At 55.4% G+C, this 51022-nt stretch carries 46 protein-coding genes and 2 tRNA genes; 25 read left to right on the top strand and 23 right to left on the bottom strand.

Annotation, left to right across the window (positions count from 1 at the left end; all coding sequences use genetic code 11):
• From M8006_RS13480 to M8006_RS13470, 3 genes are all read left to right on the top strand, one after another.
• On the top strand, positions 1-161 hold a 161-nt coding region (locus M8006_RS13480; RefSeq protein WP_250083067.1), incomplete at its 5' end, for a transposase domain-containing protein.
• An 86-nt stretch (positions 162-247) separates the two neighbouring features.
• Positions 248-496 carry an MAE_28990/MAE_18760 family HEPN-like nuclease gene (locus M8006_RS13475; RefSeq protein WP_250083066.1) on the top strand — a complete coding sequence of 83 codons (249 nt, stop codon included), beginning with the start codon at positions 248-250 and terminating at the stop codon, positions 494-496.
• A 46-nt stretch (positions 497-542) separates the two neighbouring features.
• On the top strand, positions 543-866 hold the full coding sequence (locus M8006_RS13470; protein ID WP_250083061.1) for a hypothetical protein: 324 nt from the start codon (positions 543-545) through the stop codon (positions 864-866).
• A 3-nt stretch (positions 867-869) separates the two neighbouring features.
• On the opposite strand, the gene M8006_RS13465 is transcribed toward M8006_RS13470, so the two are convergent.
• Positions 870-1910: a DNA cytosine methyltransferase gene (locus tag M8006_RS13465; protein ID WP_250083058.1), complete on the bottom strand. Its 1041-nt coding sequence runs from the start codon at positions 1908-1910 to the stop codon at positions 870-872.
• Between the two features lie 204 nt (positions 1911-2114).
• Here M8006_RS13465 and M8006_RS13460 point away from each other — a divergent pair, with 204 nt between their 5' ends.
• Positions 2115-2288: a hypothetical protein gene (locus tag M8006_RS13460; RefSeq protein WP_250083056.1), complete on the top strand. Its 174-nt coding sequence runs from the start codon at positions 2115-2117 to the stop codon at positions 2286-2288.
• Positions 2289-3163: 875 nt separating this feature from the next.
• Positions 3164-3748 (top strand): hypothetical protein, encoded by a 585-nt coding sequence (locus tag M8006_RS13455; RefSeq protein ID WP_250083054.1) that lies wholly within the window; start codon positions 3164-3166, stop codon positions 3746-3748.
• On the opposite strand, the gene M8006_RS13450 is transcribed toward M8006_RS13455, so the two are convergent.
• On the bottom strand, positions 3745-4275 hold the full coding sequence (locus M8006_RS13450) for a helix-turn-helix domain-containing protein (protein WP_250083053.1): 531 nt from the start codon (positions 4273-4275) through the stop codon (positions 3745-3747). The two genes, M8006_RS13455 and M8006_RS13450, sit on opposite strands and share 4 nt — an antisense overlap.
• A 331-nt stretch (positions 4276-4606) precedes the next feature.
• Between M8006_RS13450 and gltX the strand changes: the two genes are divergently transcribed.
• The 3 genes from gltX (at position 4607) to M8006_RS13435 (ending at position 6348) form a co-directional block, all read left to right on the top strand.
• Positions 4607-6085, top strand: coding sequence for a glutamate--tRNA ligase (gltX, locus tag M8006_RS13445; protein WP_250083051.1), 1479 nt, complete (start codon positions 4607-4609; stop codon positions 6083-6085).
• A 75-nt stretch (positions 6086-6160) separates the two neighbouring features.
• Positions 6161-6236: transfer RNA gene (locus tag M8006_RS13440), tRNA-Ala, on the top strand.
• Positions 6237-6272: 36 nt separating this feature from the next.
• Positions 6273-6348: transfer RNA gene (locus tag M8006_RS13435), tRNA-Glu, on the top strand.
• A gap of 402 nt (positions 6349-6750) precedes the next feature.
• Here the strand turns inward: M8006_RS13435 and M8006_RS13430 are convergent.
• Together M8006_RS13430 and gltA are read right to left on the bottom strand one after the other, a co-directional pair.
• Positions 6751-7632, bottom strand: a complete 882-nt coding sequence (locus M8006_RS13430; protein ID WP_250083050.1) for an NAD(P)-dependent oxidoreductase — start codon at positions 7630-7632, stop codon at positions 6751-6753.
• Between the two features lie 105 nt (positions 7633-7737).
• Complete coding sequence (gene gltA, locus M8006_RS13425) at positions 7738-9024, bottom strand: citrate synthase (RefSeq protein ID WP_250083047.1); 1287 nt, start codon at positions 9022-9024, stop codon at positions 7738-7740.
• Positions 9025-9501: 477 nt separating this feature from the next.
• Between gltA and sdhC the strand changes: the two genes are divergently transcribed.
• The 9 genes from sdhC to sucD all read left to right on the top strand — a co-directional run bounded on the left by sdhC (position 9502) and on the right by sucD (position 21298).
• Positions 9502-9879 carry a succinate dehydrogenase, cytochrome b556 subunit gene (gene sdhC / locus M8006_RS13420; protein WP_250083064.1) on the top strand — a complete coding sequence of 126 codons (378 nt, stop codon included), beginning with the start codon at positions 9502-9504 and terminating at the stop codon, positions 9877-9879.
• Positions 9873-10220 carry a succinate dehydrogenase, hydrophobic membrane anchor protein gene (gene sdhD, locus M8006_RS13415; RefSeq protein WP_250083044.1) on the top strand — a complete coding sequence of 116 codons (348 nt, stop codon included), beginning with the start codon at positions 9873-9875 and terminating at the stop codon, positions 10218-10220. The genes sdhC and sdhD overlap by 7 nt, the downstream gene beginning before the upstream one ends.
• 3 nt (positions 10221-10223) lie before the next feature.
• Positions 10224-11996, top strand: coding sequence for a succinate dehydrogenase flavoprotein subunit (gene sdhA / locus M8006_RS13410; RefSeq protein WP_250083042.1), 1773 nt, complete (start codon positions 10224-10226; stop codon positions 11994-11996).
• A gap of 24 nt (positions 11997-12020) precedes the next feature.
• Positions 12021-12731, top strand: a complete 711-nt coding sequence (locus tag M8006_RS13405) for a succinate dehydrogenase iron-sulfur subunit (RefSeq protein WP_250083040.1) — start codon at positions 12021-12023, stop codon at positions 12729-12731.
• A 392-nt stretch (positions 12732-13123) separates the two neighbouring features.
• A complete protein-coding gene (locus M8006_RS13400; protein ID WP_250083038.1) occupies positions 13124-15958 on the top strand; it encodes a 2-oxoglutarate dehydrogenase E1 component in 2835 nt (944 codons plus the stop codon).
• Between the two features lie 38 nt (positions 15959-15996).
• The gene (gene odhB / locus M8006_RS13395) at positions 15997-17574 is read left to right on the top strand and encodes a 2-oxoglutarate dehydrogenase complex dihydrolipoyllysine-residue succinyltransferase (RefSeq protein WP_250083036.1); all 1578 of its coding nucleotides are present in this window, start codon (positions 15997-15999) and stop codon (positions 17572-17574) included.
• 86 nt (positions 17575-17660) lie between these two features.
• The gene (lpdA, locus tag M8006_RS13390; protein ID WP_250083035.1) at positions 17661-19100 is read left to right on the top strand and encodes a dihydrolipoyl dehydrogenase; all 1440 of its coding nucleotides are present in this window, start codon (positions 17661-17663) and stop codon (positions 19098-19100) included.
• A gap of 159 nt (positions 19101-19259) precedes the next feature.
• Positions 19260-20426 (top strand): ADP-forming succinate--CoA ligase subunit beta, encoded by a 1167-nt coding sequence (gene sucC, locus M8006_RS13385; protein WP_250083033.1) that lies wholly within the window; start codon positions 19260-19262, stop codon positions 20424-20426.
• Positions 20426-21298 (top strand): succinate--CoA ligase subunit alpha, encoded by an 873-nt coding sequence (gene sucD, locus M8006_RS13380; protein ID WP_179928778.1) that lies wholly within the window; start codon positions 20426-20428, stop codon positions 21296-21298. Before sucC ends, sucD begins: the two co-directional genes overlap by 1 nt.
• Before the next feature lie 285 nt (positions 21299-21583).
• Here sucD and M8006_RS13375 read toward each other — a convergent pair whose 3' ends face one another.
• Entirely contained in the window at positions 21584-21823 is a 240-nt protein-coding gene (locus tag M8006_RS13375; protein WP_250083032.1) for a hypothetical protein, read from the bottom strand.
• On the opposite strand from M8006_RS13375, the gene ltrA reads away from it, so the two are divergent.
• The 3 genes from ltrA to M8006_RS13360 all read left to right on the top strand — a co-directional run bounded on the left by ltrA (position 21822) and on the right by M8006_RS13360 (position 26884).
• Entirely contained in the window at positions 21822-23210 is a 1389-nt protein-coding gene (gene ltrA / locus M8006_RS13370) for a group II intron reverse transcriptase/maturase (RefSeq protein WP_250083031.1), read from the top strand. The genes M8006_RS13375 and ltrA overlap by 2 nt on opposite strands.
• A gap of 191 nt (positions 23211-23401) precedes the next feature.
• Positions 23402-25564 (top strand): polyribonucleotide nucleotidyltransferase, encoded by a 2163-nt coding sequence (gene pnp / locus M8006_RS13365; RefSeq protein ID WP_250083029.1) that lies wholly within the window; start codon positions 23402-23404, stop codon positions 25562-25564.
• 135 nt (positions 25565-25699) lie between these two features.
• Positions 25700-26884, top strand: a complete 1185-nt coding sequence (locus M8006_RS13360; RefSeq protein ID WP_250083027.1) for an MFS transporter — start codon at positions 25700-25702, stop codon at positions 26882-26884.
• A 66-nt stretch (positions 26885-26950) separates the two neighbouring features.
• Here the strand turns inward: M8006_RS13360 and M8006_RS13355 are convergent, their stop codons facing one another.
• From M8006_RS13355 to dksA, 11 genes are all read right to left on the bottom strand, one after another.
• The gene (locus M8006_RS13355) at positions 26951-28129 is read right to left on the bottom strand and encodes an acetyl-CoA C-acetyltransferase (protein ID WP_250083024.1); all 1179 of its coding nucleotides are present in this window, start codon (positions 28127-28129) and stop codon (positions 26951-26953) included.
• 171 nt (positions 28130-28300) lie between these two features.
• The gene (gene panD / locus M8006_RS13350) at positions 28301-28681 is read right to left on the bottom strand and encodes an aspartate 1-decarboxylase (RefSeq protein WP_250083022.1); all 381 of its coding nucleotides are present in this window, start codon (positions 28679-28681) and stop codon (positions 28301-28303) included.
• A 39-nt stretch (positions 28682-28720) separates the two neighbouring features.
• Entirely contained in the window at positions 28721-29587 is an 867-nt protein-coding gene (panC, locus tag M8006_RS13345) for a pantoate--beta-alanine ligase (protein WP_250083021.1), read from the bottom strand.
• Positions 29588-29706: 119 nt separating this feature from the next.
• A complete protein-coding gene (gene panB, locus M8006_RS13340; RefSeq protein ID WP_250083019.1) occupies positions 29707-30498 on the bottom strand; it encodes a 3-methyl-2-oxobutanoate hydroxymethyltransferase in 792 nt (263 codons plus the stop codon).
• A 94-nt stretch (positions 30499-30592) separates the two neighbouring features.
• Entirely contained in the window at positions 30593-31084 is a 492-nt protein-coding gene (folK, locus tag M8006_RS13335) for a 2-amino-4-hydroxy-6-hydroxymethyldihydropteridine diphosphokinase (RefSeq protein ID WP_250083017.1), read from the bottom strand.
• A 4-nt stretch (positions 31085-31088) separates the two neighbouring features.
• Positions 31089-32498 carry a polynucleotide adenylyltransferase PcnB gene (pcnB, locus tag M8006_RS13330; RefSeq protein ID WP_430886831.1) on the bottom strand — a complete coding sequence of 470 codons (1410 nt, stop codon included), beginning with the start codon at positions 32496-32498 and terminating at the stop codon, positions 31089-31091.
• Between the two features lie 830 nt (positions 32499-33328).
• The gene (locus M8006_RS13325) at positions 33329-34702 is read right to left on the bottom strand and encodes a sigma-54-dependent transcriptional regulator (RefSeq protein ID WP_250083014.1); all 1374 of its coding nucleotides are present in this window, start codon (positions 34700-34702) and stop codon (positions 33329-33331) included.
• Positions 34680-37631, bottom strand: coding sequence for an ATP-binding protein (locus tag M8006_RS13320; RefSeq protein ID WP_250083012.1), 2952 nt, complete (start codon positions 37629-37631; stop codon positions 34680-34682). The genes M8006_RS13325 and M8006_RS13320 overlap by 23 nt, the downstream gene beginning before the upstream one ends.
• Positions 37621-37797, bottom strand: coding sequence for a hypothetical protein (locus M8006_RS13315; RefSeq protein WP_250083011.1), 177 nt, complete (start codon positions 37795-37797; stop codon positions 37621-37623). The genes M8006_RS13320 and M8006_RS13315 overlap by 11 nt, the downstream gene beginning before the upstream one ends.
• An 18-nt stretch (positions 37798-37815) precedes the next feature.
• Positions 37816-38706, bottom strand: a complete 891-nt coding sequence (gene gluQRS, locus M8006_RS13310) for a tRNA glutamyl-Q(34) synthetase GluQRS (RefSeq protein WP_250083009.1) — start codon at positions 38704-38706, stop codon at positions 37816-37818.
• A gap of 112 nt (positions 38707-38818) precedes the next feature.
• Positions 38819-39250, bottom strand: a complete 432-nt coding sequence (gene dksA / locus M8006_RS13305; protein WP_250083007.1) for an RNA polymerase-binding protein DksA — start codon at positions 39248-39250, stop codon at positions 38819-38821.
• Positions 39251-39446: 196 nt separating this feature from the next.
• On the opposite strand from dksA, the gene M8006_RS13300 reads away from it, so the two are divergent.
• Complete coding sequence (locus M8006_RS13300) at positions 39447-40607, top strand: pyridoxal phosphate-dependent aminotransferase (RefSeq protein ID WP_250083005.1); 1161 nt, start codon at positions 39447-39449, stop codon at positions 40605-40607.
• Positions 40604-41335 carry a DNA/RNA nuclease SfsA gene (sfsA, locus tag M8006_RS13295; RefSeq protein ID WP_250083002.1) on the top strand — a complete coding sequence of 244 codons (732 nt, stop codon included), beginning with the start codon at positions 40604-40606 and terminating at the stop codon, positions 41333-41335. Before M8006_RS13300 ends, sfsA begins: the two co-directional genes overlap by 4 nt.
• Here the strand turns inward: sfsA and M8006_RS13290 are convergent.
• From M8006_RS13290 to M8006_RS13265, 6 genes are all read right to left on the bottom strand, one after another.
• Positions 41332-41784, bottom strand: coding sequence for a DUF4426 domain-containing protein (locus M8006_RS13290; protein WP_250083000.1), 453 nt, complete (start codon positions 41782-41784; stop codon positions 41332-41334). The genes sfsA and M8006_RS13290 overlap by 4 nt on opposite strands.
• Before the next feature lie 17 nt (positions 41785-41801).
• Positions 41802-42401, bottom strand: a complete 600-nt coding sequence (metW, locus tag M8006_RS13285) for a methionine biosynthesis protein MetW (protein WP_250083062.1) — start codon at positions 42399-42401, stop codon at positions 41802-41804.
• A complete protein-coding gene (gene metX / locus M8006_RS13280; protein WP_250082998.1) occupies positions 42401-43615 on the bottom strand; it encodes a homoserine O-succinyltransferase MetX in 1215 nt (404 codons plus the stop codon). The genes metW and metX overlap by 1 nt, the downstream gene beginning before the upstream one ends.
• A gap of 60 nt (positions 43616-43675) precedes the next feature.
• Positions 43676-44269: a YggT family protein gene (locus tag M8006_RS13275; protein ID WP_250082996.1), complete on the bottom strand. Its 594-nt coding sequence runs from the start codon at positions 44267-44269 to the stop codon at positions 43676-43678.
• A 64-nt stretch (positions 44270-44333) separates the two neighbouring features.
• A complete protein-coding gene (proC, locus tag M8006_RS13270; RefSeq protein WP_250082995.1) occupies positions 44334-45161 on the bottom strand; it encodes a pyrroline-5-carboxylate reductase in 828 nt (275 codons plus the stop codon).
• Positions 45162-45201: 40 nt separating this feature from the next.
• The gene (locus tag M8006_RS13265; RefSeq protein WP_250082993.1) at positions 45202-45906 is read right to left on the bottom strand and encodes a YggS family pyridoxal phosphate-dependent enzyme; all 705 of its coding nucleotides are present in this window, start codon (positions 45904-45906) and stop codon (positions 45202-45204) included.
• Between the two features lie 33 nt (positions 45907-45939).
• Here M8006_RS13265 and M8006_RS13260 point away from each other — a divergent pair, with 33 nt between their 5' ends.
• Together M8006_RS13260 and M8006_RS13255 are read left to right on the top strand one after the other, a co-directional pair.
• Entirely contained in the window at positions 45940-46974 is a 1035-nt protein-coding gene (locus tag M8006_RS13260) for a type IV pilus twitching motility protein PilT (RefSeq protein ID WP_250082991.1), read from the top strand.
• Between the two features lie 29 nt (positions 46975-47003).
• Positions 47004-48155: a PilT/PilU family type 4a pilus ATPase gene (locus tag M8006_RS13255; RefSeq protein WP_250082989.1), complete on the top strand. Its 1152-nt coding sequence runs from the start codon at positions 47004-47006 to the stop codon at positions 48153-48155.
• Between the two features lie 19 nt (positions 48156-48174).
• On the opposite strand, the gene M8006_RS13250 is transcribed toward M8006_RS13255, so the two are convergent.
• Complete coding sequence (locus M8006_RS13250) at positions 48175-49299, bottom strand: anhydro-N-acetylmuramic acid kinase (RefSeq protein ID WP_250082987.1); 1125 nt, start codon at positions 49297-49299, stop codon at positions 48175-48177.
• A gap of 144 nt (positions 49300-49443) precedes the next feature.
• Here M8006_RS13250 and tyrS point away from each other — a divergent pair, with 144 nt between their 5' ends.
• Positions 49444-50643 (top strand): tyrosine--tRNA ligase, encoded by a 1200-nt coding sequence (tyrS, locus tag M8006_RS13245; RefSeq protein WP_250082986.1) that lies wholly within the window; start codon positions 49444-49446, stop codon positions 50641-50643.
• Positions 50644-51022 lie beyond the last annotated feature (379 nt).

The raw sequence follows: 51022 nt of genomic DNA, 5'->3' as shown, positions 1-51022 counted from the left end.
ATGCCAGCGCGGCGATCTACAGCTTGATCGAAACCGCCAAGGCCAATGGCCTCCCACCCTATGAGTACCTGCGGTACGTCTTCGAAACATTGCCCACGCTCAACGACGACGAGCTCACCACGCTGCTGCCCTGGCACTGGAAGGACACATTACCCGGCTGAGCGACGCCTGCCCAGATGTGGTTAATGGCTCGCTTACGGAATTTGTATCTCTGATTTCCCATAATGATTATGAGTATTTGGCTTCAGTGAGTGGAGGAGTAGGTGGCAGTAATCAAGCTACAGGAGTGGTTCAGCCGCTTATAAAGATTAATCGTGATTTGGAAAAAACGCTTCGCTCAAGTGGGCTTTTGTTAATTTATAATCTTGTCGAAGCTACAATGTCTAACGCTATTGATGCAATACATAAAGTTATTAAAGCAGAAGAGGTCTCTTATCATGATTTGAGTGATAAGTTGAAAAAAAATTACTGCTGCTCATTTTCGACGTGCCGTTAAAGGAGATATAAATAAACTTTTCGATGAAAATGATCATCCTATTAGCATGGCAATGGTATATGTTGGATATGATAAGAAAGGGTTGTTTTCAGGAAATATTGACTGCCGTGCGATAAAAAAAGAGGCTGAAAAATATGGTTTTCACAGCCCCCAACCTAATAAAGGCAATAGAGAAATTTCGCATACATTGTTTGAAATTAGAGATAAAAGAAATGCCTTAGCACATGGCAGGAATTCATTTTTAGAGTGTGGGCAAGATATAGCATCGGATGCTCTTCCTGTTATGGCTCACCAAACAATGGTTTACCTGAGAGCTATTTTGTGGTCGATATCACATTACATACGTACAGATGGCTATAAGAAGGCATAATTTTTAAACTACTTGGAGAGCTTTACGTATATGCCTTGTGAAGCTTTCTCCAATTACCTCTCCAAGTTTTACCGGCACAGCATTCCCAATCATCCGTCCTATTGTGCGGAAGTGGAATGGCTGGCCCGGTGCAATGAATTGGTACTCAGCAGGAAAGGATTGCAGCATTGCCGCTTCTCGAAGTGTAATAGCTCGGTGCTGTTCCGGGTGCCCAAAGCGTCCATTGCCAAAGCCATAGCAAAGCGTTGTCATGGTGGGGCTTGGTTTTTCCCATTCCATTCGGCCATAAACGCTAGGGTAAGTCTTTCCGCTTTTTTTTGCATGGCAGCCAGCCACCAACTCTTTAGGCCAGTCCTTCCAGCTGCCGCCAGGCACAGAGTGTCGAATGCGCTTCATATTGAGCTCTGAAAGCGATGCGGCGATATGAAGTGGATCGTTTGGGTTTGCAGCTCCTGCTGTTACTGGTTCTAGCTCTTCAATGACTTCTTTGACTGTCACAGGAGTTTGGTGGGTTGTGTCTATTAGCTCAATCGGGCCTAGTTTGGATGCCAGAAGCACATGCCGACGGCGGCTTTGTGGTAAGCCATATTTCACGCATGCCACCGTATCCGCCCACACGTGGTAGCCTTCTTGCTTAAGGGATTCTACGAAGTCATGATATATCTCGTGCTTGGTGACCGAAGGTACGTTTTCCATGGTGACCAATTCGGGTTGCGCCTCTTGGATCAGGCGGGCAAACGCACCTAGTAGGGGCCACTTTTTATCTTTCGTGGTGTCCTTTCCCTGATTGTAGGTAGAAAACGGCTGGCAAGGGGCACAGCCTGCTAGTAGGCGAATAGCATCGGGGTCTTGGTACCAACCATTGATGTCATCACCGGTTAGCTCACCAACGTCCTGCGTGATGAATTGGGCTTGGTTGTTGTGCTCGTAGGCAAAACGGCAACTTTCTTCGATATCATAACCTGCGCGTACCGTGACGTTGGCTTGTCGCAAACCTGCCGTTAGCCCACCCGCTCCACAAAAGAGATCTACCGCTTCAATCATCCATTACTCCTCCTAGCATGCCGGTATTCTATATGGTTTTTTGCCTGACATCGAGCAGCCATTTCTTAACGGTTATCCCGTTCATCATGGCAGATTTTTAGAGCTTTCCTTCATAGTGCTTGTGATTTTATGGCAATTTTTACAGTATTAAAGCTTAGATAGGTGGTGGATGTCATCGTTAGATATAAAGCACAGGGTTGAGCTATGAGAGTGAATTACTTAGGGCCGGTGGTGGTAGGTGTGGAGCACCCAGCAATGGCCGAAATGGATAGTCGACGTTTTCCACCCAGTTGCTTTTTGGTAGAGATAAGCGAAGAAGCGCTGCCGGGTGGTGAGGTGCTGGAAGGTGATGTGCTAGTGGTGGCGGAGATAGGGTAAGTAACGGCCACTTCAAATGGCCGGGGGTAAGTGTTGGGGCGTTAAAATATTAAGACAGACGAAAAACAGATTTCTGGGCGCGCTTCTGTGCTTTTTCAGCGCTCAGGCTGACGTTCATCTTGCCCTGGTGTTTTGCGGCAAGGTAGCGCTTACGAGCGGCCTTTATGGTTGCCGCCTTGCGCTGTTGCTGTGTGGTGTGATCATTCGCGCATAAATGCATAGCATGTTCCTCTATCAGAGGTATAAGGCGTTAGACCACTAGCAAGGAAATGTGCCAGTCCCTGACAGCGAAAAGTGCTGAACCTGTGCCCTTGGGAGGGCGGCTTCATCAATCAATTCCCGGCTACCAAAAATAATGCCCATTCCGCCTCCTGAAAACGGGTACGCATTATGGCATGGGAGTGGCTTGCTTACTCCCACACTTCATACTTCTCCTTCGTCCCAAAGCCCTCGCATCGTTCAGGCTGTGCTACACCTCCGTCACCAGCCACACGGTGGCGTCGATCTAGGGCTTGTAGCCACTGAGGGTGAGCGGTGTTTCCGGCAGTATGTCCGCCCTGCTAAGGGCTATGTTCTCACGCCTATTTCATGAAGAGTGTCAGGCGTATTATAACGATGAAAGGGAGCGTATTTTCCTGGTGGAGTGGTTGTGGTACTTAAACGCCGTTTAAGAGGCCATTGAGTACATAGTGCCGAGCGCAGTGGTTCTTGGTGGGCTATCGTTGCTTTGGGTGAGGGTAGAACGCGCACTCAATGATTTTTTTGCATAGTTGTGCGTCAACGGCATGACAGTAGCGTAGAGTCGCAAGGTAAGTACCCAGAAGCTAAAGGAGACGGCAGTGAGAAAAATGCGAATAGGGCGATGGGGAGTTGCTTTGTTGATCGTACTGCTGACGGCCTGCAGTGGTTCGAAGGAAGAGCAACAAGACGCAAAAAACTCGCCAGACTCAGCGGAGGCAGCGGAATCTACGAGCAACCAATCCGCAAATGCGTCAGAGGAGCCAAAAACGGAGCCAGAACCAAGCCCGCTTACGGTCAAGGTGGAGACGACGATAGCGTTGCGTGCTGATCGCCGCGTCACGGTCAGTGGTGAAACAAACTTACCTGATGCCACGCAGGTCAACATTGTAGTGGAGCGCGAGCAGAGCAGCGTTCGCTGGCGCAAACGAACGCAAGTGGAAGATGGACGCTTTCGCGTAGGGCCACTAGGGCCGGGGAGTGGTCTCCCAGATGGAGTCTATCACCTTGGCGTGGCATCAATGGAAGCGAGTGTTCAGCCTTTGCAAGTGCGCCAGCGCATTGGCTCGGAAGGTGAATATTTGGCGGGAGAGTGGGTGACACAATCCCGCCATGGCCTAGGTCAGGTAATGGAGTACTCGCGGCGGGTAGTGATTGGCAGTGAGTCACGCCGCACCCGCGATGACGTGGATGTGTTGACCTACCCGAGTGATGCGTCTTAAATCGGTCGCCAATGAGCCAGTACGGCAGCCTGAACCGTGATGTCGTCCTCTGGAGGCTGGGTCAAATGTATAATTTCTGTTTGTTGGTCTCGGCTGACGACATAATAGCCAACCTGCTTGAAGGTATCGGTGGGGCCCAGCAACGCAAGATCGCCGGTTTTGACGGGCGCAAAATGTGAGTTTGGCCCCGGGGTGGCAATAAATGCTGGCTGCTGCCAAGGCATATTGAGCGGGAGGTGACTGCTCGCCGCGTCAATCGGCTTAGCTTGGCGCTGCTTCCAAGGGAGCAGTCCCGTATGATTGAGCGCAGGTAAGGTGGGCGCGTTATCACCCTCAAGCAGGGTGGCCAACGAACACCCCAGAGCATCAGCAAGTGCAACGAGGCGTTCATGGCCAATCTGCTTAATGGCGCCAGATTCCCAATAAGAGACTGTCACGTCTGACACGCCGATTTCACGTGCCAGCGCCGCTTTGTTGAGCTTGGCCCGTAGCCTAAGGTGTTTAATACGTGAGCCTAGCGATTCCATTGTGTTTTCCTGTCGAAGAGCCCTGCACGACTCGTGAATAAATTGACGACCTTATTTAAGGTAATGCGAATTCTAGTGTGTTAGAGCCGCTATTTATCGCCGCAAAGTGCCGTTTTTTTGACGCCACTTGCCAATCATTATAGCCGCTCCCTGTAACGTCGACGTATGGTAAGCGATTGTGCCGTAACGCGCATCCCAATGGCGGTAACACGTAACTATCTTTTAAGACGCTTTTTCTGTGTTGTCGTTCCTTTATCGCAGTGCTGTTGGAGCTGCGCTGGGTGCGTATAATGGCGCGACGCTCAATAGTAAGACTCTAAGGAACGCATTCATGACCGTACGCACTCGCATTGCACCGTCTCCCACGGGCGACCCTCACGTTGGCACAGCCTATATTGCACTGTTTAACCTTTGTTTTGCGCGCCAGCATGGTGGCCAATTTATTCTACGTATTGAAGATACCGACCGCGTTCGCTCCACCGCGGAGTCGGAGCAGATGATTTTGGATTCATTGCGTTGGCTGGGCATCGAATGGGATGAAGGCCCTGATGTAGGTGGTCCTCACGGTCCTTATCGCCAGAGCGAGCGTGGTGAGATTTACGCGCAATACGCACACCAATTGATTGATGCTGGCTATGCTTTTAAATGCTACCGCACAACAGAGGAACTCAACGCGTTGCGCGAGGCGCGCAAAATAGCAGGCATGCAGTTGGCACTTAAGCCTGCTGATCTAGCATTGAATGCCGATGAGAAAAGTCGCCGTGAGCAAGAGGGCTGGCCGTATGTCGTGCGCATGCAGGTGCCGACGGATGGTGTGTGTGTGGTGCAAGACATGCTACGTGGTCGTATTGAGGTGGAGTGGGCGCAGGTAGACGCCCAGATTTTACTTAAGTCGGACGGTATGCCGACGTATCACCTGGCCAACGTTGTCGACGACCACTTAATGGGGATCACTCACGTGCTGCGTGGCGAAGAGTGGATTAACTCAGCGCCTAAGCATCAACTGTTGTATGAGTACTTTGGCTGGGAAATGCCGACGCTTTGCCATATGCCACTGCTGCGTAATCCGGATAAGTCGAAACTTTCCAAGCGTAAAAACCCGACATCGATTAACTATTATCGCCGGATGGGGTTTTTGCCTGAGGCAGTAACGAATTATCTTGGGCGTATGGGCTGGTCTATGCCCGATGAGCGAGAGAAGTTTTCTCTCGATGAAATGATGGCGGCATTTGATGTCCAGCGAGTGTCATTGGGTGGCCCAGTGTTTGATCTGGAAAAATTGACGTGGCTGAACGGTCTCTATATTCGCGAAGATCTCGATGACGAGGCTTTTTTGCAAGCGCTACGTGACTGGGCGTTCAATGAGGCGTACGTGCGCCAAATTTTGCCGCAAGTGAGACCTCGCGTTGAGACCTTGTCGCAAGTAGCGCCGCTAGCAGGTCACTTCTTTTCCGGGCTACCGGCCATCAATGAAACCGCTTTTGATTCGGTGAAGCTGGAGAAAGAGGCGCTCGTCAAGCTGCTGCAATTTTTAACGTGGCGCTTTGAAGCGGTCCCAGCATGGCACAAAGAGGCCTTACTCGAAGAAGTCAAAGCGCTTGCCGAGTACTTTGATTTAAAAATGAAAGCATTTTTAGCGCCGGTGTTTATCGCCATTACCGGTAGCGCAACCAGTACGTCGGTAATGGATGCGATGGTTATTCTCGGCTCGGACATGACGCGCGCGCGTTTGCGTCATGCCATTGAGGTGTTGGGGGGCGTGTCGAAAAAGCAAGCCAAGCGCTTTGAAAAGGAGTTTCAGGAACTGTAACGAAAACGATAATGTCGGAAGTGGTTGACGAAACGGGGCGTAATCATTATTATACGCTCCGTCTTCACGACACGTGGGGCCTTAGCTCAGCTGGGAGAGCGCAACACTGGCAGTGTTGAGGTCAGCGGTTCGATCCCGCTAGGCTCCACCAAACATATCGATAATGCTTTCTGTCATTGTGTGCTACGTCCCATTCGTCTAGTGGTCTAGGACACCGCCCTTTCACGGCGGTAACAGGGGTTCGAACCCCCTATGGGACGCCATTCTTTATTTTGCATTACTGTGTGCTTACTCACTTCGTTTGTGCATAATGCATAGCTAATTTTTTGTCTTTTCCGTGTTACTCGCAACTGCGGGTGCATGTTTTTTTTGTGGCTATAAATCGCGAAAAAACACATTTTTAACGCCATTTTAGACTTGACTTGTCCACTTTCGCTGTTCTTGCGGAGGGGTTGTGCATAATGGTCTGAATTTTGGTATAAAAATAGCTGCGCTTATTAAAATCCTTTAAAAACAGTAGTTTAAGGTAGGTTAAAAAATAACCAATTTAAGGTCAGCCCGCTGATAATGGCGCTTTTGAGACGTTTTCTAGTGGTTATAAACAGGGTTATCCACAGAAGGTGTGGAAAACCCTGTTCAGGATGGTAAGGCCAAAAAGTCAAGGGTTAATCGACCTTACGTAGGCGCTTCAAGAGCGACGATGTATCCCAGCGCCCTCCGCCTGTTCGTTGCACATCCGCGTAAAACTGATCAACCAACGCGGTAACCGGAAGGGTTGCGTCTAAGCGGCGCGCCTGTGTTAAGCAAATATCCAAGTCTTTGCGCATCCAGTTAACCGCAAAGCCATGCGCGTACTCATCCGCAATCATCGTTTTGTGGCGATTCTCCATCTGCCAAGAACCAGCCGCGCCTTTGGCGATAACATCGATGACTTGCTGTTGGTCGAGCCCTGCTTGTTCAGCAAAGTGCAAGCCTTCAGCAAGCCCTTGTACCAAACCGGCGATACAAATTTGGTTGACCATCTTGGTGAGTTGCCCGCTGCTGGCCGCGCCCATTAGCGTCACAGCGCGCGCGTATAAATCCAGCACGGGATGAACGTGTTCAAAGTGGGCTTTTTCGCCACCGCACATAATGGTCAGCGCGCCATTTTCTGCACCTTGTTGGCCGCCTGAGACTGGCGCATCGATAAACCCAACCTCTTGCTCACGGCAGGCTGCATCGAGCTCTAACGCAAGATCGGCGGACGCGGTGGTGTGATCAATCAAGATACTCCCGCTTTTCATGCTCTGAAGTACGCCTTCGCTACCGGTGGTTACCTCACGAACGTCATCGTCGTTGCCCACACAAATGAGCACGAGATCAGCGCCTTTGGCTGCCTCTTGTGGCGTTGAGTGAGCGCTACCGCCGTACTCATTTACCCAGGTTTCCGCTTTGTTGGCAGTACGGTTATAAACACGGGTGGTCAGTCCTTGGCGGGCGAGGTGGCCTGCCATCGGATAGCCCATAACGCCTAAGCCGATAAAAGCGACGGTGGATATAGTGCGCATTGCTGGATCCTTTTATTGAGGGTGACGGTATCTTTGTAGCATACGCAAAAGGCCACCCGAAGGTGGCCTTTGTCATCAAGTCGGCTAACGGCCGCTATCTTAGGTTTACTTTTGTGGATAGTCACGCTGCTCGTGACCGATGTAAAGCTGACGTGGGCGACCAATTTTGTAACTATCGCTGAGCATTTCATTCCAGTGAGAGATCCAACCAATCGTGCGCGATACCGCAAAAATCACGGTAAACATGTTGGTCGGGATGCCCATCGCTTTCAGGATGATACCAGAGTAGAAGTCGACGTTGGGGTAAAGCTTACGCTCGATGAAGTAGTCGTCTTCCAGCGCGATTTGCTCAAGGCGCTTGGCGATTTTGAGCTGTGGGTCATCCGCCATACCGAGTTCGGCTAAGACTTCGTCGCAGGTCTCTTTCATCACTTTGGCGCGCGGGTCAAAGTTGCGATAAACTCGGTGACCAAAGCCCATCAGTTTGAACGGATCGTCCTTGTCTTTTGCCTTATCGACAAAACGCTGGATGTTTTCTTCTGAATCATCACCGATTTCGTCGAGCATCTTTAGTACGGCTTCGTTGGCACCGCCGTGAGCTGGGCCCCAAAGAGCGGCAATGCCAGCGCTGATGCAGGCAAATGGGTTGGCACCGGTAGAGCCAGCAAGGCGAACGGTAGACGTGGATGCGTTTTGTTCGTGATCGGCGTGGAGCATGAAGATACGGTCCATCGCCTTGGCGTATACCGGGTTGACCTCGTACTCATCGCACGGTGTGCTGAACATCATGTAGAGGAAGTTCTCTGCATAATTCAGGTCATTGCGCGGATAGTTAAAAGGTTGGCCAACGTTGTACTTGTAAGACATTGCCGCAATGGTCGGCATTTTAGCGATGAGTCGAACAGCGCTGATCACGCGATCTTCTTCTTTTGTGGTGTCCATGTGGTCGTGATAGAACGCGGCTAAGCCGCCGACAACACCGCATAGGATCGACATGGGGTGAGCGTCACGACGAAATCCCTTAAAGAAGTTATTGATTTGGTCGTGAACCATTGTGTGATTGCGAATTCGTGACTCAAAGTCAGCGAACTGCTCGTCATTGGGTAGATCGCCAAACAGTAGAGTGTAGCAAACTTCAACAAAATTAGACTCTTTAGCCAGCTGTCCGATAGGGTAGCCGCGATGCAGCAGAACACCCTTACCACCATCGATATAGGTAATGGCAGACTGGCAGGAAGAGGTGGCCATAAAGCCGGGGTCATAGGTAAACAGGCCTTCTGCACCTAGGCCACGAACGTCAATGACGTCAGGGCCTTGCGTGCCGGAGTAAATAGGTAGCTCGATAGGCTTATCTAGGCCGTCTACCGTTAATGTTGCTTTCCTGTCAGCCATAGTGGCCTCCTTTCGAGTTCGGGTTGGGACGTCACGTTACGTCGATATTTCGCATACCGCGCCGGCGAAAAGGCTCGCCCACTATAGAAGCGCGAGACTAAATGTCAATTAGCCTAAACGCTAGTTTGGTTGTGACAAAACTGTTTGTCTGGATAATTTTTGTATATGATTATGGTGTCGTGGCAGTTTGCGTTGGGCAAAAAATTTTGGCGCATCGCCTGCCGATAGATCTACTATAGCGATGCTGCGGTGCAAAATCGACCGAACTAAAACGCAAATTCCTTGCACCATGGTCGAGTAACGTCTTAGTTCGGTTTGTCAGCGGGGGCTAAGGTTCTTATAATCCTTGATGCGCGACACTAGCAGGAAAGCGGTCGTGCCCAACTTGGCAACGGCCGAGCCCCTTCCAGCAACCACTGCCCGCTCGGGCCATTCCCGACTTGTCGCAGAGCGGGCCAAAAGAGTGTGTACAAAGCCGTGAATAGCAAACGACCCGTAAACCTAGACCTTTCGACGATACATTTCCCACTTCCAGCATTAACATCGATCGCACACCGCATCACGGGTGTCATCATGTTCATTGGCCTGATCTTCGCTTTTTGGGCGCTGAGTAAATCTCTCTCTTCGCCCGCTGGCTTTAACGCTGTTAGCAGCGCTTTAGCCGATAATTTTCTAGCGAAATTGATCGCGTGGGGATTGCTATCGGCTCTCGCCTTTCATTTTGTGGCGGGTATCAAGCACCTGCTGATGGACGCCGATATCGGCGTCACCCTTGAAGGCGGTGTGAAAAAAGCGCAGATCACCGTCGTGATTAGTGCCGTTCTGATTATTTTGGCAGGAGTTTGGATATGGTAACTAACATCACAAGTTTCGGCCGCAGTGGGCTGTCTGATTGGTTGATTCAGCGCGTTTCTGCAGTAGTTCTGGCGCTCTATACGATTTTTATCGTTGCCTATCTCCTGTTTAATCCGGGATTGGATTATTACGCCTGGAGTGGCCTATTCGCCCAAACGTGGATGCGGATTTTCTCTCTGCTGGCCTTTATTTCATTGGCTGCGCATGCCTGGGTTGGCCTTTGGACCGTGACGACGGACTATCTCAAATCCACCAATGTGCGTGTAGGTGCTCAGCTACTTATTATTCTGGCCATCTTCGTCTACTTGGTGTGGAGCATTCAAATTCTGTGGGGAGCTTGATACATGTCTAACCTTCGTAGCCTGACATTTGACGCCATTATCATCGGTGGTGGTGGCTCTGGCTTGCGTGCTGCACTTGAGCTTGCCAAGTCCGGTAAAAAGACAGCGGTGCTGTCAAAAGTGTTCCCGACACGCTCTCACACCGTTTCTGCCCAGGGCGGTATTACATGTGCCATTGCTTCTGCCGACCCAAACGATGACTGGCGCTGGCACATGTATGACACCGTCAAGGGCAGTGACTATATTGCCGACCAAGATGCGTCGGAGTATATGTGTTCTGAAGGCCCGAAGGCGGTCTTTGAGCTAGAGCATATGGGGCTGCCGTTCTCGCGCTTCGATAATGGCCGTATTTATCAGCGTCCGTTTGGTGGACAGTCGAAGAATTTTGGTGAAGGTGGCCAGGCAGCACGTACCTGTGCAGCCGCTGACCGTACTGGTCATGCGTTGTTGCACACGTTGTACCAAAACAATCTCAAGAACAATACGACGTTCTTGAATGAGTGGTACGCGGTGGATTTGGTGAAAAATGCCGAAGGCGATGTGGTGGGCTGTATCGCCATGTGCATCGAAACGGGCGAAGTGGTTCACGTTAAGTCGAAGGCCACTGTGCTGGCTACCGGCGGTGCGGGACGTATTTACGCTTCAACTACCAACGCCCTGATTAATACCGGCGACGGTATTGGTATGGCGCTGCGCGCTGGCTTCCCGATGCAGGATATGGAAATGTGGCAGTTCCACCCGACCGGTATTTACGGTGCGGGCACGCTGGTCACCGAAGGGTGTCGGGGTGAAGGTGGTTACCTGATCAATAAAGATGGCGAACGCTTTATGGAGCGTTACGCGCCGAACGCCAAAGACTTGGCGGGTCGTGACGTTGTTGCGCGCTCAATGGTCATGGAGATTCTTGAAGGTCGCGGCTGTGGCGAGAAAGGCGATCACGTCTTCTTGAAGCTTGATCACCTAGGTGAAGATGTCCTTGGCAAGCGTCTACCCGGTATCGTTGAACTTTCTAAAACATTTGCTCACGTAGATCCGGCGGAAGATCCGATTCCAGTCGTGCCGACGTGTCACTACATGATGGGCGGTATTCCGACCAACATCCACGGTCAGGCGATTACTCAGGATGAGAGTGGTAACGATCATATCGTTAACGGCTTGTATGCCTGTGGTGAAGCCGCCTGTGTATCCGTTCACGGGGCTAACCGCTTGGGCGGTAACTCTCTGCTAGACTTAGTCGTATTCGGTCGCGCGGCGGGTATGTTCATCGAGAGTGCGCTGAACGAAGGTATCGAATATCTGGATGCCTCCGAGACTGATATCGAATCAGCCATGAAGCGCATCACGCGCTGGAACGATTCAGACGGCGGTGAGAGCATTCCTGCGTTGAAAGCGGATCTGCAAGACATCATGCAGACCTCTTTCGGTGTTTTCCGCGAAGAGAAAAATATGCAGGAAGGTGTCAAAAAATTAAATGAGCTGCGCAGCCGTATTGCGAATGCCCACCTACCTGACAAGTCCAATGCCTTTAACACCGCTCGTGTTGAAGCGTTAGAACTCGATAACCTGATGGAAGTGGCAGAAGCAACGGCGATTGCTGCCCTTGAGCGTAATGAAAGCCGTGGTGCTCACTCTCGCTACGACTATCCTGACCGTGATGATGTCAACTGGCTGAAACACTCGCTTTACTTCCCCGCGACAAAAGAGCTGAAGAAGCGCGATGTGAACTTTAAGCCAAAAACCGTTGATACGTTCGAGCCTAAGGTTCGTACCTACTAATCTCCGTAATGAGAGGGAGTCACCATGTCCAATCTTCAGGTATCCGTATACCGTTACAATCCGGAAACCGACTCCGCACCTTATATGCAGGAGTTTCAGGTCGATACCAAAGGCCGTGATGTGATGGTGCTGGATGTTCTTCATATGATGAAAGAACAAGACAGCGGGCTGGCATTTCGGCGTAGTTGCCGTGAAGGCGTTTGCGGCTCCGACGGCATGAACATGAACGGTAAAAACGGTTTGGCGTGTATTACGCCGCTGTCAGACGTTGTGAAAGGCAACAAGCTGACCCTGCGCCCGCTGCCGGGCTTGCCGGTTATCCGCGATATGGTTGTCGATATGGCGTTGTTCTACAAGCAGTACGAGCGCATTCAGCCGTATCTGCAAAATGACGAACCAGCGCCAGCCATTGAGCGTCTGCAGTCGCCGGAAGATCGCGATAAGCTAGATGGCTTATACGAGTGTATTCTGTGTGCGTGCTGCTCGACCTCATGCCCGTCGTTCTGGTGGAACCCGGACAAGTTTGTCGGGCCGGCAGGCCTGTTGCAGTCTTACCGCTTCTTGGCGGACTCGCGCGACACGGCGACCAGTGAGCGTCTGACAGATTTAGAAGATCCGTTCTCCGTGTTTCGCTGCCGCGGCATCATGAATTGTGTGGCGGTATGCCCGAAAGGCCTTAACCCTACACGTGCGATTGGTAAGATCCGTGAGATGCTACTAGCCGATGCGACCTAAGAAAAAAGCGATTGCCACTTAAGTTGCGCGTCAATGCCACTTAAATCCAAGCGCTTCGCTTGTTATCATAGGGGTGTTAGGTGGTGCGGCGGTGAGTCGCACCACTTGGCCAGCCAAGTTTAAAAGCCGGTGCCGCGAGTACCGGCTTTTGAGCATGGACTGATTAGCAAAACGCTACATATGTAAAGAATGACGTATGTAAAGAACGGCGTAAGTCAATAAAGAGTTAGTAAAAGCAGTAAAGGCAAACTGCTGTCGAATAAGTGGTAAGGGCTTCCGGCCATGGGTCGGCGCCGCCGGCAAACGTCCCGCCCCGCCGGCAGGGCAATAGCGTTGTCGTCGCTTTGCGTGGCGATACCGATACCACCCCATCAGTGCAGGGTGACCGAGAGATGCAACAAGGCATAATGGAGTTGATGTGGCGTTCCTCTCACGTTAGTGGCGGCAATGCCCACTACGTAGAAGCGCTTTACGAGCAGTACCTTGATGATCCCAATGCTGTCCCCGACGAGTGGCGCAATTATTTTGATTCGCTACCGCGTCCCGAGGGCAGTGCCTCTCACGATGTTCCACTTAGCCCGATTCGTGATCAGTTCTACCAACTTGGGCGTCAAGCACGCCCGAGTCGAGTAGCGGCCGCTGTTGACAGCGGCGAAAGCAAAAAACAGGTGAAAGTCCTGCAGCTGATTAACGCTTATCGTTTCCGTGGGCATCAAAAAGCCAATATCGACCCGCTGGGACTGCGAGATCCCACCCCTGTTCCGGATCTAGACCTTTCCTTCCATCAGCTTTCTAAAGCAGATTTGGATGTTGAGTTCCAGACCGGTTCTTTCTTTTTAGGTATCGATAAAGCACCGTTGCGTGACATCGTCGACGCCCTGGAGCGCACTTATTGTCGCTCCATTGGCTGCGAAATCATGCACATTGTTGATACTGAAGAAAAGCGTTGGCTACAGCGTCGCTTTGAATCGGTGCGCAGTGCGCCCAAGTTCAGCGACGATGTACGCAAGCACGTACTAGAGCGCTTGACCGCTGCTGAAGGGTTGGAAAACTACCTCGCATCCAAGTATCCAGGGACAAAACGCTTCGGCCTTGAAGGTGGCGAAGCCTTTATTCCGATGATGGACGAATTGATCCAGCGTGCCGGTGGTTACGGCACCAAGGAAGTCGTTATCGGTATGGCGCACCGCGGCCGTCTCAACCTGCTGGTCAATATTCTCGGCAAAAATCCAACGGATCTAATTGACGAGTTCGACGGCAAAAAAGTCATCGAACGGGGCTCCGGTGATGTTAAATATCACCAGGGTTTCAGTTCCAATGTGATGTCGCCGGGCGGTGAGGTGCATCTAGCCCTCTCGTTTAACCCGTCGCACTTGGAAATTGTCGCGCCTGTGGTAGAAGGTTCGGTGCGTGCGCGTCAGGATCGACGCGATGATCCGGCAGGCGATAAAGTACTGCCTATCAATGTGCATGGTGATGCGGCCTTTGCCGGTCAGGGCGTGGTGATGGAGACATTCCAGATGTCTCAAACTCGCGCGTACAAGACTGGCGGTACCGTCCATATTGTCATTAACAACCAGGTGGGCTTTACCACGTCCCATCCGTTAGATGCTCGCTCAACCGAGTATTGTACCGATATCGCTAAAATGGTTCAGGCGCCGATTTTTCACGTTAACGGCGATGATCCTGATGCGGTATTGCATGCGACCCAAGTGGCGCTGGATTACCGCCAGCAGTTCAAGAAAGATGTGGTGATTGATCTGGTGTGTTATCGCCGTCGTGGCCATAACGAAGCTGATGAACCTTCCGGTACTCAGCCGATGATGTACACCAAAATCAAACAGCATCCTTCATCGCGTTCGCTTTTTATTGAACGCTTAATACAAGACGGTGTGGTCAGTGACGACGAAACCAAGGCGATGGTTGAGAAATACCGTGAAGATTTGACGGCAGGCAACCACGTGGCTAACGCACTGGTGCAAGAGCCTAACACCTCACTATTTGTCAACTGGCAACCCTATATTGGCCACGAGTGGACCGGCAATGCCGACACAACGGTGGATATGAAGCTGTTGCAAAAGTTAGCAGCGAAGATGTGCAGCGTCCCCGACGGGGTCGACGTGCAGCGCCAAGTTGCCAAAATTTATGACGACCGCCGCAAAATGCAGGCGGGCGGTATGGCACTTAACTGGGGGTTTGCTGAGACGCTGGCATACGCCACGCTCATTGACCAAGGCCACCCCGTTCGCGTTACCGGCCAGGATGTCGGGCGCGGCACTTTCTCACATCGCCACGCAGTAGTGCATAACCAGAAAGATGGCACCACCTATGTACCGCTGCAAAATCTGACGGAAGGCCAGCCTCGTTTCACGATTCATGACTCTTATTTGTCAGAAGAAGCCGTGTTGGCGTTTGAGTACGGCTATGCCACCACGGCGCCCAACGATTTGGTGATCTGGGAGGCGCAGTTTGGTGACTTCTTCAATGGTGCCCAAGTCGTCGTGGATCAGTTCATCTCTTCGGGTGAAACCAAGTGGGGTAGGTTGTGTGGGCTGACCATGTTGCTGCCACACGGTTATGAAGGCCAGGGTCCTGAGCATTCATCAGCGCGCCTTGAGCGCTTCTTGCAAATGTGTGCTGAGCATAATATGCAAGTATGCGTGCCGACTACGCCAGCGCAAATTTTCCATCTACTGCGCCGCCAGGTGATTCGTCCGCTGCGGAAACCGCTAGTGGTCATGACACCGAAATCTCTGTTGCGCCATAAAGAAGCGATTTCACACCTGGATGATCTGGCGTACGGCAAGTTCTACATGGTGCTGCCTGACCAAGCTAAGTTATCGCCTGAGAAAGTAACACGCGCTATTTTGTGTGCAGGTAAGGTCTATTACGACTTAGCGGCTTGGCGTGTTGATAATGACCGCCATGACACGGCCATCATTCGTCTTGAGCAGCTCTATCCTTTCCCGAAAGAGGAGCTTTTGGAAACGCTTCAAGCGTATCCCCAGCTGGAGGACATTGTGTGGTGCCAGGAAGAACCGCTCAATCAGGGCGCTTGGTACTCTAGCCAGCACCACATGCGTGCCGTGGCCGATATGCTTAACGAAGGCTTAGGCGGCAAATTGAAGTTCGCTGGGCGACCGGCTTCCGCTGCACCAGCGGCAGGCTATATGTCCGTTCACACTGAACAGCAGCGCCAGCTGGTGGAAGACGCTTTTAATCTATAAGCGCCCACCGGGTTTAAAGAATTTATAAAGGAAACGACATGGCTACCGAGATCAAAGCGCCAACCTTTCCAGAATCCGTTGCCGAAGGCACTGTAGCAGCGTGGCATAAAAAGCCAGGCGACAGTGTTGAGCGTGACGAGCTGATTGTTGAAATTGAAACCGATAAAGTGGTGCTTGAAGTTGTCGCACCTGAAGCAGGCACCCTGACCGATGCCACGGTCGAAGAGGGGGATACCGTGGAGTCCGAGCAGGTGCTGGGCAAGATTGGCGAAGGCAGTGCTTCTGGTGATAGCGGTACTGGCAACACCGATAAAGAAGACAAGCCCGCTGCCACGGCGGGCGAAGGAAAAACACAAGAGAAGAAAGCTAGCGGCGGTGGTCAGCAGCACGAAGTGAAGGCGCCGACCTTTCCTGAGTCTGTGCAGGAAGGTACCGTCGCCACATGGCACAAAAAAGTCGGCGCAGCGGTCAAGCGTGATGAAGTGCTGGCGGATATCGAAACTGACAAGGTTGTGCTCGAAGTGGTTGCGCCGGCGGACGGCGCGCTCGCCGAGATTAAAGTCGAAGAAGGCAGTCAAGTTGCCTCTGAGCAAGTGCTGGCTATCTTCGGTGAAGGCGCTGGTAGCGATAGCGGCAGTGGTGATGATTCAACACCGCATAAAGCCGAAAGCAGTGCCGATGACGGCAGTGGTGACGAAAAGGTCGGTGACAAAATCCTGGCGCCGGCCGCGCGCAAAATGATCGCTGAGCATGACCTGGACGTTGCCAAGATTGAGGGCACCGGCAAGGACGGCCGCATTCTGAAAGAGGATGTGCAGAAAGCGGTAAAAGCAGGCTCGGCCAAGAAAGCCTCCGGCGGCGCTGCAGCACCTAAAAGTGCTGCGTCAGCTGCCACTGCGCCCGCGGTAGAAGGTGAGCGCCCAGAGAAACGCGTGCCGATGAGCCGTCTGCGTCAAACCATCGCCAAGCGCCTGGTTGAGGCTCAGCAAACGGCTGCCATGCTGACCACTTACAACGAAGTGGACATGACAGCTGTGATGGAGTTGCGCGCGCAGTACAAGGACACTTTCCTGAAGGCGCACGATACCAAGCTTGGCTTTATGGGCTTTTTCGTCAAGGCGGCTTCAGAGGCGCTCAAGCGCTTCCCGGACGTCAACGCTTCCATCGACGGTAAAGACATCGTCTATCATGGTTATCAGGATATCGGCGTAGCCGTGTCGACGCCTCGCGGCTTGGTCGTTCCGGTGCTACGCGATACCGATAGCATGAAAATTGCCGATGTCGAGAAAACCATCGTCGATTTCGGTAAGCGTGCCCGTGACGGTAAGCTCGGTATTGATGAAATGCAGGGCGGCACCTTTACGATTACTAACGGTGGTATCTTCGGCTCGCTGATGTCGACCCCAATTATCAATCCGCCGCAAACCGCTATTCTGGGAATGCATAAGATTCAGGAACGCCCCATGGCGGTCAACGGTAAGGTAGAAATTCGCCCCATGATGTACCTGGCGGTGTCTTACGACCACCGTATGATCGACGGCAAAGACGCGGTGCAATTTCTAGTGACGATGAAAGAGTTGCTAGAAGATCCCGCGCGCCTCTTGCTCGACGTATAAAAATTGCGACTCATCTCGTAGATACGCTAAATCGCACTTAGCCCTCTCCCCACAAGGGTGAGGGCAACCAAGCTAAAGGAGCCAACATGGCTGACAAGTTTGATGTGATCTTTATTGGTGCCGGCCCTGGTGGCTATGTGGGCGCTATTCGTGCGGCACAACTCGGACTGAAAACTGCCTGTGTCGAGAAGTGGATCGGTAAAGAAGGTAATGTCGTTCATGGCGGAACCTGCCTGAACGTTGGCTGTATCCCGTCAAAGGCACTGCTGGAAGCGTCGCATAAGTTCGTGGAAGCGAAGCATGACTTTGATGATATGGGCATTGAAGCTGGCGACGTCACCATGGACGTCAAAAAGATGATGGCGCGTAAGGACAAGATCGTTAAGAACTTGACCGGCGGCATCTCAGGTCTGTTCAAGGCCAATGGCGTCACTTCCATTGAGGGCACCGGTAAAGTCGTGTCGGGTAAGCAGGTTGAAGTGACTGACCAAGACGGTAAAGCCACTACCTACGATGCCGACAGTATCGTCATCGCCGCGGGTTCTGTACCGGTGGAAATCCCCCCCACGCCGCTAACGGAAGGTTTGATTGTCGATTCCACCGGTGCGCTGGAATTTCAAGAAACACCGAAGCGCCTGGGCGTTATCGGTGCGGGTATTATCGGCTTGGAGCTGGGGAGTGTGTGGAATCGCCTGGGGTCTGAGGTCACCGTGCTGGAAGCGATGGACTCTTTCCTGCCTATGGTTGATGGTGCTATTAGTAAAGAAACGCACAAGTTACTCAAAAAGCAGGGCTTAGACATCAAGCTTGGCGCTCGCGTGACTGGCTCGGAAACTAACGGCGACGAAGTCACTGTCAAGTATACCGATAGCAACGGCGAGCAGGAGATGACCTTCGATAAACTGATCGTTTCTGTTGGTCGTCGTCCTTACACCAAAGGCGTGATTGCCGACGGTGTCAGTGTTGAGCTTGATGAGCGCGGCTTTATCTTTGTTGACGATCAGTGCCGTACTAACGTACCGGGCGTTTACGCGATTGGCGACTGTGTGCGTGGCCCCATGTTGGCGCATAAAGCCTCTGAAGAAGGCATCATGGTGGCGGATGTCATCGCCGGTCACAAAGCCGAGATGAACTACGACACCATTCCAAACGTGATTTACACCTTCCCGGAAGTTGCCTGGGTGGGTATTACCGAGGAAGAAGCCAAAGCTAAAGGGCTTAAAGTGAAAACCGGCAGCTTCCCGTTTGCGGCGAGTGGCCGGGCGATGGCGAATAACGCCACTGAAGGGCAGGCGAAGATTATCGCCGATGAGGAAACCGATCGTATTCTTGGCATGCACATCGTTGGCCAGCATGCCGGTGAGATGATTGCTCAGGGTGTTATCGCGATGGAGTTTGGCTCTAGCGCGGAAGATCTAGCCCTGACCTGCTATGCACACCCGACCATGTCGGAAGCCGTGCACGAGGCAGCGCTTGCGGTGGAAGGTCACGCCATTCACATGGCGAACCGCAAAAAGCGTAAATAACGCGATGACGTAACAAAAAAGCGCCACCCATGGGTGGCGCAACACTTTCGGCCATGTCTTTTCATTTGTGGTGAATGACAGGAATCGAAAGTACGGGGATGGGGAGTATGTTAATGACTTGCCATCATTCGAGTCACATGCAACCAATGGCATGAATCGATGAACCTTCACGAGTATCAAGGCAAACAGCTGTTTGCCGATTATGGTCTGCCAGTGTCCAAAAGTTTTGCCGTGGACACGCCCGAAGAAGCAGCAGAAGCATGTAAAAAAATCGGCGGCGACATGTGGGTGGTAAAAGCCCAAGTGCATGCCGGTGGTCGCGGTAAAGCGGGCGGCGTTAAGTTAATCAAAGACCCTGCCGATGCTAAAACCTTTGCTGAGCAGTGGCTGGGTAACAACTTGGTGACTTTCCAGACCGACGAACACGGTCAGCCGGTTTCCAAGATTTTGGTTGAGACCTGCACCGATATCGCCGATGAGCTTTATCTGGGCGCTGTTGTTGACCGCACTTCCCGTCGCGTGGTCTTTATGGCCTCTACCGAAGGCGGCGTAGAAATCGAGAAGGTTGCCGAAGAAACGCCGGAAAAAATTCTCAAAGCTGAGATCGACCCGCTGGTCGGCGCTCAGCCGTACCAAGCGCGTGAGCTGGCCTTTGCACTAGGTCTTTCTGGCAACCAGATTAAGCAGTTCACCAAGGTTTTCCTGGGACTGTCTAAGCTGTTCCATGATAAAGATTTGGCGCTGTTAGAAATTAATCCGCTGGTCATCACCGACGAAGGCAACCTCCACTGCCTCGACGCCAAATTGGGGCTGGACAGCAACGCGCTGTACCGTCACCCAGACCTTCAGGCGATGCGTGATCCGTCGCAGGAAGACGAGCGCGAAGCGGAAGCGGCTGCGTGGGAACTTAACTATGTCGCGCTTGATGGCAACATCGGCTGCATGGTGAACGGCGCGGGTCTTGCCATGGGTACCATGGATATCGTCAACCTGAACGGCGGTAAGCCAGCCAACTTCCTCGATGTTGGCGGTGGCGCGACCAAAGAGCGCGTAGCGGAAGCCTTCAAGCTGATTCTTTCCGACGACTCCGTCAAGGCCGTACTGGTCAATATTTTCGGCGGTATTGTACGTTGCGACATGATTGCGGAAGGCATCATCGGTGCCGTTGAGCAGGTTGGTGTCAACGTGCCAGTGGTCGTACGTCTGGAAGGTAACAACGCCGAGCTAGGCACGGAAAAACTCGCGTCTAGCGGTCTGAACATCATCGCGGCTACCAGTCTGACCGACGCGGCTCAGCAGGTCGTTAAAGCGGCGGAGGGCAAGTAATGAGCATCCTGATCGATAAGAACACCAAGGTCATCTGCCAAGGTTTCACTGGTGGCCAAGGCACGTTCCACTCCGAGCAGGCGATTGCCTACGGTACGCAGATGGTCGGTGGTGTGACGCCGGGTAAAGGCGGCCAAGAGCATCTAGGCCTGCCGGTTTTCAACACCGTAAAAGAAGCGGTAGCGAAGACCGGCGCGGAAGCCAGCGTTATTTATGTACCGGCGCCATTCTGTAAAGACTCGATTCTTGAAGCGGCCAATGCCGGTATCAAGCTCATCGTATGTATTACCGAAGGCATCGCCACACTTGATATGCTCGAAGCGAAAGTGAAATGTGACGAGCTGGGCGTGCGCTTGATTGGCCCGAACTGCCCGGGCGTTATTACGCCGGGTGAGTGCAAAATCGGCATCATGCCGGGGCATATCCATCAGCCGGGCCGCGTGGGTATTGTTTCCCGCTCGGGCACGCTGACTTACGAAGCGGTTAAGCAGACCACCGATCACGGCTTTGGCCAGTCCACCTGTGTGGGCATCGGCGGCGACCCGATCCCGGGCTCTAACTTTATCGATATTCTCGAACTGTTTGAGAACGATCCGAAGACCGAAGCGATCGTCATGATCGGTGAAATCGGCGGCACCGCGGAAGAAGAAGCCTCGGCTTACATCAAAGCCAATGTTTCTAAGCCCGTTGTCTCTTACATTGCCGGTGTCACCGCACCTCCCGGTAAGCGTATGGGCCACGCTGGCGCCATCATCTCTGGCGGTAAAGGCACTGCCGATGAGAAGTTTGCCGCGTTGGAAGACGCTGGTGTCAAAACCGTGCGCTCGCTGGCTGAAATCGGCGATGCACTGAAAGAAGTGACTGGCTGGTAAGTTAGCCATTGAGGTTAGCCGCACGCTATAAGGGCGCCCCTCGGGGCGCCCTTATTCGTGTGCGCCAGGCATGGCGCGCAGCGCCTTGACCGGCGCTGTTCCTGGGGGTGGTGCCTCAGGATGACTTGGGGGTGAAAGTCCCCTGCACGCCCGGCAAGGGGAAGTGCTAGCTGACGGCAAGGGTGTCCCCCGCGAGGGGGAATCCGAAGGCAGCCCGAGGCAAAACGCTGGCCTGACGAACAGGAAGCGGATACGAGGCGTTATGGCGGGGTGAGGTGGCACGAATCACCAAAGCCCAGTACTTGCACGGAACGTCATGACGTAGATCCGACAGGCATAAGCGGGAAGGTCGCGCGTCTTACCCTGGGAGGTCTGGTGGTCTGCCACGGTGCTACCGGCGTCGAGAGGCGACGGGATGGACCACCAGACGTCAGCCGAGGCCATAGTAAGTGCCGGTTCACCCCGGCACCAAGGGCCGAACATGAAGAACCGCGAGTAGGCGATAACGTCTCGAGGATCGATCATGAAGACAGAAACCGACGCTAATACCGTCACTCACCCAGAAGGGCAGGCGCAGTACGCCGCGCCCCAGCCGGTGAGCGTCGAGACGAGCCCGGCGTCATTATCGTGGACGAAAGCGGAGTCAACCTCGCTCATGGAACGGGTCGTTGACCCGGAAAACATGGAGCGAGCTTACCGTCGGGTGGTCACCAACAAAGGCACCCCGGGTGTCGATGGCATGACGGTGCACCAACTGGGTGATCACCTAAAGCAGTACTGGCCAACGCTGCGCGAGCGGCTATTGGCCGATGAGTATCACCCCAGCCCGATCCGAGCCGCCACGATCCCCAAACCCAAGGGTGGGACGCGGCAGCTTGGTATTCCTACGGTTACCGACCGCTTAATCCAGCAAGCGCTATCCCAGGTGCTCATGCCGATTTTCGACCCAGCGTTCTCCGCGTCGAGTTACGGCTACCGCCCCAAGCGCAGTGCTAAGCAGGCCGTCTCGGCCATGAAGGCCCACGTCACCGCCGGCCACCGCTGGGTGGTCGACCTTGATCTGGAAGCCTTCTTCGACCGCGTGAACCACGACCTGCTGATGGCCCGGGTGGCGCGGCGCGTTGACGACAAGCGCGTGCTGCGTCTGATCCGCCGCTACCTGGAGGCGGGCATGTTCCAGCACGGCTTGCCCACGCCAAGGCGGCAGGGAGCGCCCCAAGGCGGGCCACTCAGCCCGCTGCTGGCGAACATCCTGCTGGACGACATGGACAAGGAGCTGGAACGCCGAGGCCACCGCTTCTGCCGCTACGCTGATGACGTGCAGGTGTATGTCAAAAGTCAGCGAGCAGGCGAGCGTGTCATGGAGAGCTTGAGTGAGTATCTCGAGAGCTCACTTCGGCTGACGGTCAACCGTACGAAAAGTGCGGTGGATCGGCCATGGAAACGCGGCTACCTGGGCTACAGTCTTACTCGGCACAAGCAGTCGAAACTGACGCTCGCCAAGACCAGTCTGAAGCGTATGATGCAGCGTGTCCGTGAGATCCTGAAGCGTGGCAGGGGGCGTCACATCCAGCGAGTGATCAAGGAGTTGGCACCCACCCTGCGGGGTTGGGCCAACTACTTTGACCTCGTTGATGTAAAGCGCCCGCTGGAAGCGCTGGATCAATGGATACGCCGCCGCTTACGCGGCCTGATCTGGCGGCAATGGAAACGCCCAGCAACTCGGCGACGGAAGCTGCGAGGGCTAGGACTGGATGCGTACCGTGCTTGGAAATCGGCGGGCAATGGGCGAGGGCCCTGGTGGAATGCAGGAGCCTCGCACATGAATCATGCCCTGCCGAGGAGATGGTTCAACAACCAGGGGCTGATCTCAATACTCGATACGGTAAGATGGCTTAACCGTTGTTCATGAACCGCCGTGGTACGGAACCGTACGCCCGGTGGTGTGAGAGGACAGGGGAGGCGACTCCCCTTCCTACTCGATCTGGCTATCATGAGAAAGTACATCAGGAAAGTATATAGAGAAGCGGTAGCCCTATTACGCTTCAGCGCCTAGAATAGTGAAGAGTCAAAACGACCAAACGAAAAGACAAGTTGATATTAATGCGAAAGGAAGTTGCCGTGAATCCGGTTAAAAAAACGTTCCAGTACGGTCGTAGCACCGTCACACTCGAAACCGGGCGTATTGCTCGCCAAGCAACCGGCGCTGTGATGGTCACGATGGATGATACCGTCGTACTGTGTACGGTAGTGGCCAAGAAAGACGCCAACCCCAGCCAGCCGTTTTTCCCGCTGGCGGTGTTCTACCAAGAAAAAACCTACGCTGTGGGCAAGATCCCAGGTGGCTTTTTTAAGCGTGAAGGACGCCCAACCGAGAAAGAGACGCTGACCTCGCGGCTGATTGACCGCCCGATTCGTCCGCTCTTTCCCAAAGGCTTTATGAACGAAGTACAGGTGATCTGTACCGTTCTCTCTACCGACCGTAACCACGATCCCGACGTTGCCGCGATGCTCGGTACGTCGGCGGCGCTAGGCATTTCCGGCGTGCCGTTCAAGGGCCCGATTGGTTGTGCTCGCGTTGGTTTTAACGAAGATCAAGGCTATTTCCTTAACCCCACCGTCGAGGAGCTGAAAAGCTCTGAACTCGACATGGTGGTGGCTGGCACTGAAAAAGCTGTCCTCATGGTGGAGTCCGAAGCCCAAGAACTCCTTGAAGACGAAATGCTGGGTGCTGTGCTTTTCGGCCATCAGGAAATGCAGGTAGCGATCAGTGCCATCAACGAACTGGTGGCTGAAGCAGGCAAGCCGCGTTGGGAATGGCAGCCAGCACAAGAAAATAGCGCGCTGAAAACTGCCCTTGGCGAGGCGTTTGAAACCAAAGTGGGGGATGCCTACCGCATCACTGACAAAATGGCGCGTCAGGATGCACTGTCTTCCGCGAAAGAAGACGCGCTCACGCAGTTTGCCGCTGCTGAAGGTGAAGAAGCAGAAGGCAAGTTCAGCAAGGATGACGTTAAAGGCGCGTTTGCGGGCCTTGAAAAGCGTGTCGTGCGCTCTCGCGTCGTCAAAGGCGAACCGCGCATTGATGGCCGTGATAACCAAACGGTACGCCCGCTCGCGATTGAAGTCGGCACCTTGCCAAAAACCCACGGTTCGGCGATTTTTACCCGCGGCGAAACCCAGGCCATCGCCATTGCGACGCTTGGCACTCTGCGTGATTCCCAGTTGATCGAATCGCTTGAGGGTGAACGCAAAGACCGCTTTATGTTGCACTACAACTTCCCCCCTTACTGTGTGGGTGAAGCCGGCTTTATGGGCGGGCCGAAGCGCCGTGAAATCGGTCACGGCCGCTTGGCGCGTCGCGGTGTGCAAGCGATGCTGCCGTCAGAAGACGCTTTCCCCTACACCATTCGTGTGGTGTCAGAGATTACTGAGTCCAATGGCTCAAGCTCTATGGCCTCTGTGTGTGGCTCCTCGCTAGCGCTGATGGATGCCGGCGTGCCGCTCAAAGCACCCGTGGCCGGTATTGCCATGGGCTTGGTGAAAGATGAAGACGGTTTTGCGGTGCTGACCGATATCTTGGGTGATGAAGACCACCTTGGCGATATGGACTTCAAAGTGGCCGGTTCAGAAGAGGGCGTGACCGCCTTGCAGATGGACATCAAGATCGAAGGTATCAACGAAGAGATTATGGAAACCGCGCTGCAGCAGGCTAATAAAGCGCGTCTACATATTCTTGAAGAGATGAATACCGTCATCAGCCAAAGCCGTGTCGAGGTGTCAGATAACGCGCCGTCCATGGCAACGATCAAGATCGATCCAGACAAGATTCGCGATGTCATCGGCAAAGGCGGGGCGATGATCCGTAAGATTTGCGATGATACCGGCGCGTCAATCGACCTGGATGACGATGGCACTGTGCGCATTTACGCCGAAGATAAGAGCGCTGCTAAGGCGGCAATCGATACTGTGCTGGCCATCACGGCAGAAGCGGAAATCGGTAAGCTCTATTTAGGTAAAGTCGTACGTCTTGCCGACTTTGGCGCATTCGTGAATATCATGCCGGGTACAGATGGGCTCGTGCATATTTCACAAATCGTGCCGGAGCGGGTAAACAACGTGCGTGATTATCTGAACGAAGGCGATGACGTCGTGGTTAAGGTGCTCGATATCGATAACCGCAACCGCGTGAAGCTTTCGATCAAAGAGATCACCGAGGAAGAGAAAGCCGCGTTTGAAGCTGAGCGGGCAGAAGCCACGCTGTAAAGTACGTCTTACAGTGTTCTTGCTTTAAGAAGCACCAAAATGCTTCAAGCACGAAAAAAACCGCCCTGGGGCTTTTGGCCTTTGGGCGGTTTTGTTTGATAGTCAGGAGTTTAAAGAGTCAGGGAGCAATCCGCTATGGAACAGGAGCAAGCGCCGCGCTGGTGGGCGGTGGTGGCCGTGATGATCGGCATTTTTTTACTGGTCACTGCGGAACAGTTGCCGATTGGGTTGCTTTCCCAGGTGGCCTCTTCAATGGATGTTACCCCAGGCATGGCGGGCTTAATGGTGACGGTGCCTGGCGTTGTTGCGGCTTTCTCAGCCCCATTGTTACCGGTGGCGGTGGGGCGTTTGGATAGGCGCATCATGCTCACGGTATTGATGGTCGTGATGGTGGCAGGAAGTGTCTTTTCGGCATTGGCCAGCAGCTTTATCCTGCTGCTCGCCGCCCGTGTGTTGGTAGGGCTGAGTATTGGTGGATTTTGGGCCGTTGCCGGGAGTATCGCCCCGCGCCTAGTGCCTGAGGCACAAGTACCTAAAGCGATGACGATGATCTTTGGTGGCGTCGCGGCGGCCTCAGTGATGGGCGTACCGCTGGGAACGCTACTGGGGGATTTCAGCAACTGGCGAGTCGCCTTTGGCGCGCTGGGCGTTTTAAGCTTGTTAACAGCGATAGCGTTGTGGTGGTGGCTACCGCCTTTACCACCACGAGAACCGGTGCGCCTGCGCATTCTGGCGCAGCAGTTCAGTAATCGTGGCGTGCGCGTGGCGGTGCTTACGACGGCATTTGTGGTGGTTGGGCACTTTGCCGCTTACACGTTTATTAGCCCTATCCTGCAAGAGATCAGTGGGGTTTCCCAGCGCCATGTGGGTAGCCTGCTGCTGTTATATGGTGCGGCAGGCATTGTGGGTAATATTGTGGCAGGCTCCTTTGCTGGGCGGCACCCTTACCGCGCGGTGTTGGCGATTCCCAGCCTGCTGCTTGTCGTGGTCGCGGTGTTCCCGTTGCTGGGCGTTCAGCCGAGCAGCGGTGTGATGTTGCTCATGGTGTGGGGCGCGGTGTTTGGCAGCGTATCGGTGAGCATTCAAACGTGGATTTTGCGTACCGCACCCAATACCGAAGCCGCCACGGCGCTGATGGCATTTACCTTCAATATGTCCATTGGCTTGGGCGCCATGCTGGGTGGGCGTATTGTCGATGGCACTAGCCTGCCTATCGCCATGTGGGCCGCGTCAGGGCTGTTTTTATTAGGTGTCTTGTTAGTGTGGAAAACGCCGTCACGCATTGTGGGGAAGAGCTCTGTAGTGAAGAAGCCCCGCTGATGAGTCACGATAAAAAATGCCCCCGTTAATTGGGGGCATTGGCTGCTAGCTTACCTGATTAGGGTATCAGGGGCGCTCGATGGCGAGTGCCACACCTTGGCCACCGCCGATACACAGCGTGGCGAGGCCTTTTTTGGCATCGCGGGCGATCATTTCGTGCAGTAGCGTTACGAGTACGCGACAGCCAGAGGCGCCGATCGGGTGGCCAAGGGCAATCGCGCCACCGTTGACGTTGACCTTGCTAACATCCCAACCGAGCTCTTTGTTAACGGACAGCGCCTGAGCGGCAAAGGCTTCGTTGGCTTCGACAAGATCAAGGTCTTCCAAACTCCAGTCGGCCTTCTCCAGGCAGCGGCGAGTCGCTGGTGCCGGGCCAATACCCATGATGGCGGGGTCAACCCCAGCGTTGGAGTAAGAGGCGATGCGCGCGAGCGGCTCAAGACCAAGCTCTTTCGCCTTGTCGGCGGAGCAAAGCATCACCACGGCGGCGCCGTCGTTGAGCGCAGAGGCGTTACCGGCCGTGACTGTGCCGTCTTTCTTGAACGCGGGGCGCATAGTGCCAAGCTTATCCGCACTCACTTCACGTGGGTTCTCGTCAGTGTCAAACACGACCGGGTCGCCTTTGCGCTGCGGGATCTCCACTGGCACGATTTGACTCTTGAATTTGCCATCTTTGATCGCTTGGGCGGCTTTTTGCTGCGACGCTGCAGCGAACTCGTCCATTTCCTCGCGGGTAATGCTGTACTTTTCGCCGAGATTTTCGGCGGTGATACCCATATGGTAGTCGTTGAAAGCGTCCCACAGGCCATCATGCACCATGGTATCGATGGCCTTCCAGTCGCCCATCCGCTGGCCATTGCGCGAGTTAGGCAGTACGTGCGGTGAGGCGGACATGTTTTCTTGGCCGCCAGCAATGATAACGCTTGCATCGCCGCAGCGAATCGCTTGAGTGCCCAAATGCAGTGCTTTCAGGCCAGAGCCGCAGACTTTGTTAATGGTCATCGCGGGAACGGCATCGGGGAGCCCCGCTTTGATGGATGCCTGACGCGCCGGGTTTTGACCAACACCTGCGGTAAGTACTTGGCCGAGTAATACTTCATCAACTTGATCCGGCGCCACACCCGTTGAGCTAAGGATGTCTTTGATAACGAGTGCGCCGAGATCGCTTGCGGGGATACCGGCAAGGGAGCCGCCAAAAGCGCCGACCGCAGTACGGCGTGCTGCAACAATCACCACGTCTTGCATAAGAGAACTCCTAGGTAGCATGAATCAGGCATGTATTGAGCCGACTTGGCCTTTACATTAAAGCCTTCTTGTAGCATAGGGGAAGGGTGTGCGACGCGGCAACACGCTTTTTGCACCAAATAAAAACGGGCCGTAAGAACGGCCCGTTAATCAGCAAGATAGCGTGTGCGATTAGGCAAGCTGTACCGGAATCGCGTTGCTTGTGTGGCTGACGACGTTGCCTTCTTGCAGGTACACCAACGCCGGCTGATGGTTATCCAGCTCAGCTTCTGCATAGTGGGCGTAGCTGCATATGATGACGCGATGCCCTGGACTGGCCAGATGCGCCGCGGCGCCGTTAATGGAAATCATTTGGGAGCCTTCTTCGCCACGAATGGCATAAGTAGTGAAGCGCTCGCCGTTTTCTACGTTGTAGATCTGGACTTGCTCGTTTTCACGGATGCCCGCCATATCCAGCAAGTCTCCATCAATGGCGCAGGAGCCTTCATAGTTAAGCACTGCGTGTGTGACGCGGGCCATGTGAAGCTTGGCTTTGAGCATAATGGTTTGCATGGGATGTACCTTTATTACTGAGCTGACGCGACGTCCACGTCAGCGGATGTGGTCGGTTGAAACGGGGAGCGTCAATGTCAGGTTATCAATTAGCCGTGCAGGCCCCATTTTAGCCGCTGCGAGCAGCACAGCATCGCGGGTTGTGGCCTCTACCGGCCCGAGCGTGTGATTACGCAGTTCGATGTAGTCAGGGTTAAATCCAGCATCATACAGTGCTTCATGCCCCTGTTGTAGTACTTCGCGGTGGTCCGCGCCATTTTCAAGTGCATCGCGCATCGCGCAAAGGGTGTGGTAGAGCGTGGGTGCCTTAGCGCGCTCTTCAGGGCTTAGATAACCATTGCGCGAAGAGAGGGCGAGGCCGTCTTCATGCCGCACAATCGGCACACCAATAATCTCAATAGGAAGGTGCAAATCAGCCACCATTTTGCGAATGACCGCCAACTGCTGATAATCCTTTTCGCCAAAACAAGCCGCATCGGGTTGCACTAGGTTAAAAAGCATGGTGACGACCGTCGCAACGCCATCAAAGTGGCCGGGACGATCACCGCCGCAGAGGCCTTCGCTGACCACGGGTACATGCACGCTGGTCTGCGCATCAAGCCGGTTAGGGTAAAGCGCCTGTGTGGTGGGGGCAAAAAGTACGTCGCAGCCAGCGTCTGTTAGTGCCTGTTGGTCGGCCTCAAACGTGCGAGGATAGGCGTCAAGATCTTCGCCTGGGCCAAACTGCATTGGATTGACGAAGAGGCTTGAAACCACCACATCGGCGTGCTGTCGCGCCGTTTCAATCAGCGCTAGATGACCGGCATGCAAATTGCCCATGGTAGGGGCTAACGCGATGCGCTGACCGCGCTGGCGATACTCGCTGAGCGCGTCACGCAGATGTGAAATTTCTCGCAAAGTACGCATAAAAGCTCCGAAACGCAGCGAGCCACTGGCCTCATTAGCGCTGTGTCGTCGTTAAAACTGTGTGGTCGTTAAAACCGTGCCGTGGCTAAGAGCGGTGCTTGGTGTAAAGTAGTGCTTGGTTAAAAACAGTGCTCTGGAGCGGGAAACACACGTTGCTTCACATCGTGGTGATAGCGTTGGAAAGCGCCCTGGATACTATCGGCTTCGGCCAGAAAGTTTTTAACAAAACGGGGCGTACGACCGTGTGTGATACCAAGTATGTCGTGCATAACCAAAATCTGGCCGTCGGTGTCCGGGCCAGCACCAATGCCGATGACGGGTACGTCGAGCGCTTCCGTCACGGCTTTGCCCAAGCTCGCTGGGACACACTCAAGCAAAATCACTGAAGCGCCGGCCTCAACCAGCGTTTTGGCGTCGTTAATAATCTGCTCGGCGCGCTCGGCGTCGCGTCCCTGCACTTTATAGCCACCTAGCTGATACACCGTCTGCGGCGTTAGCCCTAAATGCGCGCATACGGGGACGCCGCGACGCGTCAGTTCACGTATACCGTCAGCCATCCACGCTTCGCCCTCAACCTTGACCAACTCAGCGCCGGCGCGCATTAATTCGCCTGAATCGCGCAATAGCTGTTCAGTGCTTGCGTTGCTCATAAAGGGCAAATCGACCATCAAAAGGCTCGCCCCTTTGCCTCGGGCAGCGCAGCGAGTGTGGTAGCAAATATCATCCAGCGTCACTGGCAGGGTGCTTTGCTCTCCTTGCAGTACCATGCCCAGAGAGTCGCCGACCAGCAGCACGTCAATGCCGGCTTGGCTGGCGGCGTGGGCGAAGGAAGCGTCGTAGGCGGTCAAACAGCTGAACGTTTCGCCGGCGCGTTTAAACGCCTGCAGCGTGCTCAGGGTGACGGTTTTCATGGCGTGATCTCGTGTTCTGCGTTAGGCCTTCAGGCCATGGTGAGCGCCTCTCAATGGGCGCCAGATATGACGTAACCCACAATTGTTACCCAAATCAGCGCTTGCTGTCGAGAGGGGTAATCTCATCGGCCAACGGCGCCAACCAGTACTCAAGCGGCTGCCCGTTTAGCGTCAAGTGCGGGGCTATCTCGATGAGGGGGCGTAGCACAAAAGCGCGAGCGTGCATTTCTCGGTGCGGCACGCACAGCCGGGTATGCGCGATGTGAGTGTGGTTGAACAGCAATACATCGAGATCCAGCGTGCGCGGCCCCCAGCGGTGTTCTCGTCGGCGCCGGTGGTGCTGCTCCAGCGCTTGCAGCTGATCCAATAGGGCCAGCGGTGATAGGCGGGTTTCAAGCGCAGCCACGGCGTTGACGAAGTCAGGCTGATCCTGCGGCCCCACCGGCTTGCTGCGATAAAGCGATGAAGCGTCCACAAGGCGGCTCAGCGGCAACTGGTCAAGCTCGGATAAAGCTTGTGTTACCTGCTGAGCGGGGTTATCCACGTTACTGCCCAACCCAATATACGCCAGTGACGTGTTCGGCATGGTATCACTCCGTCGCCTGACGCGGTTTGCGTCGCCGCCGCTTACGGGGTTTCTTTTTGGGCCCTTGGCTTGCTGGGTCGCCCCCGGCCTTTTGGATCAGGCGGCGCTGTTCGTGTTCGTCACCGTCTTGGAAGGCGGTCCACCAGTCGCCGAGTTCACGTGGAATCTCGCCTGCCTGCTCGCGCAGGAGAAGCAAATCATAGGCGGCGCGAAAACGCGGGTGTTCGCGGGTCTGGAACGCGCGCTTGCCGTGGCGCTGGGGTAGCCGTGCCTGCAGCTCCCAAATATCGCGCATCGGCATGCCAAAACGTTTAGGGATTGACGTATGGTGCAATTGGCGCGAGATAACCTGTTGGGCAGCCGCCTGGAGCGCGGGAATGGCGGGCATGCCATCGCTCTCAAGCTGCGCTTGACGATGTACTACCGGGGCCCATAAAAATGCTGCGAGCAGAAACGCCGGTGTCACCGGGCGGCTATCGGCGATACGCTTGTCAGTGTTCGTCAGCGCCGCCTCAATCAGCTGTTCGGCCCACCCGGCGTCGGCCATGGCTTCTTCCGCTTCGGGAAAGAGCATGCCAAACAATCCGTAATGGCTAAGCATACGGAAGGTCATTAAGCCGTGGCCTGCCATGAAGAGCTTAAGCACTTCATCAAACAGGCGCGCGGGGGGGATTTGCAGCAGCAACGGGGCGAGTTCGTAAATCGGCGCTTCCGTTTCGGGCGACAGTGTGAAGTCGAGTTTTGATGCAAAGCGAACCGCACGCAGCATCCGCACCGGATCTTCGCGGTAGCGCGTTTGTGGGTCGCCGATCAGCCGCAGGGTGCGGGTTTCGATATCGTGCGCGCCATCGGCAAAATCGTGAATACTGAAGTCGGCAATACTGTAGTACAACGCGTTGACCGTGAAGTCGCGGCGCAGCGCATCTTCTTCAATGCTGCCCCAGACGTTATCACGCAGCAGTAGGCCCGCGTCGGATTGTTGCGCGATGTGGTTATCGTGCTCATCTTGGGGCTTGCCACGGAACGTGGTGACTTCGATCACTTCACGGCCAAAGCGCACGTGAACAATACGAAAACGCCGCCCAATCAGACGCGAATTGCGGAATAGCTCGCGTACTTGTTCGGGCGTGGCGTTGGTCGCTACGTCGAAGTCTTTGGGCATCAGGCCCAGGAGTGCATCGCGGATGCAGCCACCGACGAGGAAGGCGTCAAAGCCAGCACCATCCAGCCGATAAAGGACCTTGAGCGCCGCGTCGCTGATGTGCTGACGAGACACAGGGTGCTCGGCGCGTGGAATGATACGCGGCTTGTGCTCACCATCGGGATGTTTTTTTGATTCGAGCAGGGATTTCAAATGCTCTCCCAGGTTATGTAAGAGGTCGTTGCTCAGACAATGGGTAAATCCATTGAATATGCGGTGGATTCGATTCGCAAGATTCGTAAAGTGGCTGAGTGTAGCCGACGCTTAGCGCCTTGCAAAGCGTACTGCGGTGTCAAAGCGCGAGCAGGGGCGCTTAAACGCAGAAATGGGAGGCCATAATGGCCTCCCCTATTAAGCAATCAACCAGCGTCCGTGCTGCTGTTTTTCTTCATGTTGGCACATCGCCCTGAATACGCACCGCAGTCAGTAGGCGTTAGCATCTTTTTTCGAAACCTAATGGATTCCGACCGCCTCGTATTCAAAACAATAATCCAATCGCGATTTTCTCCACCCGGTTGGTTGTTGTTGTTACCGGGCTGCACGCGTAGGGGGCATAGTTGTTGTTTTTTGCCTTTTATGCGTACATCGCGTCTTAACGGGCACTTGCGTTGTGTTGTTTTTGTTCGTGTTGCGTGGCAGCTTTGCCACGCTGCAAGTCGAGATACAGTCTGTTGTTTTTGTTTGTACTGCTATCTCTGCCTGGCCCTGTTGTTTTTATTGTGGCTCAGGTGGGTGCGGTGTCGGGTGTTGTTTTTGTTGGGTCTCGTTTAAGAGCGACCGCCGCACAGCCCATGTTTTTTCGTGCTTGTTTTTCTTACCTATATACATTGCACGTGGCGTGCCATTATTTTAAAAAATTTTAAATTTCAGTTGCTTAGGTTTAATTTGTGCGGTGAAGCGACGCCGTCGCTAAACAAGTGTTACCTGTTTTTGGCATGATTTGGGCGGGGGTTGTGTGCACAGGTAACAGTGGTGGCGTAACGCTTAGGAAAGACAATAAACAGCGGCTTTCGTGAAGTAGACGTTGGTCGGAGGCAATGGGGCTAAGGCGAGTGGCGGGCGATTTTTTTGCGTGGGATTCCTAAGCGTTGACGACGCTCCCAGAGGTTTTTGCGGCTAATCCCGAGCTTTTGTGCCAGCTCGGTTTCGCTCATCTGGTCCTGATGTTCCAGCACAAAATGCTGAAAGTAATCTTCTAGCGAGAGATCGCCTTCCGCAGGGTCGCCGCCGCTCTCGGTTGCTTGCGTTGGCGGGGTGGGTTGAGGCCGTGTGGCCGCCGGTGCGAGGCCAAGGTCATCCGGGTGAATCAGATGCCCTTCCGCGAGAATAACGCCGCGTTCAAGGGCGTTTTCCAGTTCGCGCACGTTGCCGGGCCAAGGATAGTCGCGAAGGTCCTGACGCGCCGCACGCGATAGCCTAAGCCCTTCGCGGTGGTGGCGCTTGCAGGCTTTGTCCAGCAGGATATCGGCGATTTCGAGGACGTCATCGCCGCGCTCGCGTAGCGGGGGTAGATCGATCTGCATGACGTTTAAGCGATAATAAAGATCCAGGCGAAACTCACCGTTTTTGGATAGCGCGCGAAGGTCGCGGTGGGTGGCGGCGATTAAGCGCACATTGACGTGGCGCGTCTCGACCGAGCCGATCTTGCGGATTTCACCCTCCTGCAACACGCGTAAAAGGCGTGCTTGAGCATCAAGTGGCAGCTCGCCGATTTCATCCAGAAACAACGTGCCGCCATCAGCGGCTTCAACCAACCCCGTTCGTGCCGCGCTCGCGCCCGTAAAAGCGCCTTTTTCATGACCAAAAAGCTCCGATTCGATCAACGTTTCCGGGATCGCCGCGCAGTTCACGCAAATCAGCGGTGCGTTGATGCGTTGGCTTTGCTGATGAATGGCACGCGCGACCAGCTCTTTCCCGGTGCCGGATTCGCCTTGGATCAGCACGGAGACATCGGCCGGCGCAGTTTTGCGAATGCGGGTATATACCTGCTGCATAGCCGCGCAATCACCGATCATGCTTTGACGGCTGCCCCCCTCATCGGTGATATTCGGCGGCTCGCTTTTCTGCATGGATTGTTGATGCAGAATCCGTGAGACGGTTTCTAACAGTTCCGCGTGGTCAAACGGTTTGGCCACGTAATCCACCGCGCCCTGTTTGAGCGTCTCTACTGCCGAGCGCATGCTGGCATAGCTGGTCATAATCAGGACAGGCACTGGTGAGGCGCGCTCAATCAGTGCGTTGCCGGGCTCGCCGGGTAAGCGCAGGTCGCTGATGATCAGATCAAAGCCGCGCAGTTCCAACGGTGCGCACGCTTCAACGCTGCCGGCTTCGCTGACCTGATAGTCATGACGTTCCAGCAGACGCTTTAGCGCGCTGCGAATGATCGCTTCATCTTCAACAATCAGAATCTTGGCCATAGGGCGTTATGTCATCCTGTCGATAAAGCGGAAGCCATAGCGTGATGGCTGTGCCGCGCGAGTGGCCAGGCGGCGGTGACGCCACGTCAATCTTGCCCTGGTGCTCGGTAATGATTTGGTACGCCAGTGAAAGCCCAAGTCCGGTGCCTTCCCCGGCGGGCTTGGTGGTGGTGAACGGTTCAAATAGCCGGTCACGCACGGTTGGGTCGATGCCGTGGCCGTTATCACTGACTTGCCACCAAGCGTGGTGCAAGTCGATACCGGCGCTAATCGTTACATGACCACTAGGCGCACAGGCGTCGCGAGCGTTGCCGAGCAGATTCACCATCACTTGAGTGAGTCGCTGCGCGTCACCGCGCACCACAATCTCTGTCGAGCAAGTATTGGTTAGCGTGACATCCTCGCCTGAGCGTGCCAAGTGGATCAAGTGCAGCGCGTCTTCGCTAATGGTCGTAAGGTTGACCGGGTCGGTGGGCAGCGGTATAGCCTGGCGGCCCCCGTGGGCAAAGCCCACCAGCGAGTTGACGATCTTGGTGACGCGCTGGGTCAAAGTCTGAATATGGTCAGCGGTTTCTAGCAGTATCGGGTCATCAGTATCGTAGCGCAGATTTTGCGCCAGTGACGAGATGCCGGTAATCGGGTTGCCGATCTCATGCGCGACCCCAGCGGCGAGCTGGCCGATGGAGGCTAAGCGGGCGGCGTGAACCAGCTCGTCTTCGAGGCGTTTCATCTCGCTGTGATCTTCGATCAGCACGACGCTACCGCCACGGCTATCGTCACCGCTGAGCTCGGCCTTGTGCAGGGTCAAAAAATAATCGCGCCCATGCAGGTGCGCCGACTGTTTATAAAGCGGGGCGTTGTCGCTCTCAAGTACCCTGCCCAACAGGGTGGGCCAGGGGGCAGGCAAGCTATCACGGCGCGAGCCGATCACGCTCTCGCCGCTGATGCCGGAAAGTTCTGCGAGTGCTTGGTTCCACATCAGTAGTTCGCTGTCATCGCCAAACACGCAAAGCCCGACTGGCAAGTGGGTGAGGGTTTGGCGGTGGTGGCGACGCAAGTCATCGAGTTCGCGGGCAAGCCCGGTTAGCCGCGAGCGGTAGGCTTCTAACCGGCTCTCGACGAAATGGATGTCATCGGTCACCGGCGCGTCGTCATGGCGGTAGGGCAGGTAGCGGTCGACGATATCCCGCGCCACTGATGGCCCCATGAGCCCGGAAAGATTCGCCTGAATGCGATCGCGCAGGCGGCGTAGAGCGTAGGGGCGCTGCTCATAGTGGTTGATATGCAGCGCCATGAGGGCACGGTTAACCTCGCGACGGGCTGCTTCGTCGCCTAGCGCTTGGGCTAAATGAAGCGTGAAGTCTTCCACGGTAGCGGCTTCCAGCGGCAGTCGCTTGGAGCGAATCACGGCATCCACCGAGCAGGCTTCGGCAGCGGATTTTTCCCCTTCAGAGGTGCGGCTAAACAGCGAAATAGTGATGAGCAATAAAATATTGGCTGCGAGAGATAGCAACGTTACCTGATACCACAGCGGTGAGTCGGGCGGGAGCAATGGTGTAAAAGGCAGTGTTGGCACTGGAATGGCGACAAAAAGCGGCAACCACAGCCCCCAGAGCCAAACGAGGACACCCGCGAGCAAGCCCGCCACCATGCCGTTACGGTTGGCGCCAGGCCAGTAGAGCAGCGCCAGCATGCCGGGGAGGCACTGCGCCATACCGACAAAGGCGGCAAGCCCAAGAGTGGTTAGGTCTTGATGGTGCCCCACGCCGGTGTAAAACAGCCAGCCGCTGATAATCACCGCCACAATAAGACCTCGGCGTAGCCAGCGTAGCCAGCCGTAGAGGTCCGTACGCGCTTCCGGTGGGCTTGCGACCAGCACAATATGGTTTAGCACCATGCCGGAAAGCGCCAATGAAATAATAATCATCGTGCCGCTTGCCGCGGCGAGGCCACCAAGAAACGCTAGCGCGCCAACCCAGGGATGGGCGTGAATCACGTAAGTGGCATAAGCCGGGAGCGTAATGGGTGTGTCGACTTGAGCCTGTGCCGCCCACCAGATTAGCGGCACGGGTAGCGCCATAAGCAATAAAAACAGCGGCAGCGTCCAGCTGGCTTGCAGTAAGGTGTTGCGAGAGAGGTTTTCGGCGAAGGTGATGTGAAATAAATGCGGCATCAAAAAGGCGGCGGCAAAAAAGAGCAGCAGCAGCGTGCGCCAGTGGGCCGGTTCAAGCTTGGATGTCTGAGCTTGCAGCGCTTGGCCTTCGCTTCCCAGCCACTGCTGAAGGTGCTGAGGGCCGTCAAATACACCCCAAAGGGCGACAGCCCCTAGGGTGAGCATAGCGATGAGCTTAACAATCGACTCAAAGGCAATGGCGGCGAGCAGCGTGTCGTGGCGCGCATGGAGATGGCTATGGCGCGCGCCAAAATACACCGCGAACGCGGCAATTATCACGCAGAATAGCAGCGAGATGTCCGCGCCTTGAGTGCTTTGTGTCATCACATCGACGGCTTCGCCGAGCGTTTTGACCTGGATGCCGAGAAGCGGCAATACTGCCAGTAGGCTCACCAGCGTGACGAGCGTCCCCGTCCAGCGTGAACGAAAACGAAAGGCAAACAGGTCGGCCAGTGACGCGAGTTGATAGGTGCGGGTGATGCGCTGAATCGGCACCAGCAGCACGGGCGCTAGCAGAAACGCCCCGGCGGCGCCTAAGTAGTAGGCCAGATAGCCAAACCCAGCGTTAGCGGCGAGTTCGATGCTGCCGTAAATGGCCCAGGCGCTGGCATAAACGCCAAGTGCTAACGTATAGACAGCGGGGTGACGGGTAATACGGACAGGTAACCAACCGCGCTCGACAGCAACGCCGCAGATGAATAGCAGCGCCAGATACCCTACCCCAAGCAGCAGCAGTGAGATAACGTCAACGCTCATCGAGTTTCCTTTTCTGCTCCAGCCACACGGTAAGGGCGATCAAGACACCCCAGATCAGAAACGGCCGGTACCAAGCGATATCAGGGTTGCCCCAGCCGTTCATCAAAAGCGGTGAGAGCAGGTAGCCGCCAAACACCAAAAACAGCATGATTCGGTAAACGTACATCGCGACTCCTTGAATGCGCTAGAGCGCAGAGCGGTGCGCGGTAGCGGCCATACGAGATACTGACCAGTGCTCGATACCCCAGGCGAGCTGTTCGGCCGGGGGCGCCTTGGCAAGCTCAAGTGGGGGCGCTTGATCTAGCGCCTGCAATGCCCAAAATAGCTGGCGCCGGATCGTTGCAGCATCGTCAGCAAGCGGTGGCGCAAAGTTCTGCTTAGAGAGCTTTTGGCCTTCGGGTGTGACGATCAGCGGCAGGTGCAGGTAGCGAGGTTCAGGGTAGCCCAGCGCGCGCTGGAGCTGGCGCTGCCAAGGGGTGTTATCAAGCAGGTCAATGCCGCGCACGACGTCGGTGATGCCTTGCGCGGCGTCATCCACCACCACGGCAAGTTGGTACGCCCAGAGCCGGTCTTTACGTTTGAGCACCACATCACCCAATTCTGCAGGGTCGAAGGTTTGCGGCCCGAATAGGCGGTCTTCCCAGCGAATAGGGCGCTCGCCGAGATCGCTGCGCAGCCGCCAAGCCGCTGGTTTCTCTGGCTCAGAAACACCGTTGCGGCACCAGCCAGGGTAGATAGGATACTCGCGCCATTGTTTGCGCGAGCAGCTGCACGGGTAGGCCAGCCCCGCTGCTTTGAGCTGTTCCAGCGCCTCTTCATAGGCATCGTCACGGGTGTGCTGCCAAGTAACGTCGCTGTCCCAGTGCAAGCCGAACGCTTCTAGCTGGCGCAAAATCGTCTCCGCCGTTCCCGCCGGGCAGCGTGGCGGGTCGATATCTTCGATCCGCACTAGCCAAGTGCCTTGGGATGCGCGGGCATCAAGAAAACTGCCCAGTGCCGCTACAAGCGACCCTAGGTGCAGCGGCCCAGAAGGTGTTGGGGCAAAGCGGCCACGATACGTTGGGAGTGAATGCATGACGCTATCGTATCAGGCTGTCGTCATAAGCCAATGTTAGAGCACACAAATAAAAGCCACACAAAAACGGGCACCTTTGGCGAGGCGCCCGTTAAACGTCGGCATAGAGGGTTTAACCGCCTAACTGTTTCTCTTTGAGCTCAGCCAGGGTTTTACAGTCGACGCATAGCGTTGCCGTCGGGCGTGCTTCCAGACGGCGTATGCCGATCTCGACGCCGCAAGCTTCGCAGAAGCCATAATCGTCTTCGTCGATTTTCTCTAGCGTTTCGTTGATTTTTTTCAGCAACTTGCGCTCACGGTCGCGGGTGCGCAGTTCCAGGCTGAACCCCTCTTCCTGGGTGGCGCGGTCGGCCGGGTCGGCGTAATTGTTGGCGTCTTCTTGCAGGTGGCGAACGGTGCGATCCACCTCTTCCATGAGATCCTGCTTCCATTCCAGCAGGAGCTGACGGAAGTGTTCCAGCTGCTGCTCGTTCATGTACTCTTCACCCGGTGCCGCTTCGTACGGGGTGATGGACGCTTCCGGTTTCTTTTCCGCTACTGGCATAAGACTGCCCCTTACGTAAATGACTGCTGATCGACCATTACCGGCGAGGTAATGATCTTCCGCCAAAGGGATGCTTGTTTAGCTGAAAAATGGCGCCGTTGCAAGCATAATGACGCTTCTTATACGATAGTTACCCCACATATGGTCGGCACGTTAGCAAAAAGAGCGCGGCACGGCGATGAAATAAGGATCGAATATGGCGTGGAATTCGCGAGTCGCGCGGGTGGCCCCGTTTCGGGTGATGCACCTGCTTGAAATGGCCCAAGCACGGGAAGCGGCCGGGCATGATGTGATTCATCTGGAAGTGGGCGAGCCCGACTTTCCGACGCCTGAGCCGGTGATTGCCGCCGGGCAGGCAGCGCTATCGCAAGGACTGACGCGCTATACACCGGCGGCGGGGCTGCCGGCGCTTCGCGAGGCGATTGCACGCCACTACCGCGAGCACTTTGGCGCCAGCGTCGACCCGGCGCGCATTATCGTTACCCCCGGAGCCTCCGGCGCGTTGTTGCTGGCTAGCCAACTTCTGGTAGAAGCGGGCGATCGTGTACTGATGGCCGACCCTAATTACCCGTGTAATCGCCACTTTATGGCGCTGGCCGGGGCCGAGGTAGACGCGGTCTCGGTCGGGCGTGATAGCGGCTGGCAGCTTAACAGGGCGCTTGTCGCCGAGCATTGGCAGCCTAATACGCGCTTGGCGATGCTTGCTTCGCCCTCTAACCCCACCGGGCATACGCTCAACGCCTCCGCGCTCGCTGGCGTGCAGATGGCGGTCGCCGAGCGCGATGGCACACTTCTGGTCGATGAAATTTATCAGGGCCTCAACTACGACGAGGCGCCGCTCTCCGCGCTCTCACTCACCGATGATGCCTTTGTGGTGAATAGTTTTTCCAAATATTTCGGTATGACCGGTTGGCGCTTGGGCTGGCTGGTCGCGCCAGAGGCGGCGATCGAGCCGCTAACACGCTTGGCGCAGAACGTCTTTCTCGCCGCGCCGACGCCCTCGCAGCACGCTGCGCTGGCCGCGTTTACGCCAGAAAGCCGCGATATTTTCGAAGCGCGTCGGCAAACGCTGAAAAACCGCCGCGATGTGCTGCTCGACGGGCTTGCACGTTTGGGTTTGGCGCCCGACCTGCCGCCGCAAGGCGCGTTTTATCTGTGGCTGGATATTTCCCGCTACAGCCGCGATAGCCAAGCGTTCTGCGAGCGGCTGCTAGAAGAGGAAAACGTCGCCATTACGCCGGGTATCGATTTTGCCGTCCGCGATGGTGAGCACCATGTGCGCATTGCGTTTACCAATGACGTCGCAAGACTTGAAGAAGCGGTTGCGCGCATTGCCCGTTTTGTGAGCCGGCTGTGACGCTGTGTTACCCCGCGCTGGTGCCGGGGGTTTTGCTCAAGCGCTATAAGCGTTTTCTTGCGGATGTGCGCCTCGACGATGGTCGTGAGGTCGTCGCTCATTGCCCCAATACGGGCTCAATGAAAGCGGTTAATGTGCCGGGCTGCCGGGTGTGGTTGTCACCCAGCGATAACCCCAAGCGCAAGCTTTTGTGGACGTGGGAGCTGATCGAGTTGCCGCAGTCCGATGGCACTCAGGCGTTGGCCTCGGTGCACACCGGGCGCACCAACCGTATCGTTGAGGCCGCGCTTAGCGACGGGACCGTTGCAGCGCTGGCAGGCTACGCCACGCTCAAGCGTGAAGTAAAAGTCGATGAGGCGCGGCTTGATTTTCTGCTCTCAGATCCGGTGCAGGGAAACGTCTATATCGAGGTGAAACAGGTCACGCTGAAAGAAGCCGACGGCCATGGCTATTTTCCCGATGCGGTGAGCGTGCGTGGTACCAAGCATCTGCAAACGCTTGCCCGGCTAGCACAGAGCGGCGAGCGTGCAGTGTTGCTTTTTTGTGTTGCCCACGAGGGCATTGAGGATGTCGCGCCCGCGGCGCATATTGATCCAGCCTATGCTGCGGCGCTGGAAGAAGCGCAGCGTCACGGCGTTGAAGTGCTCGCCTATGGCGTGGCATTTGAGCGAGAGGGGCAAGCGCCCACAGCGATTAGACTTTCGCGGGCGTTGCCGGTGTGGGGTTAACGTTCGATATAAAAACGCTGGGTAAAGTTGACCGGTTCGGGATCGGCGTTACGGTCGTATTTAACGTCGAGCTCAAAGCGCATCGATTCGTCGTCGCGCAGGGTGAAGGTGGCGAGATGATAGATGGCGTCGTCTTCATGTACGGTGCGAAAGTTCATCGACTCGCGATTCCCGGCGAGGCCCCCGACGCTGCCCTGCACGCTGGCATTAACGGGGCGGGTGCTGCCGTCTTCCTGCGCTTCGCGTACGCTCACGTTGACGAGCCCTAGGCCAGCGCTGCGCTGCAGGTTGTATGCTTGAGCGGTCTCTGGCGTTAAAAAGCGGGTGCTCACGGCGCTGTAGTGAATTTGATAGTCGCCCACCTGGGTATATTGCTCGGCGTGGGCATTCAGCGCGGTAAGGCTTAAGCCGACGAACGCAAGGCCAGTAAGTAAAGCGCGTTTTAGCATAACGTTTTCTCTCCCATTTAAGTTTCTCGGCGCCGAACGCGAAAGATGGCGATTTCGCCAAATAAGTTGGGCCACAGGCGCGACGTCCAGTGACCGCGATGATCGCCGACGCCGACGGCACGATCCACAATTATCAGACCTTTATCGCGGCACAGATGTTCAAAATCGTTAAAAGTCGATAGGTGAATGTTGGGTGTATCAAACCAGGCATGCGGCAGTGATTTGGACACCGGCATGTAGCCGCGCAGCCCCAAGTGAACACGGTGGCGCCAGTAGGCGAAATTGGGGAAGGTGATAATGCCCTCTTCGGCGACGCGCAGCATTTCATCGAGCATTTTGTCCGGGCGGCGCAGTGCCTGCAGCGCTTGGGTCATGATCACCTGATCGTAGCCGTTATCGCTAAAGCTGCTTAAGCCGTCGTCAAGATTGTGCTCGATGACGTTGACCCCGCGCTCGACGCAGCCCGTGATGCCGTTCGGGTCGATTTCTAACCCATAGCCGTTGACATTTTTGTGCTTAGCCAGCGCTTCGAGTAGTACGCCATCGCCGCAAGCAAGGTCAAGAATACGAGCGCCTTGCGGCACCCAGTCGTAAATGATGTCTAGGTCGGCGCGCATCACAATGTCACCTCCTTGCTGGCATGCGTGTCCAGGTTCAATTCGCGCGCGGCGCGCTGCATAAAGGCGCTGAACATGGCGTGATAGCGCTCATCCGGCAGCAAGAAGGCATCGTGGCCGAAGGGGGAGTCGATATTGGCAAAGCTCACGGGCTTGCCCGCATGAATCAGGGCGTCTACAAGCTCGCGAGAGCGCGAGGGCGGAAAGCGCCAATCACTGGTAAAGCTCATGACCAAAAATGGGCACTGCGCTGGCGCTAGCGCGCGAGAAAGGTCGCCGCCGTAGATCGCCGCTGGGTCGAAGTAGTCGAGTGCCTTGGTCATTAACAAGTAGGTGTTGGCGTCAAACGTGGTGGAGAAGGTGTCGCCCTGGTGGCGCAAATAGGATTCCACCTGAAACTCGACGTCGAAACCGAAGTTTAAGTCGTTGCTGCGTAAATCACGGCCAAACTTGCTGCCCATCGCGTCTTCAGAAAGATAGGTAATATGGCCCACCATGCGCGCCAGCTTAAGCCCGCGCTTGGGCACGGTGTCGTGCTCACCGTACCACCCGGCATGAAAGTCGGGGTCGGAGCGAATCGCTTGGCGCGCCACTTCGTTAAAGGCAATGTTCTGCGCCGATAGGCGTGGTGTGGCGGCAATGACCACCGCGTTGGCGATGCGTTCGGGGTAAGCCAGACTCCACTGCAACACTTGCATACCGCCGAGGCTTCCACCTACTGCGGCGGCCCAGCGTTCAATGCCAAGATAATCTGCCAGCCGTACTTGGCTTTCGACCCAATCGCTGACGGTTATCATGGGGAAATCCGGCCCCCATTGGCGGCCGGTTTCCGGGTTGTGGCTCAGCGGCCCGGTGCTGCCGTGACAGCCGCCCAGGTTGTTGAGCGACACCACAAAAAAGTGATTGGTATCGATGGATTTACCCGGCCCAATATGGGCGTCCCACCAGCCCGGTTTGCGGTCATCACGGCGATGGTAGCCCGCCGCGTGGTGATGCCCTGAAAGCGCATGGCAAATCAGCACCGCATTACTGCGCTCGGCGTTAAGCGTGCCGTAGGTCTCATAAACCACATCGTACTCGGGCAACACTTTGCCACACGCCAGGGAAAGCGGCGTATCAAAATGCGCGGTTTCCGGGGTAATAACGCCCACAGAATCCGCTGGGAGAGTGCTCGCCGAGTGAGTGTCCGCCGCCTCAGTGTGTGAATCAGGCATGAACTGCATAAACCCCGCTTGCAAGAACGATCTTCAATGGCGTAAGCCCTGGGCGAAACATTAAAGCCCAATCAGCGCACCAGAAATACCGGCCGCTCGCACAAGCGCGCCGACGACTAACCCGTCAATTAGGTTGATAGCGATAAATACCACGATAGGGGAAAGATCGATCATACCCAGCGGCGGGATCACCTTGCGCACCGGCGACATGATCGGCTCGACGATCTGCATTACCAGCAGCGCCCCAGGGTGGCTGGCATTGGGGGCAACCCAGCTCAGGATGATCATCACGATCAGGGCGAAAAAATAGATTTTTAAAATCGCATTGGCCAGTGCCGCCACCCCGCCAATTAACAGGCCAACGATGGGCGGGATCCCCACGCCGATCACCATAAAGATCGCCACCATGCTCACCACTTTCAGCACAAAACCAGCGGCTAAGGTGGCGAGGTCAAAGCGCCCGGCGACCGGGCCGAGAAAGCCCTGAAAAAGCCCTACCACCGGCTGGGTGATTTTTACCACCGTTTGGCTTAGCGGGTTGTAATAATCTGCTTGTGAGGCCTGCAGCAAAAAGCGCAGCATCAAAATAAACAGGTAAATGTTGATCAATGAGTTGACCAGCATCAGGCCCGCGCTGCCCAGTGAGTTGCCCATTATGTTCTCTCCGTCGTCACGTGATGGTCCGTGATAGTGCGTATGATATACGTCGCGTGGATGATTAAGATTTGCCGCTTAGCTCTTTGGCCATTTCTTGGGCGCGTTTGGCGCAGGCTTGCATCGCCTCCTCCATGCTGGTGCGCAGGTTGGCCTCTTCCAGGTGGGCAATGGCCCGCTCGGTGGTGCCGCCCGGTGACATCACGTTTTGTTTTAGCGTCGCCGGGTCTTTGTCGCTCTGTTTGGCCATGGTAGCGGCGCCGAGGGCGGTTTGTATCGCCAAACGCCGCGCCGTTGCCGCAGGTAGGCCCAGCTTAACGCCCGCTTCTTCCATGGCTTCAAACATTAAAAAAAAGTAGGCCGGGGCGCTACCGGAAACCGCGGTCACCGCATCGAGTAACGCCTCATCCTCTACCCACTCAACAATGCCGACTGCTTTCATTAATTCGGTGGCCACGTCGCGCTGTTCAGCGCTGACACGAGCGTTAGCAAAGAGGCCGCTGGCGCCGTAGCCCACCAGTGAGGGCGTATTGGGCATGCAGCGCACCAATGCATTGCCGCTGCCAAGCCAGCTATCGATGGTGTCGGCATCAAGGCCTGCGGCGATCGAGATAATCAGCGGCTTCTGACGCTGAACGCTGTCGCGCATCGCCTCACACACCTCGCGCATGATTTGTGGCTTCACCGCCAACACCACAACATCGGCCTGACTAACGGCGGCGTTGTTATCGGTATCGGTATGAATGCCCAGGCGCTCGCGCACGGGGGCTAGCATCGCGTCGTCGGGCGAGGTGGCGGTGATGCTCGAAGGGGAAAAGCCGCTGTCGATGAGGCCGCCAATGATGGCGCTTGCCATGTTGCCGGCGCCGATGAAGGTAATGTGATTCGCCATGGGATGTCCTTGTAACGTAAGTAGTGAATGAGACGGGGTGCTAGCGCGGATTACGCGCGCCGAAAATCGCCGTGCCTAAGCGCACGAGTGTTGCGCCTTCCAAAATAGCGGCTTCTAGGTCATCGCTCATGCCCATGGAAAGCGTGTCCAGCGGCGCCTCAGGTAGCGCTTGCTTAAGCGTTTCTTGCGCTTTACGCAGTGCCGCAAGCGGCTTGCGCTGTGCGTCTAACGTCTCGGCAGGGGCGGGAATCGCCATCAGCCCGCGTAAACGCAAACGCGGCAATTCGGCCACTGCGGCGGCAAGCTCATCGAGCGCTTCCGGCATCACACCGGCCTTACTTTCTTCACGGCTGATATTGATTTGTAGGCAGATATTGAGCGGGCCTAATGTTTCAGGGCGCTGCTCGCTTAGGCGCTTAGCAATTTTGAGCCGATCGACGCTATGTACCCAATCAAAGTGCTCGGCCACCGCGCGGGTTTTATTGGATTGCAACGGGCCAATAAAATGCCACACGATCCCGTCGAGATCAGCCAGTTCCGTTTGCTTATCCAGCGCTTCTTGAAGGTAGTTTTCGCCAAATTCGCGTTGGCCAAGTTGCCAAGCCTGGCGGATCATCAAGGCGGGCTTGGTCTTGCTCACCGCGAGGAGACAAGCGTCATCGTGAGGCCGGCCGGCGGCGTCTAGCGCGCGCGTTAAACGTTCACGTGCGCTGGCGAGTGACGCATCAAGCGCAATCTCTGTCATACTCAAGCACCTTACCGCAGCTGGGGAAGTGAGATGGATATTACCGAACTGCTGGCATTCTCGGCAAAGCAGAATGCCTCTGACCTGCATTTATCCGCAGGATTGCCGCCCATGATACGCGTTGACGGCGATATTCGCCGACTCAATGTGCCAGCGATGGAAAACAACGACGTACGTAAATTGATCTACGATATCATGGGGGACCGCCAGCGGCGTGACTACGAAGAGCACTTGGAAGTGGATTTTTCCTTTGAAGTGCCTGGCGTAGCACGTTTCAGGGTGAATGCCTTCAACCAAGCTCGTGGCGCGGGGGCGGTATTTCGCACCATTCCCAATGAAGTGCTGTCGATGGAGGCGCTGGGGCTTGGTGAGGTATTTGAGCGTTTCTCCATGCTGCCGCGCGGCTTGGTACTGGTAACCGGCCCCACCGGCTCGGGTAAATCGACAACGCTCGCGGCGATGATTGACTACGTCAATAACCACCGCTACGAGCACATTCTCACCATTGAAGACCCGGTAGAGTTTGTTCACACCAGTAAGCGCTGCTTGATTAACCAGCGTGAAGTACACCGCGACACCCACAGTTTCGCCGATGCCTTACGCAGTGCCTTGCGTGAAGACCCGGATGTCATTCTGGTTGGGGAGTTGCGCGATTTGGAAACCATTCGCTTAGCGCTGACGGCGGCGGAAACGGGCCATCTGGTGTTTGGCACGCTGCATACCACCTCGGCGGCCAAAACCATTGATCGGATCATTGACGTGTTTCCCGGCGAAGAAAAATCCATGGTGCGCTCAATGCTTTCTGAATCGCTGCAAGCGGTAGTGTCGCAGTCGTTGCTCAAGCGCCAGAGCGGGGGGCGCGTGGCTGCCCACGAAATCTTAATTGCCACCTCAGCCGTGCGTAATTTGATTCGCGAAGATAAGGTGGCGCAAATTTACTCGGCCATTCAAACCGGCGGTGGCCTTGGCATGCAGACACTTGATGCCTCGCTGACGCAGCTGGTGAAAGAGGGAAAAGTCAGTCGTGAAGAGGCACAGGCACGCGCCAAGGGTGAGCTGTCGATTTGACGGTCGATGGCAGAGACAAGGAGAAAAGCATGAGTGAAACCGTCACACCGACCCAATGGTTGCACCAACTTCTCGGCATTATGGTCGAGCAGCAGGCCTCCGACTTGCTCATTTCGGTGGGGGCGCCGCCGAGCTTTAAGATGCCCGATGGCTTAACCCCGTTGGGGAAACAGCCGCTCAGCGAATATCAGGTAAAAGAGCTGGTTACGCATACCGTGCCGGAAGGCTTACGTCAGCGTTTTCAGGAAGATCGGGAGGCTAACTTTGCGTTGAGCTTCGGGGATAAAGGCCGTTTTCGCGTCAGTGCGTTTCAGCAGCGCAACCAGATGGCGATGGTGATTCGGCGTATTTCGCTGGAAATCCCGGCGCTGGAAAGCCTCGGCGTGCCTTCTGCGTTGGGCGAGTTGGCGCGGGCGAAACGCGGGCTGGTGCTGGTGGTCGGCGGTACCGGTACGGGTAAATCCACCACGCTGGCGGCAATGATCCAGCAGCGTAACGAGAGCGTTGGTGGGCATATCATTAGTGTCGAAGACCCGATTGAGTACATTCACCCGCATAAGCGCGCCATCGTGAATCAGCGCGAAGTGGGGATCGATACCGAATCATTTGAGGTGGCGTTAAAGAACACGCTGCGCCAGGCGCCGGATGTGATCCTGATCGGTGAGATTCGCACGCGCGAAACCATGGAACACGCGCTGACGTTTGCCGAAACCGGGCATCTTTGTTTGGCAACGTTGCACGCTAACAATGCTAACCAGGCGTTAGATCGCATTATCAATTTCTTCCCGCATGAGCGCCACGAGCAGATCTGGATGGATCTGTCGCTCAATCTTCGCGCCATTGTGGCGCAGCAGTTGCTGCCCAATAAGAGCGGCGGACGCTGCCCGGCTATTGAAATCATGCTGCAGTCGCCGCGCATCGCGGACCTGATCAGCAAAGGCAAGGTGGGAGAGATTAAAGTGGCCATGACGAAATCCCGTGACGGCGGCATGCAGACGTTCGATCAGGCGCTATTTGATCTATACCAAGCGGGGGATATCACCGAAGAGGTGGCGCTCGCGCACGCCGATTCGGCTAACGATTTGCGCATGATGCTCAAATACGGCGGGGCTGACGCTGACATGTCGCTTGATGAGCAAGTGCCTAGCGGCTTAGCGCTGCGCGACGAAGATGACTTTTAGCCGCTTGCCATAACGTTGCTCACGGGGCGTAAACACCGCCGAGTACCCGTGGCCCGGCGGCGCCGGTAACGCTGGGTAAATTGCTTGGCAAGTTGTGCAAACGCCGGTACGCCAGCCAAGCAAATGCCCCCGCTTCGATCCAGTCGGCAGGCCAGCCCCAGGCGTCCGGCGTACTGAGCGTTGCCTTCGGCAGATAGAGCGCAATCCGCTGGCATAAGTCACCGTTGTGGGCTCCGCCGCCAGCAGTAACCAGCGTGAAAGGCGTCTCACCAATTAATTGCGTAATGCCTTGGGCAACGCTTGCGGCGGTAAGCTCCGCGAGTGTTGCTTGCACGTCTTGTGCTTTCTCTTCGCCGATTAAATGACGCGCCAACCAGGGTAGATGAAATAGCTCGCGGCCGGTGCTGCGTGGCGGTGGTTGGTGAAAAAACGGCTCGCTCAAAAGCCGCTCAAGCAGCGCGTGATCGATTATTCCACTGGCGGCCCAGCGGCCATCGCGGTCGAATGTGCCGTTGTGGTGATGTTGGTACCATGCGTCCAAGAGTACGTTCGCCGGGCCGGTATCAAACCCCAGTGGTGCTGCGGTGCCCGGTGGTAACCATGTGATGTTGGCAAAACCGCCCAGATTTAATACCACATGATCTTGGTTATTCGCCTGAAAAAGCGCTTGGTGAAACGCCGGTGCTAACGGCGCCGCCTGGCCGCCGGCGGCTAAGTCGCGGCGGCGAAAATCGGCGACCACATAACAGCCCGTTAGCTCGGCAAGCCGGCTCGGGTTGTCGAGCTGTAGCGTATAGGCAGGGCCGCCGTTGTGGCCGTTGGGGGCATGCTCAATCGTTTGGCCGTGGCTGCCAATGGCGCGAATATCACCGGGCGCGAGCGCCTGTTGGCGCAGTAGGGTGTTCACGGCCTCGGCCTGCAGTTGGCAGAAAGCCTCTTCGGCAGTGGCAAGCTGGACAAAGCTCGCTTGTTCGGCGTGACACAGCGTCAGCAGTGCTTTTCGTAAGAGGGGCGGCATCGCGACGGCATGGGTCGCGATAAGACGCGGTGCGGTATTGGGCGAGAGCTCAACCAGCGCCGCATCAATGCCGTCGAGACTGGTGCCGGACATTAAGCCGAGATAGCGTTCAGGCGCGTTTTGCATAGGGCTTTCTCTTGAAGCTAGCGCAGGATTGGGTGGTTTCACGCGTGCAAAGGCTCAACCAAACGTAGCGAGCATGATAACATCATGCGCTATTTATCACCCCTAACGCCCCCGCTGGGCGGATTGAGCCAATGGAGAAAAGCAATGAGCGAGGTGGATCAGGCGCTAGCGCTGCTGTCACGCGGCACACATGAAATCTTGGTGGAAGACGAGTTGAAGCAAAAACTCGCCTCTGGCCGCAAGCTGCGCATTAAAGCAGGATTTGACCCTACCGCGCCGGATCTTCACTTAGGCCATAGTGTTCTGTTGACCAAAATGCGCCAGTTTCAGGATCTAGGCCACACGGTCGTTTTTTTGATCGGTGACTTTACCGGCCGCATTGGCGACCCGACGGGTAAAAACGTGACCCGCAAGCCGCTCACCGAAGCAGAAGTCAAAGCCAACGCCGAAACCTATAAAGCGCAGGTGTTTAAAATCCTCGATGCGGAAAGAACCGAGGTGCGCTTTAACTCTGAATGGTTTAGCGAGCTTTCTGCTGCCAAAATGATTGAGCTTGCCGCCCAAAGCACAGTCGCACGTATGCTTGAGCGGGATGATTTTGAAAAGCGCTACAGAGCCAATCAGCCCATTGCGATTCACGAATTTCTCTACCCACTTGTTCAAGGTTACGACTCCGTCGCGTTAGACGCTGATATCGAACTAGGCGGCACTGATCAGAAATTTAACCTGCTAATGGGGCGCGAAATTCAAAAACACTTCGGTCATGAGCCGCAGGTGGTCATCACGATGCCGCTTTTAGAAGGCTTGGATGGCGTGCAGAAGATGTCCAAGTCGCTGGGTAACTATGTTGGGGTCGACGACACGCCAGGTTCGATGTTTAACAAACTGGTGTCCATGCCCGATAGCTTAATGTGGCGTTACTTCGAGCTGTTATCGCTGAAATCCAACGAAGAGATCGAGGCGCTGAAGGGTGACGTTGAACAAGGCGCGAATCCACGTGATATCAAAATGGTGCTGGCGCGTGAGCTAATTGGTCGTTATCACGATGAAGAAGCAGCGGCGAATGCGCATAAGTCAGCGGGTAATCAGCTCGCCGATGGCGAGCTGCCCGAAGACCTGCCCGAAGTCGAGGTCGACTTTGATGGTGGTAAGCAGGCACCGATAGCCGCTGTGCTAAACCGTTCAGGGCTGACCAAGAACAGTGCCCAAGCCAAAGACATGCTGAAAAACGGCAGCGTTAAAGTCGATGGCGACGTCGTTGCTCAGGATACGATGCTGGCCACAGGCAAGGCGTATGTCATTCAAGCAGGGAAGAAGCGCTACGCCCGTGTGACGCTTATTTGAATTTTATGCCACAACCCCTTGCCAACCCGTCATTGAACCCGTATAGTACGCATCCGCTGCCGGGGACGCACAGCGTTACCAGCGGTGATTGAGGTGTAAAAACCTTGGTTTGTCAGGAGGTTAGGGGGTTGATTGATTTGTTAGTTTGTATCAATCGCTCGACTATTGCCTTCACGCGTTTATCGCCATTTTAGCGGAAAGCGAGTTGACAAACACCACGGAATGCGTAGAATACGCCTTCCTCGCTGAGGTAAGCCATTCAGGTTATCGAATGACTTCCTTCAACGACATGCTCTTTAATAATGTGATCAGGTAATTCATGTGGGCGCTTGCCGATGAGGGTGATAAATCACCGATTATCAAGGCAAGCGACTCGACC

Source organism: Halomonas llamarensis (assembly GCF_023555005.1).
GTDB lineage: Bacteria > Pseudomonadota > Gammaproteobacteria > Pseudomonadales > Halomonadaceae > Vreelandella > Vreelandella llamarensis.
The sequence above is the reverse complement of the archived record's forward strand: the minus strand, read 5'-3'. Positions and strand labels throughout refer to the sequence as shown.

Excerpts from the sequence above, each read along its gene's own strand:
- M8006_RS13470 (WP_250083061.1), top strand. The coding sequence starts at position 543 with ATGGCAATGGTATATGTTGGATATGATAAGAAAGGGTTGTTTTCAGGA.
- M8006_RS13465 (WP_250083058.1), bottom strand. The coding sequence starts at position 1,910 with ATGATTGAAGCGGTAGATCTCTTTTGTGGAGCGGGTGGGCTAACGGCA.
- M8006_RS13460 (WP_250083056.1), top strand. The coding sequence starts at position 2,115 with ATGAGAGTGAATTACTTAGGGCCGGTGGTGGTAGGTGTGGAGCACCCA.
- M8006_RS13450 (WP_250083053.1), bottom strand. The coding sequence starts at position 4,275 with ATGGAATCGCTAGGCTCACGTATTAAACACCTTAGGCTACGGGCCAAG.
- gltX (WP_250083051.1), top strand. The coding sequence starts at position 4,607 with ATGACCGTACGCACTCGCATTGCACCGTCTCCCACGGGCGACCCTCAC.
- M8006_RS13430 (WP_250083050.1), bottom strand. The coding sequence starts at position 7,632 with ATGCGCACTATATCCACCGTCGCTTTTATCGGCTTAGGCGTTATGGGC.
- gltA (WP_250083047.1), bottom strand. The coding sequence starts at position 9,024 with ATGGCTGACAGGAAAGCAACATTAACGGTAGACGGCCTAGATAAGCCT.
- sdhD (WP_250083044.1), top strand. The coding sequence starts at position 9,873 with ATGGTAACTAACATCACAAGTTTCGGCCGCAGTGGGCTGTCTGATTGG.
- sdhA (WP_250083042.1), top strand. The coding sequence starts at position 10,224 with ATGTCTAACCTTCGTAGCCTGACATTTGACGCCATTATCATCGGTGGT.
- M8006_RS13405 (WP_250083040.1), top strand. The coding sequence starts at position 12,021 with ATGTCCAATCTTCAGGTATCCGTATACCGTTACAATCCGGAAACCGAC.
- M8006_RS13400 (WP_250083038.1), top strand. The coding sequence starts at position 13,124 with ATGCAACAAGGCATAATGGAGTTGATGTGGCGTTCCTCTCACGTTAGT.
- odhB (WP_250083036.1), top strand. The coding sequence starts at position 15,997 with ATGGCTACCGAGATCAAAGCGCCAACCTTTCCAGAATCCGTTGCCGAA.
- lpdA (WP_250083035.1), top strand. The coding sequence starts at position 17,661 with ATGGCTGACAAGTTTGATGTGATCTTTATTGGTGCCGGCCCTGGTGGC.
- sucC (WP_250083033.1), top strand. The coding sequence starts at position 19,260 with ATGAACCTTCACGAGTATCAAGGCAAACAGCTGTTTGCCGATTATGGT.
- sucD (WP_179928778.1), top strand. The coding sequence starts at position 20,426 with ATGAGCATCCTGATCGATAAGAACACCAAGGTCATCTGCCAAGGTTTC.
- ltrA (WP_250083031.1), top strand. The coding sequence starts at position 21,822 with ATGAAGACAGAAACCGACGCTAATACCGTCACTCACCCAGAAGGGCAG.
- M8006_RS13375 (WP_250083032.1), bottom strand. The coding sequence starts at position 21,823 with ATGATCGATCCTCGAGACGTTATCGCCTACTCGCGGTTCTTCATGTTC.
- pnp (WP_250083029.1), top strand. The coding sequence starts at position 23,402 with ATGCGAAAGGAAGTTGCCGTGAATCCGGTTAAAAAAACGTTCCAGTAC.
- M8006_RS13360 (WP_250083027.1), top strand. The coding sequence starts at position 25,700 with ATGGAACAGGAGCAAGCGCCGCGCTGGTGGGCGGTGGTGGCCGTGATG.
- M8006_RS13355 (WP_250083024.1), bottom strand. The coding sequence starts at position 28,129 with ATGCAAGACGTGGTGATTGTTGCAGCACGCCGTACTGCGGTCGGCGCT.
- panD (WP_250083022.1), bottom strand. The coding sequence starts at position 28,681 with ATGCAAACCATTATGCTCAAAGCCAAGCTTCACATGGCCCGCGTCACA.
- panC (WP_250083021.1), bottom strand. The coding sequence starts at position 29,587 with ATGCGTACTTTGCGAGAAATTTCACATCTGCGTGACGCGCTCAGCGAG.
- panB (WP_250083019.1), bottom strand. The coding sequence starts at position 30,498 with ATGAAAACCGTCACCCTGAGCACGCTGCAGGCGTTTAAACGCGCCGGC.
- folK (WP_250083017.1), bottom strand. The coding sequence starts at position 31,084 with ATGCCGAACACGTCACTGGCGTATATTGGGTTGGGCAGTAACGTGGAT.
- M8006_RS13325 (WP_250083014.1), bottom strand. The coding sequence starts at position 34,702 with ATGGCCAAGATTCTGATTGTTGAAGATGAAGCGATCATTCGCAGCGCG.
- M8006_RS13320 (WP_250083012.1), bottom strand. The coding sequence starts at position 37,631 with ATGAGCGTTGACGTTATCTCACTGCTGCTGCTTGGGGTAGGGTATCTG.
- M8006_RS13315 (WP_250083011.1), bottom strand. The coding sequence starts at position 37,797 with ATGTACGTTTACCGAATCATGCTGTTTTTGGTGTTTGGCGGCTACCTG.
- gluQRS (WP_250083009.1), bottom strand. The coding sequence starts at position 38,706 with ATGCATTCACTCCCAACGTATCGTGGCCGCTTTGCCCCAACACCTTCT.
- dksA (WP_250083007.1), bottom strand. The coding sequence starts at position 39,250 with ATGCCAGTAGCGGAAAAGAAACCGGAAGCGTCCATCACCCCGTACGAA.
- M8006_RS13300 (WP_250083005.1), top strand. The coding sequence starts at position 39,447 with ATGGCGTGGAATTCGCGAGTCGCGCGGGTGGCCCCGTTTCGGGTGATG.
- M8006_RS13290 (WP_250083000.1), bottom strand. The coding sequence starts at position 41,784 with ATGCTAAAACGCGCTTTACTTACTGGCCTTGCGTTCGTCGGCTTAAGC.
- metW (WP_250083062.1), bottom strand. The coding sequence starts at position 42,401 with ATGCGCGCCGACCTAGACATCATTTACGACTGGGTGCCGCAAGGCGCT.
- metX (WP_250082998.1), bottom strand. The coding sequence starts at position 43,615 with ATGCCTGATTCACACACTGAGGCGGCGGACACTCACTCGGCGAGCACT.
- M8006_RS13275 (WP_250082996.1), bottom strand. The coding sequence starts at position 44,269 with ATGGGCAACTCACTGGGCAGCGCGGGCCTGATGCTGGTCAACTCATTG.
- proC (WP_250082995.1), bottom strand. The coding sequence starts at position 45,161 with ATGGCGAATCACATTACCTTCATCGGCGCCGGCAACATGGCAAGCGCC.
- M8006_RS13265 (WP_250082993.1), bottom strand. The coding sequence starts at position 45,906 with ATGACAGAGATTGCGCTTGATGCGTCACTCGCCAGCGCACGTGAACGT.
- M8006_RS13260 (WP_250082991.1), top strand. The coding sequence starts at position 45,940 with ATGGATATTACCGAACTGCTGGCATTCTCGGCAAAGCAGAATGCCTCT.
- M8006_RS13255 (WP_250082989.1), top strand. The coding sequence starts at position 47,004 with ATGAGTGAAACCGTCACACCGACCCAATGGTTGCACCAACTTCTCGGC.
- M8006_RS13250 (WP_250082987.1), bottom strand. The coding sequence starts at position 49,299 with ATGCAAAACGCGCCTGAACGCTATCTCGGCTTAATGTCCGGCACCAGT.
- tyrS (WP_250082986.1), top strand. The coding sequence starts at position 49,444 with ATGAGCGAGGTGGATCAGGCGCTAGCGCTGCTGTCACGCGGCACACAT.